Source organism: Mycobacterium sp. 5-140-3-2 (assembly GCF_035666375.1).
Classification (GTDB): Bacteria; Actinomycetota; Actinomycetes; order Mycobacteriales; family Mycobacteriaceae; genus Mycobacterium; species Mycobacterium intracellulare.
In genome coordinates this window covers 4,000,509-4,057,288 of sequence record NZ_CP142025.1, presented here as the reverse complement: position 1 = coordinate 4,057,288, position 56,780 = coordinate 4,000,509, and the positions used below count along the sequence as shown (strand labels likewise).

At 68.8% G+C, this 56,780-nt stretch carries 54 protein-coding genes and 2 tRNA genes (2 of these 56 cut by a window edge); 37 read left to right on the top strand and 19 right to left on the bottom strand.

The features are described from left to right. From P6281_RS18775 to P6281_RS18750, 6 genes are all read left to right on the top strand, one after another. Window positions 1-70: the 3' portion of a methionine synthase gene (locus P6281_RS18775; RefSeq protein ID WP_202376621.1), read on the top strand. The gene continues 947 nt to the left of window position 1, outside the view; the window shows 70 of its 1,017 coding nt (coding positions 948-1,017); its start codon lies beyond the left edge, outside the window; the stop codon is at window positions 68-70. A 64-nt stretch (window positions 71-134) separates the two neighbouring features. Next, on the top strand, window positions 135-617 hold the full coding sequence (locus tag P6281_RS18770) for an SRPBCC family protein (protein ID WP_008259062.1): 483 nt from the start codon (window positions 135-137) through the stop codon (window positions 615-617). Next, complete coding sequence (locus P6281_RS18765; protein WP_008259061.1) at window positions 614-949, top strand: ArsR/SmtB family transcription factor; 336 nt, start codon at window positions 614-616, stop codon at window positions 947-949. Before P6281_RS18770 ends, P6281_RS18765 begins: the two co-directional genes overlap by 4 nt. A 48-nt stretch (window positions 950-997) precedes the next feature. After that, window positions 998-3,079 (top strand): NAD-dependent DNA ligase LigA, encoded by a 2,082-nt coding sequence (gene ligA, locus P6281_RS18760; RefSeq protein WP_202378364.1) that lies wholly within the window; start codon window positions 998-1,000, stop codon window positions 3,077-3,079. 3 nt (window positions 3,080-3,082) lie between these two features. Next, complete coding sequence (locus tag P6281_RS18755) at window positions 3,083-4,189, top strand: cystathionine gamma-lyase (protein ID WP_324738477.1); 1,107 nt, start codon at window positions 3,083-3,085, stop codon at window positions 4,187-4,189. A 34-nt stretch (window positions 4,190-4,223) separates the two neighbouring features. After that, window positions 4,224-4,835 (top strand): TetR/AcrR family transcriptional regulator, encoded by a 612-nt coding sequence (locus P6281_RS18750; protein ID WP_029384610.1) that lies wholly within the window; start codon window positions 4,224-4,226, stop codon window positions 4,833-4,835. Here P6281_RS18750 and P6281_RS18745 read toward each other — a convergent pair. After that, window positions 4,832-5,350 (bottom strand): pyridoxamine 5'-phosphate oxidase family protein, encoded by a 519-nt coding sequence (locus P6281_RS18745; RefSeq protein WP_014385488.1) that lies wholly within the window; start codon window positions 5,348-5,350, stop codon window positions 4,832-4,834. The genes P6281_RS18750 and P6281_RS18745 overlap by 4 nt on opposite strands. A gap of 246 nt (window positions 5,351-5,596) precedes the next feature. On the opposite strand from P6281_RS18745, the gene P6281_RS18740 reads away from it, so the two are divergent. From P6281_RS18740 to P6281_RS18730, 3 genes are all read left to right on the top strand, one after another. Further along, window positions 5,597-6,001, top strand: coding sequence for an MmpS family transport accessory protein (locus P6281_RS18740; RefSeq protein ID WP_009954349.1), 405 nt, complete (start codon window positions 5,597-5,599; stop codon window positions 5,999-6,001). Beyond that, window positions 5,998-8,898, top strand: a complete 2,901-nt coding sequence (locus P6281_RS18735) for an MMPL/RND family transporter (RefSeq protein WP_324738476.1) — start codon at window positions 5,998-6,000, stop codon at window positions 8,896-8,898. Before P6281_RS18740 ends, P6281_RS18735 begins: the two co-directional genes overlap by 4 nt. Before the next feature lie 80 nt (window positions 8,899-8,978). Beyond that, entirely contained in the window at window positions 8,979-10,277 is a 1,299-nt protein-coding gene (locus tag P6281_RS18730; protein WP_324738475.1) for an HNH endonuclease signature motif containing protein, read from the top strand. A gap of 118 nt (window positions 10,278-10,395) precedes the next feature. Here the strand turns inward: P6281_RS18730 and P6281_RS18725 are convergent, their stop codons facing one another. Continuing rightward, the gene (locus P6281_RS18725) at window positions 10,396-11,052 is read right to left on the bottom strand and encodes an amino acid-binding protein (RefSeq protein WP_085978385.1); all 657 of its coding nucleotides are present in this window, start codon (window positions 11,050-11,052) and stop codon (window positions 10,396-10,398) included. Window positions 11,053-11,151: 99 nt separating this feature from the next. Between P6281_RS18725 and gatC the strand changes: the two genes are divergently transcribed. The 5 genes from gatC to gatB all read left to right on the top strand — a co-directional run bounded on the left by gatC (window position 11,152) and on the right by gatB (window position 16,811). Then, window positions 11,152-11,451: an Asp-tRNA(Asn)/Glu-tRNA(Gln) amidotransferase subunit GatC gene (gatC, locus tag P6281_RS18720; RefSeq protein WP_009952003.1), complete on the top strand. Its 300-nt coding sequence runs from the start codon at window positions 11,152-11,154 to the stop codon at window positions 11,449-11,451. Continuing rightward, window positions 11,448-12,929, top strand: a complete 1,482-nt coding sequence (gene gatA, locus P6281_RS18715; protein WP_201408141.1) for an Asp-tRNA(Asn)/Glu-tRNA(Gln) amidotransferase subunit GatA — start codon at window positions 11,448-11,450, stop codon at window positions 12,927-12,929. The genes gatC and gatA overlap by 4 nt, the downstream gene beginning before the upstream one ends. Before the next feature lie 43 nt (window positions 12,930-12,972). After that, a complete protein-coding gene (locus tag P6281_RS18710; protein ID WP_008259042.1) occupies window positions 12,973-14,004 on the top strand; it encodes an ATP-dependent 6-phosphofructokinase in 1,032 nt (343 codons plus the stop codon). Window positions 14,005-14,062: 58 nt separating this feature from the next. Further along, the gene (locus P6281_RS18705; RefSeq protein ID WP_442757109.1) at window positions 14,063-15,175 is read left to right on the top strand and encodes a MinD/ParA family ATP-binding protein; all 1,113 of its coding nucleotides are present in this window, start codon (window positions 14,063-14,065) and stop codon (window positions 15,173-15,175) included. A gap of 124 nt (window positions 15,176-15,299) precedes the next feature. After that, on the top strand, window positions 15,300-16,811 hold the full coding sequence (gene gatB, locus P6281_RS18700; RefSeq protein ID WP_014942669.1) for an Asp-tRNA(Asn)/Glu-tRNA(Gln) amidotransferase subunit GatB: 1,512 nt from the start codon (window positions 15,300-15,302) through the stop codon (window positions 16,809-16,811). A 91-nt stretch (window positions 16,812-16,902) separates the two neighbouring features. Here gatB and P6281_RS18695 read toward each other — a convergent pair whose 3' ends face one another. Further along, window positions 16,903-18,033 (bottom strand): PQQ-dependent sugar dehydrogenase, encoded by a 1,131-nt coding sequence (locus P6281_RS18695; RefSeq protein ID WP_080588115.1) that lies wholly within the window; start codon window positions 18,031-18,033, stop codon window positions 16,903-16,905. Between the two features lie 253 nt (window positions 18,034-18,286). Here P6281_RS18695 and P6281_RS18690 point away from each other — a divergent pair, with 253 nt between their 5' ends. Further along, complete coding sequence (locus tag P6281_RS18690; protein WP_202349293.1) at window positions 18,287-19,147, top strand: DoxX family protein; 861 nt, start codon at window positions 18,287-18,289, stop codon at window positions 19,145-19,147. 12 nt (window positions 19,148-19,159) lie between these two features. Here P6281_RS18690 and P6281_RS18685 read toward each other — a convergent pair whose 3' ends face one another. Then, window positions 19,160-19,516: a PH domain-containing protein gene (locus P6281_RS18685; protein WP_008259037.1), complete on the bottom strand. Its 357-nt coding sequence runs from the start codon at window positions 19,514-19,516 to the stop codon at window positions 19,160-19,162. Between the two features lie 405 nt (window positions 19,517-19,921). On the opposite strand from P6281_RS18685, the gene P6281_RS18680 reads away from it, so the two are divergent. Genes P6281_RS18680 through ilvC form a run of 3 tightly spaced genes read left to right on the top strand, consistent with a single transcriptional unit; the run spans window position 19,922 to window position 23,265 of the window. Continuing rightward, a complete protein-coding gene (locus P6281_RS18680; protein ID WP_225324875.1) occupies window positions 19,922-21,724 on the top strand; it encodes an acetolactate synthase large subunit in 1,803 nt (600 codons plus the stop codon). Continuing rightward, window positions 21,724-22,230 (top strand): acetolactate synthase small subunit, encoded by a 507-nt coding sequence (ilvN, locus tag P6281_RS18675; protein ID WP_008259035.1) that lies wholly within the window; start codon window positions 21,724-21,726, stop codon window positions 22,228-22,230. The genes P6281_RS18680 and ilvN overlap by 1 nt, the downstream gene beginning before the upstream one ends. A gap of 33 nt (window positions 22,231-22,263) precedes the next feature. After that, on the top strand, window positions 22,264-23,265 hold the full coding sequence (gene ilvC, locus P6281_RS18670; RefSeq protein ID WP_009952794.1) for a ketol-acid reductoisomerase: 1,002 nt from the start codon (window positions 22,264-22,266) through the stop codon (window positions 23,263-23,265). 89 nt (window positions 23,266-23,354) lie between these two features. Here ilvC and wrbA read toward each other — a convergent pair whose 3' ends face one another. Both wrbA and P6281_RS18660 read right to left on the bottom strand, forming a co-directional pair. Next, the gene (gene wrbA / locus P6281_RS18665; RefSeq protein WP_238963894.1) at window positions 23,355-23,957 is read right to left on the bottom strand and encodes an NAD(P)H:quinone oxidoreductase; all 603 of its coding nucleotides are present in this window, start codon (window positions 23,955-23,957) and stop codon (window positions 23,355-23,357) included. Further along, a complete protein-coding gene (locus P6281_RS18660) occupies window positions 23,954-25,381 on the bottom strand; it encodes a phytoene desaturase family protein (RefSeq protein ID WP_238963893.1) in 1,428 nt (475 codons plus the stop codon). Before P6281_RS18660 ends, wrbA begins: the two co-directional genes overlap by 4 nt. 29 nt (window positions 25,382-25,410) lie before the next feature. On the opposite strand from P6281_RS18660, the gene serA reads away from it, so the two are divergent. Both serA and P6281_RS18650 read left to right on the top strand, forming a co-directional pair. Further along, window positions 25,411-26,997 carry a phosphoglycerate dehydrogenase gene (gene serA / locus P6281_RS18655; RefSeq protein WP_324738474.1) on the top strand — a complete coding sequence of 529 codons (1,587 nt, stop codon included), beginning with the start codon at window positions 25,411-25,413 and terminating at the stop codon, window positions 26,995-26,997. Window positions 26,998-27,058: 61 nt separating this feature from the next. Continuing rightward, on the top strand, window positions 27,059-28,069 hold the full coding sequence (locus tag P6281_RS18650; protein ID WP_014942666.1) for a 3-isopropylmalate dehydrogenase: 1,011 nt from the start codon (window positions 27,059-27,061) through the stop codon (window positions 28,067-28,069). Here the strand turns inward: P6281_RS18650 and P6281_RS18645 are convergent. Next, window positions 28,066-29,256 carry an MFS transporter gene (locus P6281_RS18645; RefSeq protein WP_202377522.1) on the bottom strand — a complete coding sequence of 397 codons (1,191 nt, stop codon included), beginning with the start codon at window positions 29,254-29,256 and terminating at the stop codon, window positions 28,066-28,068. The two genes, P6281_RS18650 and P6281_RS18645, sit on opposite strands and share 4 nt — an antisense overlap. A gap of 3 nt (window positions 29,257-29,259) precedes the next feature. Then, window positions 29,260-30,576, bottom strand: coding sequence for an MFS transporter (locus tag P6281_RS18640; protein WP_324738473.1), 1,317 nt, complete (start codon window positions 30,574-30,576; stop codon window positions 29,260-29,262). Between the two features lie 286 nt (window positions 30,577-30,862). On the opposite strand from P6281_RS18640, the gene P6281_RS18635 reads away from it, so the two are divergent. From P6281_RS18635 to P6281_RS18620, 4 genes are all read left to right on the top strand, one after another. Then, window positions 30,863-31,669 carry a fumarylacetoacetate hydrolase family protein gene (locus tag P6281_RS18635; protein ID WP_009952784.1) on the top strand — a complete coding sequence of 269 codons (807 nt, stop codon included), beginning with the start codon at window positions 30,863-30,865 and terminating at the stop codon, window positions 31,667-31,669. Beyond that, a complete protein-coding gene (gene gltX / locus P6281_RS18630; RefSeq protein WP_080588037.1) occupies window positions 31,666-33,132 on the top strand; it encodes a glutamate--tRNA ligase in 1,467 nt (488 codons plus the stop codon). Before P6281_RS18635 ends, gltX begins: the two co-directional genes overlap by 4 nt. A gap of 151 nt (window positions 33,133-33,283) precedes the next feature. Next, window positions 33,284-33,355: transfer RNA gene (locus tag P6281_RS18625), tRNA-Gln, on the top strand. 73 nt (window positions 33,356-33,428) lie between these two features. Beyond that, window positions 33,429-33,501, top strand: a tRNA-Glu gene (locus P6281_RS18620). Between the two features lie 15 nt (window positions 33,502-33,516). On the opposite strand, the gene P6281_RS18615 is transcribed toward P6281_RS18620, so the two are convergent. Together P6281_RS18615 and P6281_RS18610 are read right to left on the bottom strand one after the other, a co-directional pair. Next, window positions 33,517-34,029 (bottom strand): pyridoxamine 5'-phosphate oxidase family protein, encoded by a 513-nt coding sequence (locus tag P6281_RS18615; protein WP_009952782.1) that lies wholly within the window; start codon window positions 34,027-34,029, stop codon window positions 33,517-33,519. Between the two features lie 50 nt (window positions 34,030-34,079). Continuing rightward, window positions 34,080-34,781 carry an IclR family transcriptional regulator gene (locus P6281_RS18610; RefSeq protein ID WP_014380734.1) on the bottom strand — a complete coding sequence of 234 codons (702 nt, stop codon included), beginning with the start codon at window positions 34,779-34,781 and terminating at the stop codon, window positions 34,080-34,082. 85 nt (window positions 34,782-34,866) lie between these two features. Here P6281_RS18610 and leuC point away from each other — a divergent pair, with 85 nt between their 5' ends. The 3 genes from leuC to P6281_RS18595 all read left to right on the top strand — a co-directional run bounded on the left by leuC (window position 34,867) and on the right by P6281_RS18595 (window position 37,788). Next, a complete protein-coding gene (leuC, locus tag P6281_RS18605) occupies window positions 34,867-36,306 on the top strand; it encodes a 3-isopropylmalate dehydratase large subunit (RefSeq protein ID WP_201408143.1) in 1,440 nt (479 codons plus the stop codon). Window positions 36,307-36,332: 26 nt separating this feature from the next. Beyond that, window positions 36,333-36,929 carry a 3-isopropylmalate dehydratase small subunit gene (gene leuD, locus P6281_RS18600; RefSeq protein ID WP_008259008.1) on the top strand — a complete coding sequence of 199 codons (597 nt, stop codon included), beginning with the start codon at window positions 36,333-36,335 and terminating at the stop codon, window positions 36,927-36,929. Between the two features lie 211 nt (window positions 36,930-37,140). Beyond that, on the top strand, window positions 37,141-37,788 hold the full coding sequence (locus tag P6281_RS18595; RefSeq protein WP_008259006.1) for an HU family DNA-binding protein: 648 nt from the start codon (window positions 37,141-37,143) through the stop codon (window positions 37,786-37,788). A gap of 113 nt (window positions 37,789-37,901) precedes the next feature. Here the strand turns inward: P6281_RS18595 and P6281_RS18590 are convergent, their stop codons facing one another. The 3 genes from P6281_RS18590 to cofC form a co-directional block, all read right to left on the bottom strand. After that, complete coding sequence (locus P6281_RS18590) at window positions 37,902-38,849, bottom strand: NUDIX hydrolase (RefSeq protein ID WP_202377521.1); 948 nt, start codon at window positions 38,847-38,849, stop codon at window positions 37,902-37,904. An 84-nt stretch (window positions 38,850-38,933) separates the two neighbouring features. Further along, window positions 38,934-41,135 carry an RNA degradosome polyphosphate kinase gene (locus tag P6281_RS18585; RefSeq protein ID WP_009952778.1) on the bottom strand — a complete coding sequence of 734 codons (2,202 nt, stop codon included), beginning with the start codon at window positions 41,133-41,135 and terminating at the stop codon, window positions 38,934-38,936. A gap of 142 nt (window positions 41,136-41,277) precedes the next feature. Continuing rightward, complete coding sequence (cofC, locus tag P6281_RS18580) at window positions 41,278-41,928, bottom strand: 2-phospho-L-lactate guanylyltransferase (protein WP_201407857.1); 651 nt, start codon at window positions 41,926-41,928, stop codon at window positions 41,278-41,280. A gap of 154 nt (window positions 41,929-42,082) precedes the next feature. Between cofC and P6281_RS18575 the strand changes: the two genes are divergently transcribed. Together P6281_RS18575 and P6281_RS18570 are read left to right on the top strand one after the other, a co-directional pair. After that, window positions 42,083-43,126, top strand: coding sequence for an NAD(P)H-dependent glycerol-3-phosphate dehydrogenase (locus P6281_RS18575; RefSeq protein WP_202376616.1), 1,044 nt, complete (start codon window positions 42,083-42,085; stop codon window positions 43,124-43,126). A gap of 31 nt (window positions 43,127-43,157) precedes the next feature. Beyond that, entirely contained in the window at window positions 43,158-44,303 is a 1,146-nt protein-coding gene (locus P6281_RS18570) for a D-alanine--D-alanine ligase family protein (protein ID WP_202376615.1), read from the top strand. Here the strand turns inward: P6281_RS18570 and P6281_RS18565 are convergent, their stop codons facing one another. After that, window positions 44,304-44,888: a DUF3515 domain-containing protein gene (locus P6281_RS18565; RefSeq protein WP_202376614.1), complete on the bottom strand. Its 585-nt coding sequence runs from the start codon at window positions 44,886-44,888 to the stop codon at window positions 44,304-44,306. It lies immediately after the preceding gene. Window positions 44,889-44,933: 45 nt separating this feature from the next. Between P6281_RS18565 and P6281_RS18560 the strand changes: the two genes are divergently transcribed. The 3 genes from P6281_RS18560 to P6281_RS18550 are packed head-to-tail and all read left to right on the top strand — an operon-like array spanning window position 44,934 to window position 47,541. Next, a complete protein-coding gene (locus tag P6281_RS18560; protein ID WP_324738472.1) occupies window positions 44,934-45,881 on the top strand; it encodes a thiamine-phosphate kinase in 948 nt (315 codons plus the stop codon). Window positions 45,882-45,922: 41 nt separating this feature from the next. Continuing rightward, window positions 45,923-46,606, top strand: a complete 684-nt coding sequence (locus tag P6281_RS18555; protein ID WP_324738471.1) for a uracil-DNA glycosylase — start codon at window positions 45,923-45,925, stop codon at window positions 46,604-46,606. Between the two features lie 5 nt (window positions 46,607-46,611). Then, a complete protein-coding gene (locus P6281_RS18550) occupies window positions 46,612-47,541 on the top strand; it encodes an NADP-dependent oxidoreductase (RefSeq protein ID WP_008258982.1) in 930 nt (309 codons plus the stop codon). Window positions 47,542-47,551: 10 nt separating this feature from the next. On the opposite strand, the gene P6281_RS18545 is transcribed toward P6281_RS18550, so the two are convergent. Genes P6281_RS18545 through P6281_RS18530 form a run of 4 tightly spaced genes read right to left on the bottom strand, consistent with a single transcriptional unit; the run spans window position 47,552 to window position 51,261 of the window. Beyond that, window positions 47,552-48,382 (bottom strand): oxidoreductase, encoded by an 831-nt coding sequence (locus tag P6281_RS18545; RefSeq protein ID WP_008258981.1) that lies wholly within the window; start codon window positions 48,380-48,382, stop codon window positions 47,552-47,554. A 2-nt stretch (window positions 48,383-48,384) separates the two neighbouring features. Next, complete coding sequence (locus P6281_RS18540; RefSeq protein WP_324738470.1) at window positions 48,385-49,629, bottom strand: hypothetical protein; 1,245 nt, start codon at window positions 49,627-49,629, stop codon at window positions 48,385-48,387. Continuing rightward, window positions 49,622-50,812, bottom strand: coding sequence for a sulfotransferase family protein (locus P6281_RS18535; RefSeq protein ID WP_324738469.1), 1,191 nt, complete (start codon window positions 50,810-50,812; stop codon window positions 49,622-49,624). The genes P6281_RS18540 and P6281_RS18535 overlap by 8 nt, the downstream gene beginning before the upstream one ends. Window positions 50,813-50,817: 5 nt before the next feature. Next, window positions 50,818-51,261: a nuclear transport factor 2 family protein gene (locus tag P6281_RS18530; RefSeq protein ID WP_008258978.1), complete on the bottom strand. Its 444-nt coding sequence runs from the start codon at window positions 51,259-51,261 to the stop codon at window positions 50,818-50,820. Window positions 51,262-51,328: 67 nt separating this feature from the next. On the opposite strand from P6281_RS18530, the gene P6281_RS18525 reads away from it, so the two are divergent. Together P6281_RS18525 and P6281_RS18520 are read left to right on the top strand one after the other, a co-directional pair. Further along, window positions 51,329-52,231 (top strand): SDR family NAD(P)-dependent oxidoreductase, encoded by a 903-nt coding sequence (locus P6281_RS18525; RefSeq protein WP_008258976.1) that lies wholly within the window; start codon window positions 51,329-51,331, stop codon window positions 52,229-52,231. A 2-nt stretch (window positions 52,232-52,233) separates the two neighbouring features. Beyond that, window positions 52,234-53,055, top strand: a complete 822-nt coding sequence (locus tag P6281_RS18520; RefSeq protein WP_008258974.1) for a mycofactocin-coupled SDR family oxidoreductase — start codon at window positions 52,234-52,236, stop codon at window positions 53,053-53,055. Between the two features lie 6 nt (window positions 53,056-53,061). Here P6281_RS18520 and rpmB read toward each other — a convergent pair whose 3' ends face one another. Then, window positions 53,062-53,253 carry a 50S ribosomal protein L28 gene (rpmB, locus tag P6281_RS18515; RefSeq protein ID WP_008258973.1) on the bottom strand — a complete coding sequence of 64 codons (192 nt, stop codon included), beginning with the start codon at window positions 53,251-53,253 and terminating at the stop codon, window positions 53,062-53,064. A 480-nt stretch (window positions 53,254-53,733) separates the two neighbouring features. Between rpmB and P6281_RS18510 the strand changes: the two genes are divergently transcribed. The 3 genes from P6281_RS18510 to recG form a co-directional block, all read left to right on the top strand. Next, on the top strand, window positions 53,734-54,396 hold the full coding sequence (locus P6281_RS18510) for a transglycosylase SLT domain-containing protein (RefSeq protein ID WP_324738468.1): 663 nt from the start codon (window positions 53,734-53,736) through the stop codon (window positions 54,394-54,396). A gap of 165 nt (window positions 54,397-54,561) precedes the next feature. Beyond that, complete coding sequence (locus P6281_RS18505; RefSeq protein ID WP_324738467.1) at window positions 54,562-56,211, top strand: DAK2 domain-containing protein; 1,650 nt, start codon at window positions 54,562-54,564, stop codon at window positions 56,209-56,211. Between the two features lie 2 nt (window positions 56,212-56,213). Next, window positions 56,214-56,780, top strand: the beginning of a protein-coding gene (gene recG, locus P6281_RS18500; RefSeq protein WP_324738466.1) for an ATP-dependent DNA helicase RecG. 1,653 nt of this gene lie beyond the right edge of the window; the window shows 567 of its 2,220 coding nt (coding positions 1-567); it begins with the start codon at window positions 56,214-56,216; its stop codon lies beyond the right edge, outside the window.

The window sequence follows — 56,780 nt, the reverse complement described above, 5'->3', positions numbered from 1 at the left end:
CCGCACCGCGATCGAGCTCGCCCGCAAGGCCGCCCAGATGTTCGCGGAGGATCCCGACGCCATCAAATAGGCAACCGAGGGGTTGCGTTTCATACCGCGCCGTGCTGAACTAATAGGCAACCAGGAGGTTGCATATGAAGATCGAGAAGCAGGTGGTGCTGCGCGCGCCGCTGGAGCGGGTGTGGCGGGCCATCAGCGACGCCGAGGAGTTCGGCCGCTGGTTCGGGGTGCGCTTCGACGGGCCGTTCGTCGCCGGGACATCGGTGACCGCGGCGATCAGCCCGACCACCGTCGACGGCGAGGTCGCCAAGCGCCAACAGTCGCACGCGGGCGTGACGAGCACCTGGCAGATCGTCGCCGTCGAGCCGCGGCGGCGGTTCGCCTACCGCTGGCATCCCTTTGCCATCGACCCGGAGGTCGACTATGAGGGCGAGCCGACCACGCTGGTCGAGTTCACCCTCGCCGAGCGGTCCGACGGGGTGCTGCTGACCATCACCGAATCCGGTTTCGAGGCCATTCCGGAGGCCCGCCGCGGCGCGTCGTTCGAGGCGAACGGCGAAGGCTGGGCGATCCAGACCACGCTGGTGCGCAAGTACATCGAGGGCGTCCGGGTATGAGCGGACGAGTCGCCGTCGGCGCCCCGATCTTCGGTGCGCTCGGTGACCCGAACCGGCTGCGCATCATCGTGCGGCTCTGCGATCAGGGCCCGAGCTCGACGTCGCAGGTCACCAGCGTCGTCCCGGTCACCCGGCAGGCGGCGAGCAAGCACCTGCAGCTGTTGGAGTCGGTCGGGCTGGTCACCAGCAGCCGGCGGGGGCGCGAGCGCGTGTGGACGGTGCAGACCGGGCCGCTGGCGTCGGCCAGCGACTACCTCGACCAGTTGTCCCGCCGGTGGGATGCGGCCCTGGACCGGTTGCGGTCCTTCGTGGAAGACGGAGTGGAGGATTGAGTCGAGCGCGCCGGGTTTTGCGTCGGTGTCCTCGGATAGCCTGCCAAGGTGAGCTCAGCAGAAGCTGATTCGGTAGCGCCCGAGGTCCGGCGGCAGTGGCAGGACCTGGCCGAAGCGGTCCGGGAACACCAGTTCCGCTACTACATCAAGGACGCGCCGATCATCTCGGACGCCGAATTCGACTCGATGTTCAACGAGCTCCTCGCGCTGGAGGAGCGCCACCCGGAGCTGCGGGTCGCCGATTCGCCGACTCAGCTGGTCGGCGGCGCGGGCTTCGCCACCGACTTCGCCGAGGCGCAGCACCTGGAACGCATGCTGAGCCTCGACGACGTCTTCGACCGCGACGAGCTGGTGGCCTGGAGCAATCGCGTCGAGAACGAGGTCGGCAAGGAACCGCATTACCTGTGCGAACTCAAGATCGACGGGGTCGCGCTCTCACTGGTGTACCGCGACGGCCGGCTGGAACGCGCCGCGACCCGCGGCGACGGCCGCGTCGGTGAGGACGTGACGCTCAACGCGCGCACCATCGACGACGTGCCCGAGCGGCTGTCCGCCGGCAAGGACTTTCCGACGCCGTCCCTGCTGGAGGTGCGCGGCGAGGTGTTCTTCCTGCTCGCCGATTTCGAGGCGCTCAACGCCAGCCTGGTCGAGGACGGCAAGGCCCCGTTCGCCAACCCGCGCAACAGCGCCGCCGGGTCGCTGCGCCAGAAGAACCCGGCCGTCACCGCCCGGCGCAAGCTGCGGATGATCTGCCACGGCATCGGCCGCACCGAAGGGTTCGCCCCGAAGACCCAGCACGAGGCCTACGCCGCGCTGAAGGCCTGGGGGCTGCCGGTGGCCGAACAGACGGCGCGCGTGCGCGGCCTCGCCGCGGTCGAGGAGCGCATCGGCTACTGGGGAGAGCACCGCTACGACCTCGAGCACGAGATCGACGGCGTGGTGGTCAAAGTCGACGACGTCGCGTTGCAGCGCCGGCTCGGCACCACGTCGCGCGCGCCGCGCTGGGCCGTCGCCTACAAGTACCCGCCCCAGGAGGCGCAGACCAAGCTGCTCGACATCCGCGTCAACGTCGGGCGCACCGGGCGCGTCACGCCCTTTGCCTTCATGACGCCGGTGAAGGTGGCCGGGTCCACCGTCGGGCTGGCCACCCTGCACAACGCCGCCGAGGTCAAGCGCAAGGGCGTGCTGATCGGCGACACCGTGATGATCCGCAAAGCCGGCGACGTCATCCCGGAGGTGCTGGGCCCCGTCGTCGACCTGCGCGACGGCTCCGAACGCGAATTCGTCATGCCCACAACGTGTCCCGAGTGCGACACCCCGCTGGCACCGGCCAAGGAGGGCGACGCCGACATCCGCTGCCCCAATGCCCGGTCCTGTCCGGCGCAACTGCGGGAGCGGGTGTTCCACGTCGCCGGTCGCGGGGCGTTCGACATCGAGGGGCTCGGCTACGAGGCCGCCATCGCGCTGCTCAAGGCCGAAGTGATCGCCGACGAGGGCGACCTGTTCACGCTGACCGAGGACGACCTGTTGCGCACCGAGCTCTTCCGGACCAAGGCGGGCACCTTGTCCGCCAACGGCAGACGGCTGCTCGACAACCTGGACAAGGCCAAAAAGGTTGCGCTGTGGCGGGTTTTGGTGGCGTTGTCCATCCGCCACGTCGGGCCGACGGCGGCGCGCGCCCTGGCGACCGAGTTCGGCGACCTGGACGCCATCATGGCGGCCTCGACCGAGCGGCTCGCGGCGGTCGAGGGCGTGGGCCCGACGATCGCCGCCGCGCTCACCGAATGGTTCACCGTCGACTGGCACCGCGCGATCGTCGACAAGTGGCGCGCCGCCGGCGTGCGGATGGCCGACGAGCGCGACACCAGCGTGCCGCGCACCCTCGAGGGCCTGACGGTAGTGGTCACCGGGTCCCTCGCCGGCTTTTCGCGCGACGACGCCAAGGAGGCGATCCTGGCGCGCGGGGGCAAGGCCGCCGGGTCGGTGTCGAAGAAGACCGACTACGTCGTGGCCGGGGATTCGCCGGGGTCGAAGTACGACAAGGCCGTCGAGCTGGGGGTGCCCGTCCTCGACGAGGACGGCTTCCGGCGGCTGCTGGCCGACGGTCCGCAAAAAACACCGGCGGAATAACCGATGAGCGGCCGGTACGGCGATTCCACCCGCAGCCTCAAAGCCGTGAATTCCCAAGCGGTTTCGGGCCAGCCCGTCGCGCCGCAGCCGGTGCTCGCCGCCACGTATCACCTTTCGGCCGACGAAACCCTGGACAGCTACGGCCGCGGCTCCAACCCGACGTGGCGGCAACTGGAATCGGCCCTCGCCGAGCTGGAGGGGGCGGCGGGTGCGGTGGTGTTCGGCTCGGGGATGGCGGCCGTCAGCGCGGTGTTGCGGGCCTGGGCGCCGCCCGGGGCGACGGTGGTGGTGCCGGCCGACGGCTACTACCAGGTGCGCCGTCACGCCGCCGAGGACCTGGCGCTTGCGGGGGTCACGGTCGTCGCGGCGTCGAGCTCGCAGATCTATGACGCCGCCGCGCAAGCCGACGTGGTGGTCGCCGAGACCCCCACCAATCCGGCGCTCGACGTGGTCGACCTGCACCGGCTGGCCACCATCTGCCACGGCCGCGGCGCACGCCTGGTCGTCGACAACACCGCCGCCACGCCGCTGGGTCAGCAGCCGCTGTCGCTGGGCGCCGACGCGGTGGTGGCCAGCGCCACCAAGGCCCTGTCCGGTCACAGCGACCTGCTGGCCGGCTATGTCGCAACCAGTCAGTCCGAGTTACTCGCCGCCGCCGAGCGCCAACGCCTGCTCGCCGGCGCGGTCCTGGGCGGGTTCGAGGCGTGGCTTCTGTTGCGCAGCCTGGAAACTGCCGGACTGCGATTCGAGCGCCAATGCCAGAACGCCCGGGCGGTGGCGACGATGTTGGCCGGCCACCCGGCGGTGCGGGCCGTGCGCTACCCGGGGTTGGCGCAGGATCCGGCGCATCCCGTCGCCATGGCGCAGATGCGCCGATTCGGCGGCCTGCTCTGGGTCGAACTGGCCGACGCCGCGGCGGTGCACGCCCTCGTCGACGCCAGCGAGCTGCTGATCGCCGCCACCAGCTTCGGGGGCCTGCACACGTCGGTGGATCGGCGGGCACGCTGGGGCGACCCGGTCGCCGACGGGTTCGCGCGCATCTCGCTGGGCATCGAGGACACCGACGACCTTGTCGCCGACATCGAACGCGCGCTCATGACCTCCCGATAACGACATATACATGCCGCACCGCCCGGGCGGCTCTATCGTGGGTTCTATGACCCAGACGGCCGAGGAGTGCGCGCAGGCATCGCCGTGGTCGCCGCGCGAGGCCGAGATCCTGGCGGTGACCCTGCGGCTGCTGCAGGAACACGGCTATGACCAGCTGGCGGTTGACGCGGTGGCCAATGCCGCCCGCGCCAGCAAGGCCACGGTGTACCGGCGCTGGCCGTCCAAGGCCGAACTGGTGTTGGCCGCCTTCATCGAAGGCGTCCGCCAGGTGGCCGTCCCGCCGAATACGGGCACGTTGCGCGGCGACCTGCTGAGCCTGGGGGAGACCATCGCCGTCGAGTGCGGGCAGCACGCCAGCACCATCCGCGCGGTGATGGTCGAGGTGTCGCGGCACCCCGCACTCAACGAAGCCCTGCAGCATCAATTCCTCGACCAGCGCAAGGCGATGATTCAGCACGTGCTGCACCAGGCCGTCGACCGCGGCGAGATCACCGAGGACGTCATCACCGACGAACTCTGGGACCTGTTGCCCGGCTACCTCATCTTCCGGTCGATCATCCCCGGGCGTCCGCCCACCCGTCGCACCGTGCAGGCGTTCGTCGACGGGTTCCTCATCCCGGGCCTGACCGCGGGGCCCGGCGCCTAGGGCGCGAACCGCCAACGCGTCGCCCCGTGGGGCTCGGCGGTTGCGACACCGACAGCGCCCCGGGCCACGAATCGGTACAAATACCACGGCGGCGGCCCCGCGCTCTGGGCGCTGTACGGGGCGGTGACGGCGTCGCCGTCGCGTTCGCAGGGCCAGCCGGAGTCGCGATAGCGCGCCGTGACCTCGTCGAGTTCGCGCACATCGGTGGTCCGGTGGGCTACGCCGTCGAGGACCAGGTCGACTCCGGGAAGGCGGAACGACAGGGTGCAGGCCGGATTGGCGGCCAGGTTGCGGGATTTCAGCGTCGCGGGGCCGCTGGTGAAATAGATGTGGCCGCCGTGTTCGATCGAGCCGATACCCGCCGAGTGTGGGCTGCCGTCCGCCCGGACCGTCCCCAGAAACTGTGGCGTCTCCTCGGACGGCAGGGCCTTCATCGCGTCAAGGGCCCTGGCCCACGGCAGCTCGGCGTCGCCGTAGATGTTCAGGTCGGTTGCCGAAATCGGGTCGGGCAGCATGGTTACTCCTCGCAGGATTGCTCGTACGGAGACTGACCGGTGACGGCGCCGGAATTCATCGCCCGACTTGACCAGGGGAAAAATTTCCCCTTGTAGAGTACGGTCCCGTACCGCACTGTCATAGCTGTCGATCACGCTGACGACGTTGGCAGCCGCGCTCGCATCGGGCGCGTCCCTGTCACCCGATTTTCGAAAGGCTAACGGGTGAAAGGCTTTTCGTTAGCACCCCTGGTGAGGCGGGGGTGGATGGTGATCGTCAGCGTGCTCGTCGTCGCGCTCGCGGGGTTCGGGATCTATCGGCTGCACGGCATCTTCGGCTCGCACGACAACACGACGGCCAACAGCGGCCTGGCGGCCGAGATCGTCCCGTTCAACCCCAAGCAGGTGGTCCTCGAGGTTTTCGGCGCCCCGGGCGCGGTGGCCACCATCAACTACCTGGACGTCAACGCCCAGCCGCAGCAAGTCAAGGACGCGCCCCTGCCATGGTCGTTCACCATCACCACCACGGAGCCCGCGGTCATCGGCAACGTCGTCGCGCAGGGCAACGGGGACACCCTCGGCTGCCGCATCACCGTCAACGGTGAAGTGAAAGACCAACGCACGGTTCACAAAGTCGACGCCTACACCTTCTGTCTGGACAAATCTGGATGAGCAACGAACAACAGCCGCGGTCCTTTGTGCCGCGCACCATTCGCCGGCTCGCGCTGCCGATCCTGCTGTTCTGGGTGGGGCTCGCCGCCCTCACCAACATCGCGGTGCCGCAACTGGAAGACGTTGGGAAAACCCATAATGTGGCGCTGAACTCGCCCGACGCCCCGTCGCTCAAGGCGATCAAGCGCATCGGTGAAAAATTCCACGAGTTCGACACCGACAGCTCGGCCATGATCGTGCTGGAAGGTGACAAGCCGCTCGGCGCGGACGCCCACCGCTTTTACGACGAGATGATCCGAAAGATCGAGCGGGACAAGAAACACGTCCAGCACGTCCAGGATTACTGGGGCGACACGCTCACCGCGGCGGGATCGCAGAGCAGCGACGGCAAGGCCGCCTACGTTCAGGTCAACCTCGCCGGCAATCAGGGCTCGGCGCTGGCCAACGAGGGCGTCGGCGCCATCCGCGACATCGTCGAACACATGAAGCCGCCCCCCGGCGTCAAGACCTATGTGACCGGCGCGGCGCCGCTGATCTCCGATCAGTTCGACGTCGGGAGCAAGGGGACCGCCAAGGTCACCGGGATCACGGTGGGGGTGATCGCGGTGATGTTGTTCTTCGTCTACCGCTCGGTGCTCACCACGTTGCTGGTGCTCGCCACGGTCCTGATCGAAATGTCAGCCGCCCGAGGCCTTGTCGCGTTCCTCGGCAACGCGGGAGTCATCGGGCTGTCGACCTATGCGACGAATCTGCTGACGCTTCTGGTGATCGCCGCGGGAACCGACTACGCGATATTTTTCGTCGGCCGCTATCAAGAAGCGCGCGGATCCGGTGAGGATCGCGAAACCGCGTTCTACACGATGTATCACGGCACCACGCACATCGTTCTGGGGTCGGGTCTCACCGTTGCGGGTGCGGTGGCCTGCCTGAGCTTCACCCGGCTGCCCTACTTCCAAAGTCTGGGTGTGCCGGCGGCATTGGGCATTCTCGTCGCGCTGTTCGCCGCGCTCACCCTGGGGCCGGCCATCCTCACTTTGGGCGCCAAGGTGGGGATCTTCGACCCCAAGCGGGCGATCCGGACGCGAGGTTGGCGGCGCATCGGCACCGCCATCGTCCGTTGGCCCGGCGCGGTTTTGGCGTCGGCGTGTGCGCTGGCGCTGGTCGGTCTGCTCGCCCTGCCCGGATACAAGACGAGTTACGACACCCGGCCATACATGCCCGCGAGCGCACCGGCCAACATCGGTTACACGGCCGCCGAGAAGCACTTCTCGCGGGCCCGGCTCGAGCCCGAATTGCTGATGGTCGAAACGGATCACGACATGCGTAATCCGGAGAGCATGCTCATCCTGGACAAGGTGGCCAAGGCGGTGTTCCACGTTCCCGGCATCGCCCAGGTGCAGTCCATCACCAGGCCGTTGGGAACCCCGCTGGTCCACAGCTCGCTTGCCTTCGTGGTCAGCAATCAAAGTGCGGCGCAACAGCAAAACCTGACCTACCAACGCGATCGGGCCGACGACGCCCTCAAGCAGGCCAATGAGCTGACCAAGACCATCAACATCTTGAAGCAGCAGTACGTATTGCAGCAGCAGCTCGCCGGCACCACCCACGAGGAAACCGAAAGTTTCCGCGACACGCTCGGCACGATCCGGGACCTGCGCGACAAGATCGCGAATTTCGACGATTTCTTCCGGCCGGTGCGCAGCTATTTCTATTGGGAAAAGCATTGTTACGACATTCCCGCCTGCTTCGCGTTCCGCTCTCTCTTCGATGCGATCGACGGCATCGACCAGCTCACCGAGAAGTTCGAAAACCTCACCGCTTCCCTCGACAAGCTTGACGCGTTGCAACCGAAACTGACGGCGCTGATCCCGCCGCAGATCGAGAGCCAGCAGACCAATCGCGATCTGACCTTGGCCAATTACGCGACGCTGTCGGGCATTTACGCGCAGACCGCCGCGGCGATCGACAACGCGACGGCACTGGGGCGAGCCTTCGACGCGGCCAAGAACGACGACACCTTCTACCTGCCGCCCGAGGTGTTCAACAATCCCGACTTCAAACGCGGGCTGAAGCTGTTCCTGTCACCGGACGGCAAGGCCGCCCGCATGATCGTCACCCATGAGGGCGATCCCGCTACGCCGGAGGGCATTTCGCACATCGATCCGATGGCCAAGGCCGCGCACGAGGCCCTGAAGGGCACGCCGATGGCCGGCGCGCAGATCTATCTCGGCGGCACCGCCGCGACGTACAAGGACATCCAGGACGGTGCCAAGTACGACCTGATGATCGTGGCCTTCGCGGCGCTGAGCCTCATCCTGCTGATCATGATGATCATCACGCGCAGCCTGATCGCCGCGCTCGTCATCGTGGGTACCGTGGCCCTGTCGCTGGGCGCCTCGTTCGGGCTATCGGTTCTGGTGTGGCAGTACATCTTCGGCATCCAGCTCTATTGGGTGGTGCTGGCGCTGGCCGTGATCCTGCTGCTCGCCGTCGGGTCCGACTACAACCTGCTATTGATCTCGCGATTCAAGGAAGAGATCCATGCGGGCATCAATACCGGCATCATCCGGGCGATGGCCGGCTCGGGCTCGGTGGTCACCTCGGCCGGCGTCGTGTTCGCCGTCACCATGTGTGCGTTCGTCTTCAGCGGTTTCCAGGTCCTCGGCCAGATCGGCACGACCATCGGACTCGGCCTGCTGTTCGACACGCTGATCGTGCGGTCGTTCATGACGCCTTCTGTCGCAAGGCTTCTCGGGCGCTGGTTCTGGTGGCCGCAGCGGGTGCGGCCACGACCCGCCAGCACCATGCTGCGGCCCTATGGCCCGCGCCCGGCAGTTCGTCAGCTGCTGCTGTGGGAGGACGACGACCCGGTGGCGATGTCGTCGGGTGCCCGCTGATCTGGTTGCGCCGGGTCGCGCCCTCCTAGCGCGACATGACTTGGCCCGAACTTGTCGGTGGTGGCTGTGATGATGACAGCATGTCGTCGATCGCATCCGCTGAGGCTGTGGTGGTCACTGCGAGTGACCGCCTTGAGGTGCTGTTCGGGGAGTTGGCGGAGTTGGCGGGTCAGCGCAATGCGATTGATGGGCGCATTGTGGAGATCGTGGCCGAGATTGATCGTGACCAATTGTGTGGTGTGACCGGGGCGCGCTCGGTGCCGGCGTTGGTGGCCTGGAAGCTGGGGTGTTCGTCGGCCAACGCGCACACGATCGCCGCGATCGCGGGCAGGCTCGAGGAGTTTCCGCGCTGCACCGCCGGCCTGCGGGAGGGTCGGCTGTCGGCCGATCAGGTCGGGGTGATCGCGGCGCGCGCGGGTGAGGGGTCTGATGAGCATTACGCGGAGCTGGCCGCGGTGGCGACGGTCAGTCAGTTGCGTACCGCGGTGAAGCTGGAACCGCGACCCGAGCCTGAACCTCGGTCCGAGTCAGAGTCCGAGTCCGAGTCCGAGTCCGAACCTGGGCCCGAGATCGAGCCTGAGCGTTCGATCACTACGACCGCCACTGAGTGGGGCGCCTGTTATCGGATCATGCTGGGCCACTTGGATGCGGCGAAGTTCGACGCCGCTTTGGCGTCTCATCGTGAGGCGCTGATCGCCGAGTGGAAACACGATCAGGCAAACGGCGCGGGCGTTTCCGATCAGCGGCCGCCGTTGCCGAGCACGGTCGATGCGTTGATGCGGCTGGTCGAGGCGGGTTGGGACGCCGAGGCCACCCGCCGCCCGCATGGGCAGCACACGACCGTGGTGGCCCACCTCGACGTCGGGCAGCGCGCGGCAACCCTGCATTTGGGTCCGCTGCTGTCCGATGCCGAACGTCGCTTGTTGACCTGTGATGCCACCTGTGAGGTCTGGTTCGAACGTGACGGGCAGGTTATTGGGGCCGGGCGGGTGACGCGGGTGATCAATCGGCGGCTGCGCCGCGCGCTGGAGTACCGCGACCGCTCGTGTGTGGTGCCCGGTTGTGGGGCCAGCCGTGGCCTGCACGCGCATCACCTGTGGCATTGGGAGGACGGTGGCCCCACGGAGTTGGCCAACCTGGTGCTGGTCTGCCCGTATCACCACCGGTTGCATCACCGGGGCGTTATCACCCTCACCGGACCCGCAGACGCCCTGACCGTGACCGACGAGGCCGGCCGGGTACTGAGCCCGGGATCGTTGGCGCGTCCACCCACTGGGCCCCCGCCCGCGGTGCCACCGTGTCCGGGACCTACCGGCGAGCGGGCCGACTGGTGGTGGTATGACCCCTTCCAACCCCAACCACCACCGACAAACAACTAGCCCGGTCAGTGCTGGCGATCAAACACGTTGGTGCATAATGGAATTCATTCCTTCAACACTCGCACCGCCGCCCGCCCGGAACGCCCCAAGGCCTAGGCTTCGACGGGGTTGCGGCCGATCAGCGCAGCATGGTGGCGACGATCCCGGCGAGGTAGCCCAACCGGGCGACCTCGGACGGCCGGAATTCGGGGCCCGGCCGGCCGAGCACCACGGCGGTGTGCGGGTCTCCCAGGGGGGCCGCGACCATCGTCATGTCCATGTCGCGCCATGCCTTGGGCACCCAGTCGGCGCTGCTGTCCAGCGGCTCGGCCCGCTCGAGGGGCAGCCACGGGGCCGTGTCCGCCTTGGTTTCGGGGGCGCCGCGACTGCCGGCGAGGCGCTGCAGCTCGCCGCCGGCACTGCGCAACACCGTGCACCAGCTGACGCGCAGCACCCTGGGCGCCTCGTTGGCCAGCACCTGCAGCCTGGACGCCGTGTCGCCGGCCGCGGCGATGTGGTCGAGCAGCTCGAGCTCGCGGTGCGCCTCCAGCAGACCGGTGTGCGGGCGCACACTGTCCACCCGGACCCCGGACAGTGATTCGGCGGCGGTGATCAGCGAGTCCGGCATCGCCCCCGGCGGCAGCTCGATGACCAGGTCGTCGATCGCGTACCCCGAGCTCCGCTCCACGACGTCGAGCGACAAGATGTCGGCGCCCACCGAACCGAGCGCGACCGCCAGCGACCCCAGGCTTCCCGGACGGTCGACGAGCTCGATGCGCAACAGATAGGAGGGCACGGCCAACACTGTTGCACAGCGATGTGTCGGCGGCATTTCGGCTCGAGCCGGCTCGGGCCCCCTCCGCCGGCAGCGGGCCCGCGGCTAGGCTTTCGGATCGTGTCCCAGATCTCCCGCGACGAGGTAGCGCACCTGGCCCGGCTGTCCCGGCTGGCGTTGACCGACAGCGAGCTCGACAGCTTCGCCGGCCAACTCGACGCCATCCTGACGCACGTCAGCCAGGTACAGGCGGTCGACGTCACCGGTGTCGAAGCGACGGACAACCCGCTCAAGGACGTCAACGTCACCCGCCCGGACGAGCCGGCGCCCTGCCTGACCCAGGCCGAAGCGCTGGCCGAGGCGCCGTCGGCCGTCGACGGCCGCTTCGCGGTCCCGCAGATCCTGGGAGACAGCGAGTGAACGAGATCATCCGGTCCGACGCCGCCACGCTGGCAGCCCGGATCGCCGCCAAGGAGCTGTCGTCGGTCGAGGTCACCCAGGCGTGTCTGGACCAGATCGAAGCCACCGACGATCGCTACCATGCCTTCCTGCACGTGGCGGCCGACGAGGCGCTCGGTGCGGCCGCCGTCGTCGACGAGGCGGTGGCCGCTGGGGAGCGGCTGCCGTCGCCGCTGGCCGGGGTGCCGCTGGCGCTCAAGGACGTCTTCACCACGGTCGACATGCCCACCACCTGCGGATCCAAGATCCTCCAGGGCTGGCGTGCCCCCTACGACGCCACCGTCACCTCGCGGCTGCGCGCCGCCGGCATCCCGATCCTCGGCAAGACCAACATGGACGAGTTCGCGATGGGCAGCTCGACCGAGAACTCCGCGTACGGGCCCACCCGCAACCCCTGGAACGTCGACCGGGTGCCCGGCGGCTCCGGTGGCGGCAGCGCGGCGGCGCTGGCCGCGTTCCAGGCGCCGCTGGCCATCGGGACCGACACCGGCGGCTCCATCCGGCAGCCCGCCGCGCTGACCGCGACCGTCGGCGTCAAGCCGACCTACGGCACGGTGTCGCGCTACGGCCTGGTGGCCTGCGCGTCGTCGCTGGACCAGGGCGGCCCGTGCGCGCGCACCGTGCTGGACACGGCGCTGCTGCATCAGGTGATCGCCGGGCACGACACCCGCGACTCGACGTCCGTCGACGCGGCGGTGCCCGACGTCGTCGGCGCGGCGAGGGCCGGGGCGGCCGGTGACCTCAAGGGCGTGCGCGTCGGCGTGGTCAAGCAGCTGCGCGGCGAGGGGTATCAGCCCGGGGTGCTGACCTCCTTCGGGGCCGCCGTCGAGCAGCTGACCGCGCTGGGCGCCGAGGTGAGCGAGGTCGACTGCCCCCACTTCGAGTACGCGCTGTCCGCCTACTACCTGATCCTGCCGTCGGAGGTGTCGAGCAACCTGGCGCGCTTCGACGCGATGCGCTACGGGCTGCGGATCGGCGACGACGGCAGCCACAGCGCCGAGGAGGTGATGGCGCTGACCCGCGCCGCGGGCTTCGGCCCGGAGGTCAAGCGGCGCATCATGATCGGCACCTACGCGCTCTCGGCCGGCTACTACGACGCCTACTACAACCAGGCTCAGAAGGTGCGCACCCTGATCGCCCGCGATCTGGACGAGGCCTACCGGTCGGTCGATGTCGTGGTGTCACCGGCGACCCCGACCACCGCGTTCGGGCTCGGTGAGAAGGTCGACGATCCGTTGGCGATGTACCTGTTCGACCTGTGCACGCTGCCACTGAACCTGGCCGGACACTGCGGCATGTCGGTGCCGTCGGGCCTGTCGCCGGACGACGACCTGCCCGTCGGATTGCAGATCATGGCGCCCGCGCTGGCCGACGACCGCCTGTACCGCGTCGGGGCCGCCTACGAAGCGGCGCGCGGGCCGCTGCCGACCGCGATCTGACGTCTGCTCGCGCCGGTAGCCCGCCGCCCGGCAAGATAGGGCTATGCGGATCGGAGTGCTCACCGGAGGCGGCGACTGCCCCGGGCTCAACGCCGTCATCCGGGCGGTGGTGCGTACGTGCGACTCCCGGTACGGCTCGTCGGTGGTCGGATTTCAGGACGGATGGCGCGGGTTGCTGGAGAACCGGCGCGTCCAGCTGCACAACGACGACCGCAACGACCGCCTGCTGGCCAAGGGCGGAACGATGCTGGGGACCGCGCGCGTGAATCCCGACAAACTGCGGGCCGGGCTGAACCAGGTCAAGCAGACCCTCGACGACAACGGGATCGACGTCCTCATCCCGATCGGGGGGGAAGGCACGCTGACGGCCGCGCACTGGCTCTCCGAGGAAAACGTTCCCGTGGTCGGCGTGCCGAAGACCATCGACAACGACATCGATTGCACGGACGTGACTTTCGGCCACGACACCGCGTTGACCGTCGCCACCGAGGCGATCGACCGGTTGCACAGCACCGCCGAGTCCCACCAGCGCGTGATGCTGGTCGAGGTGATGGGCCGGCACGCGGGCTGGATTGCGCTGAACGCGGGCCTGGCTTCCGGCGCGCACATGACGCTGATCCCCGAGCAGCCCTTCGACGTCGAAGAGGTCTGCCGGCTCGTCAAACGTCGCTTCCAGCGCGGAGATTCGCACTTCATCTGCGTGGTCGCCGAGGGCGCCAAACCCATACCCGGCTCGATTGCGTTGCGGGAAGGCGGGATTGACGAGTTCGGCCACGAGAAATTCACCGGTGTGGCCGCGCAGCTGGGCGCCGAGGTGGAAAAGCGCATCAACAAGGACGTCCGGGTGACCGTCTTGGGTCACGTCCAGCGCGGCGGCACCCCGACGGCATATGACCGGGTGCTGGCCACCCGGTTCGGCGTGAATGCGGCCGACGCGGCGCATGCCGGCGAATACGGCCAGATGGTGTCGCTGCGCGGCCAGGACATCGGCCGGGTGCCGCTGGCCGATGCCGTCCGCCAGCTCAAGCTGGTGCCCGACAGCCGCTACGACGACGCCGCGGCCTTCTTCGGCTAGGCCCGCCGGGCAGATAACCGGTGGTTTCCGGACCCGTGCATAACGGCTATACCGGGGTATGAGCAACCCTGGTGAGAGTCGCGGAGTCGTTCAGCATTCCGTCGGATCGGCGGGCCCACCGGGCCCGGCACCCCACCACCTGCGCCCGCCCAGCTGGCGCGCCGACGCCCGCCCGTCGGCGACCACGGTGCCCCAGCCTCGCGGGCCCGGCCGCCGTCCGCCGGTCCCGCCGCGCCCCGGGCCGGTGCTGGGCGAGACGGCGCTGGATCGCTTCGACCACCCCGAGACCGACGCCAGGCTCAACTGGCGAGGGTTGATCCACCGCGTCACCGGGATCGATCTCGGCCCGGGCAAAAACGCCGCCTACGAGACGGAGTTGCGGGAGCGCATCCGCGCGACTGTGGGTAGTGCTTTTCCGATCGCCGTCCTCAACCTCAAAGGCGGGGTGGGCAAGACCGCGGTGGTCGAGGCCCTCGGGTCGACTTTCGCCGCGGTGCGCAACGACCGGGTGCTCGCACTCGACATCGACGCGGGGGACCTGGCCGAGCGCCACGGCCGTCACAACCCGCACAGCATGGCCGACCTGCTCCGCGGCGGCCCGGCAACGAGCTACGAGGACATCCGGGCGCTGACCTATATGAACGGCTTCGGGCTGGAGGTGCTCGGGCTGCCGGACTACGCAAGCACCGACTGGCGCCTGGAGCGCCGTGACGTTCTGCGGGCGTTCTCGATGCTGAGAAACCAGTATTCGGTGGTGCTGGTCGATTGCGTCAAAGCGCTCAATTCCAGTGTGATGGAGGCTGTTCTGCCGGAGTCGCGGGCCCTCGTGGTGGTCACGAGCACCTCGATCGACGCGATACGCAAGACCCACACCACCCTGGAGTGGCTGTGCCACAACGGGTATCAACGATTGATGGCGTCGACCGTGCTCGCGGTCAATCACGTCGAGCCGGCCAAGGTGGAGGGTGTGGCCGTGACGGAACTTGACCGGCTGTCCGCACGCGTCGCCGCCACCGTGGTGCTGCCGTTCGACCGGCACGTGCACGAGGGCAGGAAGATCGCGCTGGACCGAATGAGCAAGGAGAGCCGGCGCAGCTACCTCGAGATGGCCGCCGTGCTGGCCGGGATGTTCCCGGGCAGGGGAGGAGAGCGCGCTCGCGATCACCACTAGTCTTGATCGGTGGTGACCCGCTTCGCCCGGCTCCGCCGCGCTCGCGATCACCACTAGTCTTGATCGGTGGTGACCCGCTTCGCCCGGCTCCGCCGCGCTCGCGATCACCACTAGGATCGAGCGCATGAGTGTTGCCGCCAGCGCCGACCTGATGGAGTACGACGACGTCATCGCGCGTTTCGATCCGGTGCTCGGCCTCGAGGTGCACGTCGAGCTGTCCACCGTCACCAAGATGTTCTGCGGCTGCACGACCGCATTCGGCGCCGAGCCCAACACCCAGGTGTGCCCGGTGTGCCTCGGGCTGCCCGGCTCGCTGCCGGTGCTCAACCAGACCGCGGTGGAGTCGGCCATCCGAATCGGGCTGGCGCTCAACTGCGAGATCGTGCCCTGGTGCCGCTTCGCCAGGAAGAACTACTTCTACCCGGACATGCCGAAGAACTACCAGATTTCGCAGTACGACGAGCCCATCGCCATCAACGGCTACCTCGAGGCCCCGCTGGAAGACGGCAGCACCTGGCGGGTGGAGATCGAGCGCGCGCACATGGAGGAAGACACCGGCAAGCTCACCCACATCGGCAGCGAGACCGGCCGCATTCACGGCGCGACGACGTCGCTGATCGACTACAACCGCGCCGGGGTACCACTGATCGAGATCGTCACCAAGCCCATCGTCGGGGCCGGGGACCGGGCCCCGCAGATCGCCCGGGCCTACGTGACCGCGCTGCGGGACCTGTTGCGCGCCTTGGACGTATCCGACGTCCGGATGGATCAGGGCTCCATGCGCTGCGACGCCAACGTGTCGCTGAAGCCGACCGGCCAGGCCGAATTCGGCACCCGCACCGAAACCAAGAACGTCAACTCGCTGAAAAGCGTCGAGGTGGCCGTGCGTTACGAAATGCAGCGCCAGGCCGCCGTCCTGGCCTCCGGCGGCCAGATCACCCAGGAAACCCGGCACTTTCACGAGGCGGGCTACACCAGCCCGGGCCGCGTCAAGGAGACCGCCGAGGACTACCGCTACTTCCCCGAGCCCGACCTGGAGCCCGTGGCGCCCAGCCGCGAGCTCGTCGAGCGGCTGCGCCAGACCATCCCCGAGCTACCGTGGTTGAGCCGCAAGCGAATTCAGGAAGAGTGGGGGATCTCCGACGAGGTGATGCGCGACCTGGTCAACGCCGGCGCCATCGAACTGGTCACCGCCACCATCCAACACGGCGCGTCCAGCGAACAGGCGCGGGCCTGGTGGGGGAACTTCTTGATGCAGAAGGCCAACGAGGCCAACGTCGCGCTCGACGAGCTGGCCATCACGCCCGCCCAGGTCGCCGCGGTGGTGGCGCTGGTCGACGAGGGCAAGCTGTCCACCAAACTGGCGCGCCAGGTCGTCGAGGGCGTGCTGGCCGGGGAGGGCGAACCCGAAGAGGTCATGTCCGCGCGCGGCCTGGCGCTGGTGCGCGACGACTCGGTCACCCAGGCGGCCGTCGACGAGGCGCTGGCCGCCAATCCCGATGTGGCGGAAAAGATCCGGGGCGGCAAGGTGGCCGCGGCGGGCGCGATCGTCGGAGCGGTGATGAAGGCCACCCGCGGGCAGGCCGACGCCGCCCGGGTGCGCGAACTGGTCCTGGCGGCCTGCGGCCAGGGCTAGCCCCACCCCAAAGTCGCGAGAGTGCAGTTGTCGACGGCGCGTCTCGGCAGATGCGTCGCCAGTTGCACTTTCGCGCAAAACCCGGCGCGCCCTACGTCTTGTCGTCGTTGTTGCGCGGGAAGCCGCCGCCCTGCGGGAAGAGCGGGAACACCACGTCGTCCAGCTTCTCGGCGTCGCCCGCCGTCTTGTTTACGGTTGCGCCCCAGACGTTTCCATCCGGTGACATGCGCAGCGCCCACGCGTGCGCGTGGGTGTCCTTGCGCACGACGTCGGGTTCACCGGTGACCGCGCCCGTGGTCGGAGCCAGCCGGACCGCCACCGTCAGCTTGGTGTTGATCAGGTTCACCAGCACGGTGCCGTCCATCGCCGCGCATCCGGCCACGCCGGGTTTGTCCGGCCAGGTCCACACCGTGGAGACGTCCGACGTTTTGGTGATGCGCTGCAACCGATCCGCGGTCGGGGTGCGGTCGGCGACATACAGCGAGCCGTCGACCGGGTCGGTGCACAAGCCGCCGCCCGAACCCACGCCGGACAGCGCCGTGGTGGGCGGGGCCTGACCGACGGTGGTCGGCTGCTCGATGCGCAGCACCTTGCCGGCCAGCGAATTGGGGTCCGCGGCCATCGCCGGGTTACCGGCGTCGCCGGTCAGCACGACCAGCGTGGTGGGGCTGGTGAAGATCAACGCCCCGGTGTTGCCGGTGGCGCCCTTGGGGATCCCGGTCAGGATGTCCTTGGGGATGTCGCCGTCGGCGATGCGGATGACCCGGTTGTCGGTCGGGGTGCTGACGTAGGCGTACATCAGGCGGTCTTGGGTGTAGGTGGGCGACAACACGATGTCCATCAACCCGCCATCCCCGGACGGGTCGACCGGGATGACCATCTTCACCTTCGGCTCGGCGCTGACCGAGATCTCCTTGACCGCTCCGGTGGTGCGCTCGGCGACCAGCGCGGTTTTGCTGTCGGGCCCCATGATCAGCCCGCTGGTGCTCTCCAGGCAGCCCTGCATGACCCCCGGCGCGGGGCAGGCCTTCGGGAACGGGGTGGGCGGCAGCGGCGGCGGCGGGGGCGGCGTCGAGCTCGGCTGCGGCTTCAATTCCGGGGCGGTCGTGAACGGTTGTGATTGCGCGTCGTTGAAGCGCGCGCACCCGCTCGTCACCAGCACGAGGGCACACAGCGCGGCGAGCCCGCGCCGCACCGACCGCCCCGATCGCCCTAGTCGCATGACCGTCAGGCTACGGACACCGCCGCCGCCGCCGCCACACGCGTCCCGCTCGCCCGCCGCCGAACCCGCGATCGGATCCCGCTTTCCGCCGGGTGCCGACGGGCCCCGGATCGTGCCTTCCGGCCCCTCCAGACGGGCTCGCAGGCCGATTTCGGACCGATCCGGGCGTTTTTGGCGGGCAAACCGTCGATTGCCTGGCGAAAGCGCCGCTCAAATCCCCAATTCGGGGCCAACTGCCCTTACCCTGACACCCGTGACCAGTCAACCGAATGACGCAGATTGGCAGCGGCCCGGCGAATCCCCGGAGTCGACCCCGGGACGCCCCGCCTCGGCGCGCCTGGTCGACCCCGAAGACGATCTGACCCCAGTCGGCTACCCCGGTGACTTCAACCCGTCCACGGGAACCACCACCGTCATCCCCTACGGCGCCGCCGCGGCGATGGCCGGCTCCGGGGCCTCGGGTTACAACCTGCTCGAACACCAGGAGCCGCTGCCGTACGTCCAGCCGCATTCGGCGGCCCGGCACGCGGCGCCGGAGTCCACGGACATCGACGACGACGAGCACGACGACCGGTTGCACGACGTCGGGCGGCGCGGAACCCAGCATCTGGGTTTGCTGGTGTTGCGGGTCGGGCTGGGCGTGGTGCTCGGCGCCCACGGGCTGCAGAAGTTGTTCGGCTGGTGGGGCGGTTCGGGAGTGACCGGGTTCAGGAACTCGCTGTCCGACGTCGGCTACCAGCACGCCGACATCCTCGCCTACGTGAGCGCCGGCGGCGAGCTCGTGGCCGGTGTGCTGCTGGTGCTGGGCCTGTTCACGCCGCTGGCCGCGGCCGGCGCTCTTGCGTTTTTGATCAATGGCCTGCTGGCCACCGTCTCGGCGCGGCCGCACACGCACACCTTCTCGTACTTCCTGCCCGAGGGGTACGAATACCAGATCACCCTCATCGCCGTGGCCGCCGCGGTCATCCTGTGCGGACCCGGCCGCTACGGTCTCGACGCGCGCCGCGGCTGGGCCCACCGGCCGTTCATCGGGTCGTTCGTCGCCCTGCTGGCCGGCATCGCCGCCGGCATCGGCGTGTGGGTGGCGCTCAACGGCGTGAACCCGATCGGCTGAGCTGGGCCGCCGTCACTGATAGGGGTTGGGAACCCGCCCCGCGCTGGCCGCGGTGAGCTCCGGCAGCGTCGAGAAGCTGACCGCCGGCAATCGCAGCTCGGCGCCGCTCTTGAGGCGCGCCCGTGCCCAGGAACCGCGATGGAAACGCAGCCCGTCGATGTCGTCCCAGCGCACCGTCTGGCTGCCCAGCAGCGTGCGGACGGTGACACCGCGGTCGTCGGCGACGGTGCGTAACCGGACGATCATCGCCGACAGCACCACCGGAATGATCAGCAGCGGCGCGGACGGCGGCCACAGCATCACCGGGATCAGCAAGCCCAGGGCCAGGAATCCGACCGCGAGGTGCGCGATGGGGGACAGCTTGATCACGAGAGGTGTTCGGGAAGACGAACCGGTAGCCACCCGACCATCATTTCACCCGGGGCGCCCGGCGGATCCCGCGAGCGGCCAGGCGGCGGCGCGCGCCCAACCCGGCTGGTGACGGTGACGGATTTGACTGCTGAGCTGTGCGAAGACTACCGTCGAGCGCTATGGATACCGCCGGAAAGCCCGGGATGCTCGTAGTAATTAGGCGCGTTGGTGCCTGACTTGCGTTTGAGCATTTGAAGCAATCCAGCACCAACGCGCAACCCTCGTGCAGCAGATGAGCTGTCGGGGGTTTTTTGTTGCCCCCGCGAGACTCCCAGAGTGAATAAGGACTGAACGACAGTGAGCGCTCCCACCAGGCGGCCCGCCCCCGACACACCGGGCGCCGCCGACATCGCCACCGACGCGGTGAAGCCGGCCGCGAAGTCTGCCAACGGCAAGCCGAAACGCATTGGGCCCGAGCAACTTACCGGCGCGCAGTCGGTGATCCGGTCGCTGGAGGAACTCGACGTCGACGTCATCTTCGGCATCCCCGGCGGCGCGGTGCTGCCGGTCTACGACCCGCTGTTCGACTCGAAGAAGCTGCGCCACGTGCTGGTCCGCCACGAACAGGGCGCGGGTCACGCCGCCAGCGGCTACGCGCACGCCACCGGCAAGGTCGGTGTCTGCATGGCGACTTCCGGCCCCGGGGCCACCAACCTGGTCACCGCGCTGGCCGACGCCCAGATGGACTCGATCCCCGTCGTCGCGGTCACCGGCCAGGTGGGGCGCACGCTGATCGGCACCGACGCCTTCCAGGAAGCCGACATCTCGGGCATCACGATGCCGATCACCAAGCACAACTTCCTGGTCCGCTCCGGTAACGAGATCCCGCAGGTGCTCGCCGAGGCCTTCCACATCGCCTCCTCGGGCCGCCCCGGCGCAGTGCTGGTCGACATCCCCAAGGACGTGCTGCAGGGCCAGTGCACGTTCAGCTGGCCGCCGCGCATCGATCTGCCCGGATACAAGCCGACCGTCAAGCCGCACAACCGGCAGATCCGGGAGGCCGCCAAGCTGATCGCTGCGGCCCGCAAACCGGTGCTGTACGTGGGCGGGGGTGTCATCCGCGGGGACGCGACCGAGCAGCTGGCCGAGCTGGCCGAGCTGACCGGCATCCCGGTGGTGACCACGCTGATGGCGCGCGGCGCGTTCCCGGACAGCCATCGTCAGCACATGGGCATGCCCGGCATGCACGGCACCGTCGCCGCGGTGGCGGCCCTGCAGCGCAGCGACCTCCTGATCGCGCTGGGCACCCGCTTCGACGACCGGGTGACCGGGAAGCTGGACACCTTCGCGCCCGAAGCCAAGGTCATCCACGCCGACATCGACCCGGCCGAGATCGGCAAGAACCGCCACGCCGACGTGCCGATCGTCGGTGACGTCAAGGCCGTCATCGCCGAGCTGGTCGAGCAGCTCCGCCACGACGGGGTGCCCGGCAAGATCGACATGACCGAGTGGTGGGCCTACCTCGACGGGGTTCGGTCCACGTATCCGCTGAGTTACGGACCGCAGAGCGACGGCAGCCTGGGCCCGGAATACGTCATCGAGAAGCTCGGCCAGATCGCCGGCCCGGACGCCATTTACGTCGCCGGCGTCGGCCAGCACCAGATGTGGGCGGCCCAATTCATCTCCTATGAGAAGCCGCGCACCTGGCTCAACTCCGGCGGCCTGGGCACCATGGGGTTCGCCATTCCGGCCGCCATGGGCGCCAAGATGGCCCGCCCGGACGCCGAGGTCTGGGCGATCGACGGCGACGGCTGTTTCCAGATGACCAACCAGGAGCTGGCCACCTGCGCGATCGAAGGCGTGCCGATCAAGGTGGCGCTGATCAACAACGGCAACCTGGGCATGGTCCGCCAGTGGCAGACGCTGTTCTACGAAGAGCGTTACTCGCAAACGGATCTGGCCACGCATTCGCACCGCATCCCGGACTTCGTGAAGCTGGCGGAGGCGCTGGGCTGCGTCGGGTTGCGTTGCGAGCGTGAGGAAGACGTCGCCGACGTGATCGAGCAGGCGCGGGCGATCAACGACCGACCGGTCGTGATCGACTTCATCGTCGGCGCGGACGCGCAGGTGTGGCCGATGGTCGCCGCCGGCACCAGCAATGACGAGATCCAGGCGGCCCGCGGGATCCGCCCGCTGTTCGACGACGAGAGTGAAGGGCACGCCTGATGAGTCCGCAAACCCACACTCTGTCGGTGCTGGTCGAAGACAAACCCGGTGTCCTCGCCCGCGTGGCCGCGCTGTTCTCGCGGCGCGGCTTCAACATCGAGTCCCTGGCGGTCGGCGCGACCGAGCAGAAGGACATGTCCCGGATGACGATCGTGGTCTCCGCCGAGGAGACCCCGCTCGAACAGATCACCAAGCAGCTCAACAAGCTGATCAACGTCATCAAGATTGTCGAGCTCGACGACGACAACTCGGTGTCGCGGGAATTGGCGATGATCAAGGTGCGCGCCGACGCCGGCACCCGCAGTCAGGTGATCGAAGCGGTGAACCTGTTCCGCGCCAAGGTGATTGACGTTTCCACGGAGGCGCTGACGATCGAGGCGACGGGCGACCGCGGCAAGATCGAGGCGCTGCTGCGGATCCTGGAACCGTTCGGCATCCGTGAAATCGTGCAATCGGGAGTGGTGTCGTTGTCTCGCGGTCCACGCGGAATCGGCACGGCCAAGTAACACACAAGGAGATATTCAACAGTGGCACTAGAAATGTTCTATGACGACGATGCGGACCTGACCATCATTCAGGGTCGCAAGGTCGGGGTCATCGGATACGGCAGCCAAGGGCACGCGCACTCGCTGAGCCTGCGCGACTCCGGCGTGCAGGTGAAGGTGGGCCTGAAGGAGGGTTCGAAGTCGCGGCCCAAGGTTTCCGAGCAGGGCCTGGACGTCGACACCCCCGCCGAGGTCGCCAAGTGGGCCGACGTGATCATGCTGCTGGCGCCCGACACCGCGCAGGCCGACATCTTCAAAAATGACATCGAGCCGAACCTGAAGCCCGGTGACGCGTTGTTTTTCGGTCACGGCCTCAACATCCACTTCGACCTGATCAAGCCGCCCGCCGACGTCACCATCGCCATGGTCGCGCCCAAGGGGCCCGGTCATTTGGTGCGCCGGCAGTTCGTCGACGGCAAGGGTGTGCCCTGCCTGATCGCGGTCGACCAGGACCCGTCCGGCAAGGGTGAGGCGCTCGCCTTGTCCTACGCCAAGGCCATCGGCGGTACCCGCGCCGGCGTCATCAAGACCACCTTCAAGGACGAGACAGAGACCGACCTCTTCGGTGAGCAGGCCGTCTTGTGCGGTGGCACAGAGGAATTGGTGAAGACCGGTTTCGACGTGATGGTCGAGGCGGGCTACCCGCCGGAGATGGCGTACTTCGAGGTGCTGCACGAGCTCAAGCTGATCGTCGACCTGATGTATGAGGGCGGCATCGCCCGGATGAACTACTCGGTGTCCGACACCGCGGAATTCGGCGGGTATCTGTCGGGGCCCCGCGTCATCGACGCCGGCACCAAGGACCGGATGCGGGAGATCCTGCGCGACATCCAGAACGGCGACTTCGTCAAGAAGCTGGTCGCCAACGTCGAGGGCGGCAACAAGCAGCTCGAGCAGCTGCGCAAGGAGAACGCCGAGCACCCCATCGAGGTCACCGGCAAGAAGCTGCGCGACCTGATGAGCTGGGTCGACCGGCCGATCACCGAGACGGCTTAGCTTTTCGGCGCCGAGCGTGCACTCAGGGCGAGTTTTCGTCGATTTTTTCGCCGTGAGTGCACGTTCGGCGGGCTAAGAGGCGAGGCGGCTCAGGACGAGGCGAGGCGATCCGCCGTCTCGACCACCCGGCGGGCCAGGTGCTCGAGGGCCTTGTCGGTGGGCTCGTCGAATTCGTTGATGTTGTCGTGGGTGGTGACCAGGCTGACCCCGTACGGGTTGCCGTCGACGAACTTGCACGCATCCGTGTAGCCCGGCGGCACGATGATGCCGCCGAAATGCATCAGCGTGATGTACAGGGAGAGCAGGGTGGTTTCCTGACCGCCGTGCACGGTGTTGGACGACGTGAAGCCCGCATACACCTTGTCGGCGAGCTTGCCCTGGGCCCACAGCCCCCCCAGCGAGTCGAGGAACGCGCGCAATTGCGCTGCGGGAGAGCCGAACCGCGTCGGTGAACCGAAGATCACCGCGTCGGCCCAGACGATGTCGTCGCCGGTTGCCACCGGAAGGTCCTTGGTGGCCTCGTAATTCGCCGTCCAGGCCGGGTTGTGGGCGAACGAGGCGGGATCCTGGGTTTCGGCGACGTGGCGCAGGCGGACTTCGGCCCCCGCCGACTCGGCCGCCGCGGCGACGCGCTGCGCCATCGTGGTGCCGTGCCCGGTGGCCGAGTAATAGATGATCGCGAGTTTGGTCACGGGGCCAGCTTAGGCATGCCGATACCGAATTCCCGGCGCAACAGCGTGCGCGCGGCGTAGTAGCCGGCCATGCCGTGGACGCCGCCGCCCGGTGGCGTGGCCGCCGAACACAGGTACACCTTGGGAATGGGTGTGCGCCAAGGGTTTAGCCGCGGAGTCGGTCCCGCGATCGCTCGCCAGGCCGAATTGCCGCCCATCCCGATGTCGCCGCCCACATAGTTAGCGTTGTGGTCGCACAGCCGCGCGGCGGGCACCGCGCGTGCGGCCACCACGACGTCGCGGAAGCCGGGCGCGAAGCGCTCGACCACCGCGGTCACGGCCTCCGTCGGATCGACGGTGGACCCCGACGGCACGTGGGCATAGCTCCAGAACGGGCGGCGTCCGTTCGAGTCGATGCGGCCCGGGTCGGCGACGTGCGGGGAGGCGGCCAGCACCATCGGCCATTGCGCGTGCCGGCCGGCGGCGATCTCGGCCTCGGCGCGGGCCATCTGCGCCCGGGTGCCGCCGAGATGCAGGGTGGGGGCCTTTCGTAGCCGCGGGTCCGCCCAGGGGATCTCGTCGGCCAGGACGAAGTCGACCTTGGCCACCCCCGGACCAAACGTGTAGCGCCGCAATGCTTTGGCGTAGCGCCTCGGGAGGGAGTCGCCGTAGATCCGCAGCAGCGCGGTCGGCGCCGTGTCGAAGGCGACGACCCCGCGAGGCGGCGAAGTGACCTCCGTGCCCGCCGTCAGTTCGCCGCCGTGGGCGCGCAGGTCGGCGATCAGCGCGTCGGTGATCGCCTGGCTGCCGCCCACCGGAATCGGCCAGCCCACCGAATGCGCGAGGGTGGCCAGCATCATCCCGGCACCGGCCGCCGTCAACGACGGCATCCGCGAAATGATATGGGCGGCAACACCGGTGAACAGGGCGCGGGCGTCCTCGCCGGTCAGCGAACCCCACGCGGGGGTGCCCTGGGCCAGCATCCGCACCCCGAGCCGCCACGCCGACGGCACGGAGTTCGGCACCGACCGCTTGTCGCCCAGCAGCAGGGCCACCACGTCGTCGGAGCGCTCGACCAGCGGGCCGAGCAGGCGCCGGAAGGAGGCGCCGCCCTCCAATTCGGCGCAGGTGCGGTCCAGGTCGCGGTACGCGATGGCCGCCGGGCGGCCCGGCAACGGGTTGGCGTAGGAAATCTCGGGGACCGCCAATTGCACGCCGCGCGCGGGCAGGTCGAACTCTCTGAAGAACGGCGATGCCAGCGCCAACGGGTGCACCGCCGAGCAGATGTCGTGCAAGACGCCCGCGGAATCGGGGTCGGCCGCGGTGCGCGCACCCCCGCCAAACGTCGGTTGAGCTTCGACGACCTGCACTTTCAGGCCGGCCCGGGCGCAGATTACGGCGGCGGTCAACCCGTTGGGTCCGCTGCCGACGATGGTGACGTCCACCCGTCAATTACAGCCGATAGGCTGGCCGGGTGAATTTGCCTGTTGTACTCATTGCCGACAAGCTCGCTGAATCAACCGTCGCGGCCCTGGGCGACCAGGTCGAGGTGCGCTGGGTAGACGGGCCCGATCGCGAGAAGCTGCTGGCGGCCATGCCTGAGGCCGACGCGCTGCTGGTCCGCTCGGCCACCACCGTCGACGCCGAGGTGCTCGCGGCGGCCCCCAAGCTGAAGATCGTCGCCCGCGCCGGGGTCGGCCTGGACAACGTCGACGTGGACGCGGCCACCGAGCGCGGTGTCCTGGTGGTCAACGCGCCGACGTCGAACATTCACAGCGCCGCCGAGCACGCGCTGGCGCTGCTGCTCTCCGCGGCCCGCCAGATCCCGGCGGCCGACGCCTCGCTGCGCGAGCACACCTGGAAGCGGTCGTCGTTCTCGGGCACCGAGATTTTCGGCAAGACGGTGGGCGTCGTCGGGTTGGGTCGCATCGGGCAGCTGGTCGCCCAGCGGCTCAGCGCCTTCGGCACCCACCTGATCGCGTATGACCCCTACGTGTCGCCGGCCCGCGCCGCGCAGCTGGGCATCGAGTTGTTGACGCTCGACGAACTGCTGGCCCGCGCCGACTTCATCTCGGTGCACCTACCCAAGACGCCCGAAACGGCCGGACTGATCGGCAAGGACGCGTTGGCGAAAACCAAGCCGGGCGTCGTCATCGTCAACGCCGCCCGCGGCGGCCTGGTCGACGAGGCGGCGCTGGCCGACGCGGTCCGCAGTGGCCACGTGCGCGCGGCCGGCCTCGACGTGTTCTCCAAGGAGCCGTGCACCGACAGCCCGCTGTTCGAGCTGCCGCAGGTGGTGGTCACACCCCATCTGGGGGCCTCGACCGAGGAGGCCCAGGATCGGGCCGGCACCGACGTCGCGGCGAGCGTGAAACTCGCGCTGGCCGGGGAATTCGTTCCCGACGCCGTCAACGTCGGCGGCGGGGTGGTCAACGAAGAGGTGGCGCCGTGGCTGGACCTGGTGCGCAAGCTCGGCGTGCTGGCGGCCACCCTTTCCGACGGCCCGCCGGTGTCGTTGTCGGTGCAGGTGCGCGGCGAGCTCGCATCCGAAGACGTTGAGGTGCTGAAACTTTCGGCTCTGCGGGGGTTGTTCTCGGCCGTCGTCGAGGGTCCGGTGACGTTCGTCAACGCTCCGGCGCTGGCCGAGGAACGCGGCATCACCGCCGAAATCGGCACGGCGTCGGAGAGCCCGAACCACCGCAGCGTGGTCGACGTGCGCGCGGTCGCGCACGACGGCAGCGCGGTCAACGTCGCCGGCACCCTGTCCGGGCCGCAGCTGGTGGAAAAGATCGTGCAAATCAACGGCCGCAACTTCGACCTGCGCGCCCGCGGCATCAACCTGGTGATCAACTACGTCGACCAGCCCGGTGCGCTGGGCAAGATCGGTACCCTGCTGGGCTCGGCCGGGGTGAACATCCAGGCCGCGCAACTGTCCGAGGACGCCGAAGGTCCGGGAGCGACGATCCTGTTGCGCCTGGATCGGGACGTGCCGGGCGACGTGCGGTCGGAGATCGGTGCGGCCGTCGGCGCGAACAAGCTTGAGGTGGTTGATCTTTCATGAAGCGCGCCGGCGACCCGACCACGCGCCGCATGAGCGGCGCCAATGAGGAGGAGCGGCGCCCATGAAGCTGGCGGTGATCGAGGGCGACGGTATCGGGCCCGAAGTTGTGGCCGAGGCCGTCAACGTTCTGGACGCGGTGCTGCCCGGAGTGGAGAAGACCAGCTACGACTTGGGGGCGCGGCGTTACCACGCCACGGGTGAGCTCCTGCCGGACTCGGCGGTCGACGAGCTGCGCGCGCATGACGCCATCCTGCTCGGCGCCATCGGTGACCCGTCGGTGCCCAGCGGCGTGCTGGAGCGAGGTTTGTTGCTGCGCTTGCGTTTCGAGCTGGATCATCACATCAACTTGCGGCCCGGGCGGCTGTATCCGGGTGTGAACAGCCCGCTGGCCGGCAATCCCGACATCGACTTCGTGGTGGTGCGCGAGGGGACGGAAGGTCCCTACACCGGCACCGGCGGCGCCATCCGCGTCGGAACGCCCAACGAGGTCGCCACCGAGGTCAGCCAGAACACGGCTTTCGGCGTGCGACGCGTGGTGGCCGACGCGTTCGAGCGGGCTCAGCGACGCCGAAAGCACTTGACCCTGGTGCACAAAACCAACGTGCTGACCTTCGCCGGGAGGTTGTGGTCGCGCATCGTGGCCGAGGTCGGCCGGGACTATCCCGACGTCGAGGTGGCGTATCAGCACATCGACGCGGCCACCATCTTCATGGTGACCGATCCCGGTCGGTTCGACGTGATCGTCACCGACAACCTGTTCGGCGACATCATCACCGACCTGTCGGCGGCAGTGTGTGGCGGAATTGGCTTGGCCGCCAGCGGAAACATCGACGCCACGCGGACCAACCCCTCGATGTTCGAGCCCGTTCACGGCAGCGCACCGGATATCGCCGGGCAGGGCATCGCCGATCCGACGGCGGCGATCATGTCGGTGGCGTTGCTGCTCGCCCATCTCGGCGAGGACGACGCCGCCGCCCGGGTGGACCGGGCCGTCGAGCGCCACCTGGCAACGCGCGGGAGCGAACGGCTCGCCACCCGCGAAGTCGGCGAACGGATCGCCGCCGGGCTCTAGTCGCGGGCGGCCGCGCGCGAGCGCGCCTCCGACGGCACCACCGGCAGGGCCAGCAACGGAAACAGCGCGCACACCGCGAAGGCCAGCGGGTATCCGGTCGCGTCGATCATCTCGCCGAAGACCGGCGGCCCGACCGCCGCGGTGAGTCGCTGGCTGGTGTTCTGCGCGCCCATGGCGCGCCCGCTCCAAAATCGGCCGGCCACTTCCGGAATGGCGGTGAACGCCAAACCGTTGTCGAGCACGGTGATCACCGACGCGGCGACCATCAGCGTCACCGCCATCGCCGAGTGCGCATGATCCGCGATCGCCAGCAAGACCATCACCACGGCGGCGGCCATCGCGATGATGCGGATCGGGCGCATTCGCGATCCCAGGCGGTCGGACCACCTGCCGACGGCGATGCGACCCAGCGCGCTCAACAGCTGCGAGAAGCTCACCAAGACGCCGGCCGTTGCGATCGACCAATGCTGGTTTTTCATCAACCAGACGAGCATGAACGTCAAGACCACGGTTTGGGGCACCATGAGCAGCGCCGACGCGAAGTGAATGCGCCACAGCACCGTCGTGCCGCGGTACGGGCTGGCCAATTCGGCCTTGTCGGCCGCCGACCGTTCGGGGCGTGCGGGATCGCGCACCCACACGGCGCACAGCACCGCGGACACCGCGCACACCGCCGCGGGGAACAACAGCGCGACCGAGATGTTGCGTTCGCCGAGCTCGGGAAGTACCAAGGCGGCCAACGCGATTCCCAACGGTTGCGCGGTCTGTCGAATCCCCATCGCCAGGCCGCGCTGCTGCGGCGGGAACCACCCCGTCACCAGGCGGCCACTGGCGGTGTTGGCGCTCGCCGCGGCCATGCCGCCACCGAACAGGGCGATCCCTTCCGTCAGCATGGATTCCGGCACCGCCGCAGCGATGAGCGCCGCCGCCGCGGTGAGGGCCAAGCCCGCCGTGAGCACGATCCGCTCGCCGACGATGTCGAGTATGTAGCCCCAGGCGATCAGCGTGACCACCATGCCGAAGCTGGGCATCGCCGAGAGCAGCGCCGCCTCGGCCAGATTGATGCCGCGTACGTCGTTGAGGGCGGGGATCAGAAAGGCGATGCCGTTGATGAAGACCGTCGCGCTCAACGTCGCGATCAGTCCCGTCCCCAGCATCACCCATCGACGCGTCGATGTCGTCTGCACCTATTAATAGTTCTCACCGGATCGTTGCGGCAAACGTCGCTCCGGCCTATTCGGCATTGCGTGGGAACGGATGGCACGCCACCAACGAACGCGACGGACGGTTTGCCGCCGGGCCCTGGTCTCCAAACCGGGCGGCAGCAACCGCGTCGGCACCAGCGGCACCGCCGCCAACGGGAACAAGGCGCACAAGAGCCACGCCGGTGGATATTTCGCGGCCGCGATCAAGGCGCCGAACAGCGGGGGTCCGGCCGCCGCCATCATGCGCTGGGTGGTGTTCTGAATGCCCAGGGCGCGGCCGCTCCAATACGGGCCGGCGAATTCGGTGATGGCAGTGGCCTCCAGCCCGTTGTCGAGCACGGAGATCACCGCGATGACCACCATGAGCCCCGCCTGCCACCGCGAATTCATGTAGTCGGCCCACGCCAGCAAGAGGAGCGCCAACACCGCGACCGCCGCGATGTAGCGCACGGGACGCATCCGCGACCCGACGCGATCGGACAGGCGGCCCACGGCAACCCGGCCGAGCGCGCCCAACAGCTGCGAGAGGGTGACCAACCCGCCCGCGGCCGTAACCGACCAGTGCAGGTTCCTGATCAGCCACACCAGCATGAACGTCACCGTCACCGTTTGCGGCATCATCATCAGGCCCGCCACAGCGTGAATCCGCCACAGCGTCAAGGACTTTCGATAGGGACTGGCGAGTTCCTGATGACTCGCGCTCGCGCGCGGTTTCCGGGGCGGGTCGACGATTCCGATCACGCTCGCTATCGCCCCGACCGCGCATGCCAGGGCGGCGAACCTGAGGCCGTGCTGCGGTCCGTGTTCGGCGAGCTCGGGAATTACCATCGCGCCCAAGGCGATTCCCAGGGGTTGCGCGGTCTGGCGGATGCCCATGGCCAGGCCGCGTTGCTGCGGCGGGAACCAGGCGGACACCAGCCGCCCGCCCGCCGTGTTGCAACTGGCGGCGGCCATGCCGCCGAGAAACAGATACACCGACATCAGCACCAACGAATGCGCGGACGCCGCGGCGTAGGCCGCCGCCGCGGTCAGCGCCGAGCCCGTGGCCATCACCACCCGTTCGCCCACCCGGTCGAGCACATAGCCCCACAACACCAGCGTCACCACCATGCCCCAGCTCGGCATCGAGGCAAGCAGGGCGGCTTCGTCCAGCCGGACTCCGCGCACTCGCAGCGACGGGATCAAAAATGCGACGCCGTTGATGAAGAGGAACGAACTCGCCGTCGCCAGCAGCGAAACGACCATGATCGAGCAGCGCACGCCCGCGCCGATTTCGGGCGTATCGGTCGAGTCGGTCTGCATTCCCCATGCTTGCATACCACCGGGAAATTTGGCCGCAGGACGTGTGCCGTTGCTGGTCATCGCCTGGCCCGCCACGCCCGGCTTCGCCGCGCTCGCGACCCTGGCTAGGCGGGATCGTCCGGCTCCTCCTCGGGCCGTCCCGGCCCGAATCGTCGCCAGACTAGGTCGGATGGTGACGGCCCGCCACGCCCGGCTACGCCGCGCTCGCGACCCTCACTGGGTCGGATGGTGAGGGCCCGCCACGCCCGGCTTCGCCGCGCTCGCGACCCTCACTAGGCTCAACCGAATGCGCCTTGGTCGAATCGCCAGCCCCGACGGTGTCGCCTTCGTCAGCATCGAAGGCGAACTCGACGACCCCGCCGAGATGATCGCCCGCGAGATCGCCGAGCATCCATTCGGCACGCCGAACTTCACCGGCCGGTCATGGCCGCTCGCCGACGTCCGGCTGCTCGCCCCGATACTCGCCAGCAAGGTGGTCTGTGTCGGCAAGAACTACACCGATCACATCGCCGAGATGAAGGACATGACCGGCCCCGCGCCGGCCGAGCCGGTGATATTCCTCAAGCCGAACACCGCCATCATCGGGCCCAACGTACCGATTCGCCTGCCGGCCAACGCATCACCGGTTCACTTCGAGGGCGAGCTGGCCGTGGTCATCGGCCGGCCCTGCAAGGACGTCTCGGCCGCCCAGGCCGCGGACAACATCCTCGGCTACACCATCGGCAACGACGTGTCGGCGCGCGATCAACAAAAAGCCGACGGCCAGTGGACGAGGGCCAAAGGCCACGACACCTTCTGCCCGGTCGGGCCGTGGATCGTGACCGACCTCAAGCCGCTGGACCCGGGCGATCTCGAATTGCGCACCGAGGTCAACGGCGAGGTCAAGCAACACAGCCGCACGTCGCTGCTGATCCACGACATCGGCTCCATCGTCGAGTGGATCTCGGCGGTGATGACCTTGCTGCCCGGCGACATCATCCTCACCGGAACCCCGGCGGGCGTCGGCCCCATCGAGGACGGCGACACCGTCTCCATCACCATCGAGGGCATCGGCACCCTGACCAATCCCGTGCTCCGCAAAGGAAAATCGTGACTGCACCCGCGAACGTACGCGTCCGATTCTGCCCGTCGCCCACCGGCACCCCGCACGTCGGCATGGTCCGCACGGCGCTGTTCAACTGGGCCTACGCCCGGCACACCGGGGGCACCTTCGTCTTCCGCATCGAGGACACCGACGCCCAACGCGACAGTGAGGAAAGCTATCTGGCGCTGCTGGACGCGCTGCGCTGGCTCGGCCTGGACTGGGACGAGGGGCCCGAAGTGGGCGGCCCCTACGGCCCGTACCGCCAATCTTTGCGCGGCGAGATCTACCGCGACGTGGTGGCCAAGCTGGTCGAGGCGGGAGAGGCCTACTACGCCTTTTCGACGCCGGAGGAGGTCGAGGCGCGGCACCTCGCCGCGGGCCGTAATCCCAAGCTGGGCTACGACAATTTTGACCGGCAGCTGACCGACTCGCAGCGCGCGGCATTCCTCGCCGAGGGCCGCCAGCCGGTGGTGCGGCTGCGGATGCCCGACGGCGACCTCAGCTGGGACGACCTGGTGCGGGGAACCACCACCTTCGCGGCCGGGTCGGTGCCCGACTTCGCGCTGACCCGCGCCAACGGAGATCCGTTGTACACCTTGGTCAATCCGTGTGACGACGCGCTGATGAAGATCACCCACGTGCTGCGCGGCGAGGACCTGCTGCCGTCGACATCGCGCCAGCTCGCGCTGTATCAGGCGCTGATCCGCATCGGCGTCGCCGAGCGCACCCCGCAGTTCGCGCATCTGCCAACGGTATTGGGGGAGGGCACCAAAAAGCTGTCCAAGCGCGACCCGCAGTCGAACCTGTTCGCGCACCGCGACCGCGGCTTCATCCCCGAAGGGCTGCTCAATTACCTGGCGTTGCTGGGCTGGGCCATCGCCGACGACCACGACGTGTTCAGTCTCGATGAGATGGTGGCCGCGTTCGACGTCGTCGACGTCAACTCCAACCCGGCCCGCTTCGACCAGAAAAAGGCCGACGCGCTCAACGCCGAGCACATCCGGATGCTCACCGTCGAGGACTTCACCGCCAGGCTGCGCGATTACTTCGGCGTGCACGGTCATCGCCTCGAGCTCGACGACGCCGGCTTCGCCACGGCCGCCGACCTGGTGCAGACCCGGATCGTGGTGCTCGGTGACGCCTGGGACCTGTTGAAGTTCCTCAACGACGACGAGTACGCGATCGACCCCAAGGCCGCGGCCAAGGAGCTGGGGCCGGACTCGGCCACCGTGCTCGATGCGGCGCTGGGCGCGCTGGACGGCGTCGCGGACTGGACGACGCCACAGATCGAAGCCGCCCTCAAGGCGGCGCTCATCGACGAGCTGGGCCTCAAACCGCGCAAGGCGTTTGGCCCGATCCGGGTGGGCGCCACCGGCACGACGGTCAGCCCGCCGCTGTTCGAGTCGCTCGAGCTGCTGGGCCGCGACCGCAGCGTGCGGCGGCTGCGCGCGGCGCGCGCGACGATCGGTTAGGGGAGACCCAGACCACGCATGCGGACTGCCCCGCGAGACTTTGGTAGTCTGCACTGCGGTTTACCAAAGCCGACAACGACTGGCAGTGGCGGTCCCCAAAGAGCTTGCAAAGGCCCGCAATCGGCGCTGACCAGCAGTTTTAGGCGGCCAATGGGGTATGGTGTAATTGGCAACACAGCTGATTCTGGTTCAGCCATTCTAGGTTCGAGTCCTGGTACCCCAGCAAAATCCGCACCGTTTCAAGCGATTAGGTGGGCTTAGCGCGGTGAGCTATGCTGACTGCTCGGATCGTTTCTGGCCCCGTCGTCTAGCGGCCTAGGACGCCGCCCTCTCACGGCGGTAGCGTGGGTTCGAATCCCATCGGGGCTACAAACTAAACCGCAGTTACTGGTCGTTCCCCAGGACGGCCGGAGCGGTCGATCCACCCACCGGCATCGGCGCCAGGCCCAGTTTGCGGTGATCCCACGAACGAGCGCGGCGGGCCACGATGCGAACACAGACCCGCTTGTTCATCATCTGCTCGACGAACGGCTTCATGTCCTCGGTGTAAGGGCCGGTGTAGCGCTCCCAGACGCTGACCCCTACCCGGTGTGAGACGTCGGGGTCGTCCACGATCTCCGCGACGCCCTCGAAGGACACCCCGCGAAGCGTGTCGTAGGTGTGGCCGTCCTCGATCAAAAAGCTCACCCGCGGGTCCCGCTTGAGGTTGACGGCCTTCTGCGACTTCGCCTTGGTCTCCAGCCAGATCTCGCCGTCGACCACGGCGTACCACATGGCGGTCAGGTGAGGCTGGCCGTCGGGGCCGACGGTGGCCAGCGTTCCGGTGCGGCTCTTGACGACGAAATCGGCGATCTCGTCTTCCGACATGACGATGCTCGCGCGCTGATTGGTTCCCATGCCGGTCAGTCTGTCAGGCCCGCCGCGGCGCTCGCGGAAGGACCTGGGAACTAGAGCCGGCGGGCCATCGCATCGGCGGCGGACAGCAGATCGGCGGCCCAACGCGCGCCCGGACGCCGGCCGATCCGATCGATGGGGCCCGACACCGAGATGGCGGCGACGACGGTGCCGCGGCCGTCGCGCACCGGGGCGGACACGCTCGCCACACCGGGCTCGCGCTCGGCCACGCTCTGTGCCCAGCCACGGCGGCGCACCTCGGCCAGCGTTCGTTCGGTGAATTTGGCCGTCGCCAGCACCGCCTTCTGGGTGGCCGCGTCGCTATGTGCCAGCAGCACTTTGGCGCCCGACCCCGCCGTCATGGGCAGTCGCGCCCCGACCGGAACCGTATCGCGAAGGCCCGCAGCGGGTTCCAGGGCGGCCACACAGACCCGGTCGGTGCCCTCACGCCGGTACAGCTGCACGCTTTCGCCGGTGGTCTCGCGCAACAGGGGCAGCACCGCGCTGCTGGCGGCCAGCAGCGGATCGTTGACGTGCGCCGCGAGTTCGGTGACGGCCGGGCCCAGCCGCCAACGCCCTTCGTCGTCGCGCGCCAACAGGCGATGGACTTCCAGGGCCGCCGCCAACCGATAGGCCGTGGCCCGGGGCAGCCCGGTCCGCTCACACAGTTCGGCCAATCCGCAGGGGGATTGGGCGACGCTGTGCAGGACACCCACGGCTTTGTCCAGGACGCCGATACCGCTATGCTGTCTCACAGGAAGATACTAGCGTCTCGCATTCTGAGATCACAGCCCGACTGATCGGCGAGCCGCGGATGACGCGAATCGAGGCGAGTTCGATATGGGGAGCGACGCAGGGGCGGCCGCCAAGCCGCGCACGCTGGCCGAAAAGGTCTGGGACGACCATGTTGTGGTCTCCGGGGGCGCGTCGGGGCAGGCGGCCCCCGACCTGATCTACATCGATCTGCACCTGGTGCACGAGGTCACCAGCCCGCAGGCTTTCGACGGCCTGCGCCTGGCCGGGCGGCCGGTGCGGCGCCCCGATTTGACGCTGGCCACCGAGGATCACAACGTTCCGACCATCGACATCGACAAGCCGATCGCCGACCCGGTGTCCCGCACGCAGGTCGAGACATTACGGCGAAATTGTGCCGAATTCGGTGTGCGGCTATATCCAATGGGCAACCTCGAGCAGGGCATCGTGCATGTCGTCGGGCCACAACTGGGCCTCACCCAGCCGGGCATGACGATCGTCTGTGGGGACAGTCACACCTCGACCCACGGCGCATTCGGCGCGCTGGCCATGGGAATTGGCACCTCGGAGGTCGAGCACGTGCTCGCGACTCAGACGTTGCCGCTGCGGCCGTTCAAGACGATGGCGGTCAATGTCGACGGGAAATTGCCCCCCGGCGTGACGGCCAAGGACATCATCCTCGCGCTGATCGCCAAGATCGGCACCGGCGGCGGGCAGGGGCATGTCATCGAATACCGCGGCAGCGCCATCGAATCCCTGTCGATGGAAGGCCGGATGACCGTCTGCAACATGAGCATCGAAGCCGGCGCCCGGGCGGGAATGGTGGCTCCCGATGCCACCACCTACGAATTCCTGCGTGACCGCCCGCACGCCCCGAAAGGCGCGCAATGGGATGCGGCAATGCGTTATTGGCAGCAGCTGCACACCGACCCGGGCGCCGAATTCGACACCGAGGTCTACCTCGATGCGGAGTCGCTGAGCCCGTTCGTGACGTGGGGCACAAACCCCGGCCAGGGCGTGCCGCTGGCCGCCGCCGTGCCCGACCCCGAACTGATGGCCGACGACGGCGAGCGCCAGGCCGCTGAGAAAGCGTTGGCATACATGGACCTTCGACCGGGTACCCCGATGCGTGACATCGCCGTCGACGCGGTGTTCGTGGGCTCTTGTACCAACGGTCGTATCGAAGATCTCCGCGCCGTGGCCGACATTTTGCGCGGACGCAAAATCGCCCCGGGGGTGCGGATGCTCGTCGTGCCGGGGTCGATGCGGGTGCGCGCGCAGGCCGAAGACGAAGGGCTGGGCGAGGTTTTCACCGCCGCTGGTGCCGAATGGCGGCAGGCGGGCTGCTCGATGTGCCTGGGGATGAATCCGGACCAGTTGGCGCCGGGCGAGCGGTGCGCGGCGACGTCCAACCGCAACTTCGAAGGGCGCCAGGGTAAAGGCGGCCGCACGCATTTGGTGTCTCCGGCCGTTGCCGCGGCGACAGCAGTTCGGGGCACATTGTCCGCTCCGGCCGATTTGAGCTGACGTATCCGACGTCTGAAGGGATGACCATGGAAGCTTTTCACACCCACACCGGTATCGGTGTGCCGCTGCGGCGCTCCAACGTCGACACCGATCAGATCATTCCGGCGGTGTATTTGAAGCGTGTAACCAGAACCGGTTTCGAGGACGGCTTGTTCGCGAGCTGGAGGTCGGATCCGTCATTCGTGCTCAACCTCAGCCCGTTTGATCGGGGGTCGGTCCTGGTCGCAGGACCCGATTTCGGGACGGGCTCGTCGCGCGAGCACGCGGTGTGGGCGCTGATGGACTACGGGTTCCGAGTGGTCATCTCGTCTCGATTCGGTGACATTTTCCGGGGCAACGCCGGCAAGGCGGGGCTGCTGGCGGCCGAAGTTTCTCAGGACGGGGTGGAGCTGCTCTGGAAGCTGATCGAGCAGAGCCCCGGCTTGGAAATCACTGCCAATCTTCAAGATCGAAATATCACCGCGGGAACGACGGTGCTGCCGTTCAAGATTGACGACCACACCGCGTGGCGGCTACTCGAAGGTCTTGACGATATAGCCCTTACGCTGCGGAAACTCGATGAAATCGAGTCTTTCGAGGCGGCCTATCCGGACTGGAAACCTCGCACTCTGTCCACCTCCTGAACGGTCGGACGGAGCCGAATTTCTGCTCGATCGGCTAACTAAACCGGGCCGATTTTACGATCCCCCACCGGTCAAGGGCGGCAACCGGATTGCGAAAACGCCGTACGCCTTGCCGTGAAATTGCGCGTGGCTCTTGGAAATTTGCTGGGTGAGGGTTTACCGTGTCCACTAGTCGGTTCAAAATCGAGGACCACTAGTGTCGGAGGGATTGATGAATAAGGCAGAGCTCATTGATGTGCTCACACAGAAATTGAACACGGACCGTCGGCAGGCGACCGCAGCGGTCGAGAACGTTGTCGACACCATTGTGCGTGCGGTACACAAGGGCGACAGCGTCACCATTACCGGGTTCGGTGTGTTCGAACAGCGGCGCCGCGCAGCGCGCGTGGCTCGCAACCCGCGTACCGGTGAGACGGTGAAGGTGAAGCCGACTTCCGTCCCCGCGTTCCGTCCCGGTGCCCAATTCAAAGCGGTTGTGTCTGGCGCACAGCGTCTCCCGTCGGACGGCCCGGCCGTCAAGCGCGGTGTGGTAGGTGGCACGGGCGCGGCCAAGAAGACCGCGGCCAAGAAGGCTCCCGCCAAGAAGGCTGCGGCCAAGAAGGCTCCCGCCAAGAAGGCCGCGGCCAAGAAGGCTCCCGCCAAGAAGGCCGCAGTGAAGAAGGCTCCGGCCAAAAAGGCCGCAGTGAAGAAGGCTCCGGCCCGCAAGGCCGCGACCAAGGCTCCGGCCAAGAAGACTGCGGCAAAGAAGGCTCCGGCCCGCAAGGCCGCGACCAAGGCCCCGGCCAAGAAGGCCGCGAGCAAGTCGACGGCCCGCAAGGCTCCCGCCAAGAAGACGACCGCGCGTCGCGGCCGCCGCTAGGCAGAGCACGTTCTAGACACGAATACCCTTCGGCGGCAGCGGTGCCCCGGAGGGTATTCGTGTGCTAGCGGCGGGCCGCCGCCATCGAGCTGCGGTCGGCCGTCGCTCTGTCGCTAGGCGCGCACGTTGGCGGCCAGCGCACCGCCGAGGTGATCGGCGGCGACCAGCCGGCCGCCCGACAACGACAGCACCCAGGTGCTGCCCTTGTGATTGCGCGATTTGTCCGGCCGCACCCCATCGCGGGCACACCACCACGCGATCAGGTCCGGAATCACCTTGCCCTGCGTGCAGACAACCGGTGTGCCGTGCTCGCCGGCGATGTCCAGCATCCGGTGGCGGCCGCGTTTGGCGTTCTTGGCGTAGGCCTCTTCGGTGAGGGTGGGCTCGTTGTGCACGGTCGAGCCGAGCTCCTCGGCGAGTGGTTCCACGGTCTGATGACAGCGGACCCGGTCGGCCGCGTACACCCGCGAAGCACCGAAGGCGAGCAGCTGGGGAACCAGCGCCTTGGCCTGCGCGCGCCCCCGTTTGTCCAGCGGCCGCTTGGTGTCATCGCCGGAGAAGCGCGACTTGCGTCCCGCGGTCGCGTGCCGGACCACCAGCACGGTGTGGGTGTCGGCCGGTTTTTTGTTGAAGTGGCGCAACACTTTTCGGTCCTGGGCGTAATCGAGTTTCCGCATGGCTTCGGCCGCCGGCAACCAGAGCAACCGGTCGACCTCGTCGCCGGGAACGAACTCGCCGCCCACGGCGCGCGCCGACCAGTAGGAGACTTTTTTGACGCCCGCGTCGATCGGATAGCTCACCGCGTTGAGCCGCCTGCCCAGGACGGCGTGTTGGCCGGTCTCCTCGTACACCTCCCGCACCGCCGCCGCGGGCGCGGTCTCGCCGGGGTCCACTTTGCCTTTGGGCAGTGACCAATCGTCATAGCGGGGGCGGTGGATGACGGCGATCTCGACATCGTGGCCGGCGGTGTCGGCGTCGCCCGGCCGCCACAGGACCGCGCCGGCGGCATGGACGACTCGGCTTCCAGAGCGCCGGGCGCTAGACGAGCTCGAAGGCGGCACCTCAACTCCTGCAGGTCAATTCGGTCAGAGTCGCACGTTCAATCACGCTGCGGCCCGGGAACAACCGGAAATCACCGCACAGGTCTAGGGACTGCGATGCCGCTCCATCAACGATACTTGGTGGTCGCGCACCGTATGGCCCTCTTGCGGCGACGCGGTCCACTGCCCGTCGGACCCGAGTTCCCAGCAGCGCGTGGACGGATCCAGTGCGGACTCGAACAATTCATCTAGCTGCGCGGTGAGCTTGGGGTCCTTGACTTGAGCCAGCACCTCCACCCGGCGATCGAGGTTGCGGTGCATCATATCGGCGCTGCCGATCCAGAATTCGTTGATGTTGCGGAAATGGATGATCCGCGAGTGCTCGAGGAAGCGCCCGAGAATGGAGCGCACAACGATGTTTTCGGAGTAGCCCTGTGCACCCGGGCGCAGCGCGCAGATGCCACGCACCACCACCTCGACCCGCACGCCGGCCTGCGACGCCCGGTACAGCGCATCGATGACCTGCTCGTCCACCAGCGCATTCATCTTGAGACGAATTCGCCCGTCCCCGCGTTCGCGGTGCGCCGCGATCTCACGTTCGACGCGTTCGATGATCCCGGTGCGAATTCCGTGCGGCGCCACCAGCAGATTGCGGTAGGAGACCTTACGCGAATAGCCGGTAAGCGAATTGAACAAGTCGGTGAGGTCGGCGCCGATGTCGGGGGCCGCGGTCAGCAGGCCGACATCCTCATAGAGACGGGCGGTCTTACTGTTGTAGTTGCCCGTTCCGATGTGGCAGTAGCGCCGGATCGCCGAGCCTTCGCGACGCACCACCAAGCAGGTCTTGCAGTGCGTCTTGAGCCCGACGAGTCCGTAAACCACGTGCACGCCCGCCTGTTCGAGTGCGCGCGCCCAGCGGATGTTGGCCTGTTCGTCGAAGCGCGCCTTGATCTCCACCAGTGCCACGGCCTGCTTTCCGGCCTCGGCCGCTTCGATCAGCGCGCGAACGATCGGCGAATCACCGGAGGTGCGGTACAGCGTCTGTTTGATCGCCAGCACGTTGGGGTCGGCGGCGGCCTGCTGGATGAATCGCTGCACGCTGGTGGAGAACGAGTCATACGGGTGGTGCACCAGCACGTCGCCCTCGCGCAGCGTCGCGAAGATGCTCTTGGGGGATTCGCGGTCGGCGAAGGCCGGATGCGTGTCGGGGACGAACGCGGGGTCCTTGAGCGCCGGGCGGTCCAGGTCGTAGATCTGCCACAGCGACGAAAGATCCAAAAGGCCGGGGACTTCGATGACGTCACCGGGATGCACATCGAGTTCGCGCAGCAGCAATTCCAGCATGCCCTCGGTCATGTCGTCGGCGATCTCGAGCCGCACCGGCGGGCCGAACCGCCGGCGCGCCAGTTCGCGTTCGAGGGCCTGCAGCAGGTCTTCGTCGCGGTCTTCTTCGACCTCCATGTCGGCGTTGCGGGTGATGCGGAAGGCGTGGTGCTCCACGATTTCCATGCCGGGGAAGAGAAGAGGAAGGAAGGCCGCGATCAGTTCTTCCAGCGGCAGATAGCGCACGATGGACCGGGCTTCGCCCGCGGCGCTGTCCCGGCCCGACCTGGGGGCGGCGAGTTCGACGAAGCGATCGACGTTGTTGGGCACCTTGACTCGCGCGAAGTGCTGGCCACCATCCTCGGGCTGGCGGACCATGACCGCCAGATTCAGGCTCAGCCCGCTGACGAATGGGAACGGGTGCGCTGGGTCGACGGCCAGCGGCGTCAGGACGGGAAAGACTTGTTCGGTGAAATAGGCCGAGAGTTCGTCGCGTTCGGCCTGATCGAGGTCCGCCCACGTGACGATGTGGATGCCTTCCTCGGCCAGCGCGGGCCGCACCGAATCGAGGAACACCCGCGCGTGCCGGGTGGCGATCCGCTGGGTTTGCTCTCCGATGAGGGCCAGCTGCTTGCGCGGCGTCAGACCGTCGGCGGAGCGCACCGACAGGCCCATCTCGTCGCGGCGCTTGAGGCCGGCGACCCGCACCATGTAGAACTCGTCGAGGTTGGAGGCGAAGATCGCCAGGAATTTCGCCCGTTCCAGCAGCGGCAACGAATTGTCGTCGGCCAGCGCCAGTACGCGGGCGTTGAAGTCCAGCCAGCTCAGTTCCCTGTTGAGGTAACGCTCGTCGGGCAGATCGGTCATCGCGGTAGGCGTCGCAGCTGGGGGCGCCGCCACGGCCGAGTCGCCGGAATGCCACAAATTCTCGTCGGGTCGCGCCTCAGCTTCGATTTCAGTCACCCTGCGATCATCGCTCATCACGCGCGGGTGCTGCCAGTGGTGATCGCGAGCGCGGCCGTGGCGGGTCGCCACTACAGGCCGTCACCGGGCGCAGCGCGCACGGGAATCCATTCGCCGTTGGGCCGACGTTCGCTTTCCGGACATCGACCGCTCGTGAGGCAAATCAGTGCGCGGCGATGGCGCGGGCGGTCGCGGCGCCCACCCCCAGGCGGCGGGCGGCAGCGAGGTCGGTCGGAGTGTCGACGTCACAGCGCAGGCCGGGCCACGCGCCGGTCAGCTCGATCGCACCCGAACTGCGGTGCCGCGCCGAGGAATCGGTACCGAACCGGGGATCGAGCGGACCCCCGAACGCGAAGAGCGCCGCGGTTCCGGTCGCCAGCCGGTCGGCGACGAAGCTGCGCCGGTGCTGGCGCGCGGCGGCGACGGCCTCGGCCAGCTCCTGGGTCTGCAGCGCCGGCAAATCGCCTTGCAGCGCAACGACATTGGAGAACGAAGTTGCCACCGCGCGCGCCGCGGTGGCGATCGCGTTGTTCAGGGGATCGGGGTGGCCCTCGGGCGTCGGGTCGACCAGCACGTCGGCACCCAGCTCGGCGGCCGCCGCGGCCGCCGCGTCGTCGGGCGTGATGACGGTGATCGAGCCCAGCGATTCCACGCGCCCCGCGGCGGTCAGGGTGTCCATCAACATCGCCAGCACCACGCTCTCGCGGGTGCGCGCCGAGAAAACCGGCGCCAGTCTGGTCTTGGCCGCGGCCAACCTCTTGACGGCGATGATCAACGCGACATCGCCCGCGCCGTCGGCTCGTATGCCGCTCATGAGATGTCATCCTGCCAGCGCGGCCCCGCGCGCCGGCGTCATGGCCCCGGCGCGCGGGACACGCTGGCCGCGTGACGCCCGGTCCGTCGCTGATCTAGGGTGTAGCGGCTGCACGTGCCGCATGAGCAACGCCGACCACGACAGGGGGTGACACATGACCAGCACGCATGCCAGTTCGACCGGCGCCGTCACGGTCATGGGCGCCGGGGCGTGGGGCACGGCGCTGGCGAAGGTGCTCGTCGAGGCGGGCGGGCCGGAAACACAGGTCACGTTGTGGGCCCGCAGGCCCGAGCTCGCCGAGCGGATCAACGCCACCCGATCGAACCCGGACTATCTGCCCGGCACGTCGCTGCCGCCGGGCATCCGCGCCACCGCCGACGCCGCCGAGGCGCTCCAGAACGCGTCCACGGTGCTGCTCGGCGTGCCGGCGCAGACGATGCGGAGCAACCTCGAGCGCTGGCGGCCGCTGCTGCGCGAGGGCGCGACCCTGGTCAGCCTGGCCAAGGGCATCGAGCTGGGCACCCTGATGCGGATGAGCCAGGTGATCGTCGCGGTGACCGGCGTCGACCCCGCTCACGTCGCGGTGATCTCGGGGCCGAACCTGGCCAGCGAGATCGCCGGATGCCAGCCGGCCGCGACCGTGGTCGCCTGCGGCGACTCGGGCCGGGCCGTCGCCCTGCAGCGCATGCTGAACAGCGGATACTTTCGCCCCTACACCAACAGTGATGTGGTGGGCACCGAGATCGGCGGGGCGTGCAAGAACGTGATCGCGCTCGCCTGCGGGATGGCCGCCGGCGTGGGGCTCGGCGAAAACACCGCGGCGGCGATCATCACCCGGGGCCTGGCCGAGATCATGCGGCTGGGGATCGCGCTGGGCGCCAAGGGTGCGACGCTGGCCGGGCTCGCCGGCGTGGGCGACCTGGTGGCCACGTGCAGCTCCCCGCATTCGCGCAACCGGTCGTTCGGTGAACGGCTCGGCCGCGGAGCAACCGTCGAGTCGATTCTTTCCGGCACGCCCGACGGCGGCGACGGGCACGTCGTCGAGGGTGTGACGTCCTGCGAGTCGGTGCTGGCGCTGGCGGCCAGTTACGACGTCGAAATGCCGCTCACCGACGCCGTGCACCGGGTCTGCCACAAGGGGCTGTCGGTCGACGAGGCGATGGCGCTGCTGTTGGGCCGCCGCACCAAGCCCGAGTGAGACCCCACCTACCCGGTAGCCTCTTGAGATTGTGAATGCCAGCGATCGGTCGACGCCGCGCCCCGGCTCGGGGGGCGGCGAGCGGGCGCGCGTGGCCGTCGTCTTCGGGGGGCGCAGCAACGAGCACGCCATCTCGTGCGTCTCGGCGGGCAGCATTCTGCGCAACCTCGACCCCGAGCGTTTCGAGGTGGTCGCGATCGGCATCACCCCGGAAGGTTCCTGGGTGCTCACCGACGGCGACCCGGCCGCGCTGGCGATCACCGACCGGCGGCTGCCCGAAGTCACCGCCGAGTCGGGAACCGAACTGGCGCTGCCGGCCGATCCGCGGCGCGGCGGCCAATTGGTCGCCCTGCCGCCCGGCGCCGGTGAGGTGTTGGCGTCCGTCGACGTGGTGTTCCCCGTGCTGCACGGCCCCTACGGCGAGGACGGCACCATCCAGGGTCTGCTCGAACTCGCCGGCGTGCCGTATGTGGGGGCCGGTGTGCTGGCCAGCGCCGCCGGCATGGACAAGGAGTTCACCAAGAAGCTGTTCGCCGCCGAGGGATTGCCGGTCGGCGACTACGCGGTGCTGCGCCCCTCGCGCGCGCGGCTGCGGCCCGAGGAGTGCCAGCGGCTGGGGCTGCCGGTGTTCGTCAAACCCGCCCGGGGAGGTTCCTCGATCGGTGTGAGCCGGGTAGCGAGCTGGGACCAGCTGGACGCCGCCGTCGCCGCGGCGCGCCGCCACGATCCCAAAGTCATCGTCGAGGCCGCGATCATCGGCCGCGAGCTGGAGTGCGGTGTGCTCGAAATGCCCGACGGCACAGTCGAAGCCAGCGCGCTCGGCGAGATCCGGGTGGCAGGCGTGCGGGGCCGCGAGGATTCGTTCTACGACTTCGCCACCAAATACCTTGACGACGCCGCCGAATTGGACGTGCCCGCAAAGGTCGACGACGAAATCGCCTACACAGTGCGCCAATTGGCGGTCCGCGCCTTCAGGGCCATCGACTGCCAGGGTCTGGCGCGGGTGGATTTCTTCCTCACCGAGGACGGGCCGGTGCTCAACGAGATCAACACGATGCCGGGGTTCACCACGATCTCGATGTACCCGCGGATGTGGGCGGCCAGCGGCGTGGACTACCCGACCCTGCTGGCGACGATGGTCGAGACGGCGCTGGCCCGCGGTGTGGGCCTGCGCTAGCTAGCGCGCCGGCCCGGGGCTGATGGGCCCGGCCGGGATGCGCTGCGCGATCACCTCCGACAGGCGCTGGATCGGCGCCGGGCCCGACCCGGTGGGCAGCGTGAGCGCCACATAGACACCGCGATCCACCGCGTACCAGGTGGATCTGCCGGCGTCACCGGCGGATTGCTGGTCGGAGCGCACCTGGAACCACTGCACCCGGTCGACCACCTGGATCGGGGAGCCGACGACGAACTCGCCCGGGCGGTCCAGGCCGCAGCGCAGCACGACGGGGTCGGCGCCCCGCCCGGAGCGCCATGCCGCCGCGCCCGCCGGTTCCGGCTGCTCGAGCGCCGCCCGCTGATAGTCACCCAGGCGCTGCGGCAGCGCGTCCATCAGCGCCCGGCACGCGGGGCTGTCGGCCTGCGGCGCCGGGACGCCCGCGACGGCGACCGGCTGCGGGGGCGCCTCACGGGTGGCCGCGATCGCCAGGATCACCCCGATGGTCGTGACGGCCAGCGCCACCGCGACGATGATCACCGCGCGCGGCGGCCCGCCGTCGGCGTCCGATTCGGTTGCCACCGCCCGCACCTCCTGTCCCCACATCACTATCGCCTCAGCCCACCCCGATGGCCAATTATCGTGGGTGGCGTGCGGGACGAATCGACGCTGCGGCAACTCGGCGAATTCGCCGTGATCGACCGCCTGGTGGCCGGTCGCCGCCAGCCCGCCGCTGTGGTGCTCGGGCCGGGTGACGACGCGGCGCTGGTGGCGGCCGGCGATGGCCGCACCGTGGTGTCGACCGACATGCTGGTGCAGGACCGCCACTTCCGGCTGGACTGGTCGACGCCGCACGACATCGGCCGCAAGGCGATCGCCCAGAACGCCGCGGACATCGAGGCGATGGGCGCGCGGCCCACGGCGTTCGTCGTCGCCTTCGGCGCGCCCGGTGAGACGCCGGCGGCCGCGGTGGACGCGCTCGTCGACGGGATGTGGGACGAGGCGCAACGGGTCGGGGCCGGCATCGCCGGCGGCGACCTGGTCAGCTGCCCGCAGTGGGTGATCGCGGTGACGGTGCTCGGCGATCTCGGCGGCCGCGAGCCGGTGCGGCGATCGGGCGCAACGCCGGGTTCGCTGGTCGCCGTCGCCGGCGACCTGGGCCGTTCGGCCGCGGGATTCGCCCTGTGGCACACCGGTATCGGCGGCTTCGAGGAGCTGCGGCGCCGGCATGTGGTGCCCGAGCCGCCGTACGGTCAGGGTGCGGTCGCCGCCGCCGGAGGGGCGCAGGCGATGATCGACGTCTCCGACGGCCTGATCGCCGACCTGCGGCATGTGGCCGACGCGTCGGGGGTGGGCATCGACCTGTCCACGGCGGCGCTGGCCGCCGACCGCGACGCGCTCGCCGCGGCGGCCGACGCCGCAGGCGCCGATCCGTGGCCGTGGGTGCTGGGGGGCGGCGAAGACCACGCCCTGGTGGCATGTTTCGCCGGACCCGCGCCGGCCGGATGGCGCATCATCGGGCGGGTGCTCGACGGGCCCGCCCGGGTGCTCGTCGACGATCAGGAGTGGAGCGGCCACGCCGGCTGGCAGTCGTACTAGGGTGACGCGGTGACCGTTTACCCGATCGCGAAGGGCCGACGATGACGGCGCGCCCGCTGAGCGAATTGGTCGAGCCGGGCTGGGCGAACGCGCTGCAACCCGTGGCCGGGCAGGTCGCCCAGATGGGGCAGTTCCTGCGGGACGAGATCGCCGCCGGGCGCAGGTATCTGCCCGCCGGCCCGAATGTGTTGCGCGCCTTCAGCTATCCGTTCGACCAGGTCCGGGTGCTGATCGTCGGACAGGATCCCTACCCGACGCCCGGACACGCTGTGGGGCTGAGCTTTTCGGTGGCCCCCGAGGTGCGGCCGCTGCCGCGCAGCCTGGCCAACATCTTTCAGGAGTACACGACCGACCTGGGCCACCCCCCGCCCTCGTGCGGTGACCTGACGCCCTGGGCGCAGCGCGGTGTGCTGCTGTTGAACAGGGTGCTCACCGTGCGACCCAGCAATCCGGCGTCGCACCGGGGCAAGGGCTGGGAAACGGTGACCGAATGCGCCATCCGGGCGCTGACCGCGCGCTCGCTGCCGCTGGTGGCGATCCTGTGGGGCCGCGACGCCTCGACACTCAAACCAATTCTCGCCCAAGGCAATTGCGTGGCCATCGAGTCACCGCACCCCTCGCCGCTGTCGGCGTCGCGGGGGTTCTTCGGCTCCCGCCCGTTCAGCCGTGCCAACGAACTGCTGGCCGGAATGGGCGCGGACGCGATCGATTGGCGGCTGCCCTGAACGAGATGACCGCGCTACGGGCGAACCGGCGCGGCGGACCGGAGCAGCTGGTGATCGAGCGGGCGCCCGTGCCGGTCGCGGCGGCCGGGGAAGCCTTGGTGGCCGTGCACGCGGCCGCCATCACCTTCGACGAGCTGACATGGGAGGAGACGTGGACCCGCGACGGCGTCAGCCGAACCCCCGTCATCCCGTCCCACGAGGTCTCCGGTGTGGTGTCCGCGGTGGCCGACGACGTCACGGATTTCGTGCCCGGCGACGAGGTCTACGGACTGATCGCGTTCGACCGCGACGGCGCGGCCGCCGATTTCGTCGCCGTGCCCGCGGCCGATCTGGCCGCCAAACCGTCGACGGTCTCCCACGTCGTCGCCGCCGCGCTCCCGCTGGCCGGCCTGACCGCGCTGCAGGCACTGGTCGATCACGCCGCGGTGCAGCCAAAGGAGAGCGTGCTGGTGCACGGAGGCGCCGGCGGGGTGGGCCTGTTGACCGTTCAGTTGGCCGCCCTGCTGGGTGCGCGGGTGACCGCGACCGTGCGCAGCGACACCGCGAATCTTCTTCGCGGCTGCGGCGCGCAGCGGGTGATCGACACGCGCACCGAGGCATTCGACGAGGCCGGCGCCGCCTACGACGTCGTCGTCGACACCGTCGGCGGGCAGACGCTGGAAAGGTCCTACGGCGTGCTGCGCCGCGGCGGCCGGCTGGTGACGTTGTCGGCACCGCCGCCGGACGGCCGGGCCGACGAATTCGGCGTCAGCGCAACCTTCTTCATCGTCACACCGAATCGGGATCAGCTCGCCGAGCTCGCCGCGCTCGTCGACAGCGACCGGTTGCACGTCGCGATCGCCCAGACGTTCCCGCTCGACGAGGGCCGGGAGGCGTTCGAAAGCCGGGAGCGGGGCGGCCGCGCCGGCAAGACGGTCCTGGTCGTGCGGGATTGACGGCTCGGCGTCACGACGCCGGGAAGTTGACGTCCTTGGTGACGGCTTCCCATTCGTCGATCGACGCCGACAACGCGGCGATCTTGTCCCGCATGGCCTTGAGCACGTCGCGGCCCAGCAGCAACCGCAGCGGCGGGTCGTCGAGCTTGGCGAGCATCAGCACCGCCTCGGCCACCTTGCGCGGGTCGCCGGGCAGGTGATCGGCGAACTGCTTGATCAGGTCCTTGCGCGCCGCCACGTCGGCGTAATCGGTGATCGGCGCCCCGGATTCCTTCATCGACCTTGTCGCCCAATCGGTGCGGAACGCGCCGGGTTCGACGGCGGTTACCTTGATGCCCAGGGGGCGGACCTCGGTGGCGAGCGCCTCGGTGACCGCCTCCAGCGCGAACTTGGTCGACGAATAGTAGGCGTTGGGCGGGTTGGCCACCAGGCCGGTCATCGAGGAGATGTTGATGATGTGGCCCGATCCGCGGGCGCGCATGGCCGGCAGCACCGCCTTGATCATGTCGACGGCGCCGAAGTAGTTCACGTCGAACAGCTTTCGAACCTCGGCGTCCTCACCCTCTTCCACCGCGGACAGGTAGCCGTGTCCGGCGTTGTTGACCAGCACATCGATTCCGCCGAAGGCCTCGTCGGCCGCCGCCACCGCGGCCGCGACCTGGCCGGTGTCGGTCACGTCGAGCGCGACGGCCAGCGCCCGGTCGCCGAACTCGTCGGCGAGGTCCTGCACCGCCTCGGCGCGCCGCGCCGTCACCACCACGCTGTGGCCGGCTTCCAGTGCGGCGCGGGCGATTTCGCGTCCGAAGCCGGTGGAGCATCCCGTGATCAGCCAGCGAGCCATCGCTAAATCGTCCCTTCCGGTAGGCGGCGCAGATATCCCTTGCGGCGCTCGGCGAGCTGGGCGGTCCGCTGCTGCGGGCTCACCCGCTCCAGGTATGGCACCTCCGCGTCGAGCCGGTCCAGCTTGACGACGCGGCCCCGCGCACCGAGGTCTTCCCGCGGACCGGCCTCGCCGAACTCCGCCATGCGCAGGGTCAGGATGGCCTCGCGCAGGCCGTCGGAGTCGATCCAGTTGGCCACGCCGGGGTCGACGGGGGAGATCACGTAGGTGTAGGTGCCGTCCTGGTTGGGGACCGACTGCGCCTTGTTGAGGCTGCCGGTACGGTCGACGAGCTCGAGGGTGGTGCCCCAAACGTTGCTGAGCGGGACGGTGAAGTATTCGGCGCCACCGTCATTCAGGTCGACGACGAACGCCTCGTCGGGGGCGAGATCGAAGCGGCCCATCACGTAGACCTGGTTGCGCATGGCGCCGATCCTGTCGGCCGACCAGGCCAGGTTGAAATGGTTGGCCGGCATCTTGTACACGCCGTGGCTGAGCTTGCCGGTGAAGTTCGCGAAGTAATCCATCATCGCGGCGGTGGCCTCGGCCTGCTCGTCAAGGGTGCGTGCCGGTGTTGACGCCGGGCCGCTAAGCCGTTGCACCTCAAGGTGATTGGGGTCGTCGCGGCCCCAGTCCAGCAGCACGTCGCGAATGTAGAACTCGTGTGCCGCCGGGGTGCTCCGCACGTGATTGGGCCGGCCGTTGGCGGGTTCGGAGTCGACGGTGATGGTGAAGCTGCCGTCTGAGTCGACCCGCATCGTGCGGCCGTTGAGCACGTCGACGGTGCCCATGTTCGCGTCCCAGAGCGTGAAGTAGTTCTCGGTCATCCGGTGTTCGCCGACCCGGCCGTGGATCTCGTAGCGCTCGTCCCCGGAGATGGGGATCACCCGGTACACGCTGTCGGGATTGTCGATGCCCCACCGCGATCCGGGGATCCGGCGGCCGTTTACGGGGTGGGCCAGCCGGGTGATGCAGCTGACCTTGGGTCGCAGCTTGTCCTGGTTGGACGACCACATCGCCGCCGAGAACATCACCTCGGCGAACGCGTCGTCGAACCGTTCGCGCATCGCGTCGGACGCCTTGGCGCGGCCCAGCCAGGTTTCGGCGACGGTCCGGTACGCGGCCTTGACGGTGGGATGCTCGATCAGCTCGAGCGCCGCCAGTTCCTGTTCGTGCTGGGATGCCGTCGCGACCGGGTCTTCAGGCATGCGCTGTTCCTCCGATATATTGTGCAAATCGCTTGTTGTACAACGTGAATCGCTCGTCGACATGCTCGGGAAGCAGGCCGTAGTTCTCCAGGCCGTAGGGCGGGCGCGCCGCCTCGCGCGGACGCTCACGCAGCCAGCGCCGCATCGCGTCCTCGGCCTCGGCCGTCAGCGGCAGCCCGATCGCGTCGTAGACGCGGGCCACCTGCCCGATTGGGTCGGCCACCGCATCGTCGAACCCGATGTCGGTGACGCGCTCACCGTCGTCGGACCAGCCGTCGCGGGTCGTCATCGCACGGTCGTTGGTCCAGCCCATCCGTGCCAGCCATTGCGCGCCGACCCGGTGGGCGTCGACGACGTCGGCGTGCATCGCGTGCAGCGTGGCGTTCAGACTGGCCCCCGACGCGATCGTGGTGCGGGGATCGCGGTGCATGTGCACGACGTGCAGGTCGGGAAAGTGCGCGCGCAGCGGGCCCAAATACCCCAGGTGCGCCGGCGATTTGAGCACCCACCGCTGACCGGCCAGCCCGCGTTGGCGTTTTTGCCATTGCAGGAACTGCAGCATGCGGTGCAGGAAGGCATAGGCGGGGGTGAAGTCCTGGTCGTCGAGCCAGGTTCGGTAGTGGGGCAGGTGGGCGCCCGACTCGGGGACGTGTGACAAGAAGGCGTCCGCCAAAAAGACGATCTCCTCCTCGGCTTCGGTGGCGTACATCGGGTGGATGGAGAACAACTCGGGCACCAGTTCGCGCGATTTCGCTTCGCGCGCTTGGCTGATGGCGATGCGCGGATCCACCCCGGTGAACGGATGGTTCAACCGCGGCGCAACCTCGACGACCTCCCACCCGTACGCGCAGACGAAGCGCGGATCGGCCGCCAGCAGGCGCTGCAACAGCGTGGTCCCGCTGCGCATCATCCCGACGACGACGATCGGCGCGGCCACCCGCTCGTCGAGAATCTCCGGATGGCGGCGGATCCACTCCTGGGTGCGCAGCCGCATCCGCAGGCTGTGCACGATGCCCGAGCGCAGGATGTGGGCGCCGATCGCGTTGAGGTCAGCCCGCGCATAGTCGCGCAGCAGGACGGTCAGCGGCTCTTCGAATTCGCCCGGGCCCCAGTCGGTGAGCCCTTCCTTGCGTTGCGCGTCGGCCAGGACGGCGGCCGGCTCGAAGACGCTGGGGGACGGCACGAGGCTCAGAACTTCAGGTGGTGGCTGACGTCGCCGACCTGGTCGACGAACATGGTGCGGCTGTCGAAACACCAGGCGCCGTCCACCCGGTGAAAGGTGTCCTTGTAGTGCCCGGTCACGATGACCTGCAGCGGCAGGTCGGGGGTGGCCTGGGTGACGCAGTAGTAGGACGTGCTCGTCGCGGTGCCCTGGGCCTCGTCGATGTACAGCTGGACGTTGGTGGTGTTGTGTTTGGTCTTCGGGGTGCCGTCTTCGTAGATGCGCGTGGCCATTTCGTACATCTCGCGGACCCGCGCCGAGCCGGCGAACACCGTTTCCGGCGGGCCGTCCTCGACGCCGCAGATGCGGCCGTGCTCGAAGAGGCGGGCCACCCCGTCCAGGTCGCCGCCGTCGAGCAGCTGCGCATAGGTGTAGATGAGATTCGTGATCTCGGTGGCGCTGTCACTCATGTCGAACCGCCTCGGGAAAGTCCGTCCGGTCCAACTTACATAGAACCGACGATTACTCTTAGTCGCCGTGACCTTACCGTGGACGCCGAGCAGGCTCGGCAACCTGACCGGCAAGCGCGTGATCGTGACCGGAGCGACCAACGGGGTGGGGCTGGGCACCTCGCGCGCGCTCGCCCACGCCGGCGCGCACGTGATCCTGGCCGTGCGCAACACCGAACTCGGCGAGCAACGCGCTGCCGAAATCTCCGCGAACGGCGGCGGTGCGACGTCGGTGCTCAAGCTCGACCTCGCCGACCTGTCGTCGGTGCGGGCCTTCGCCGGCCTGATCGACGAGCCGGTGGACATCCTGATCAACAACGCCGGCGCCCTCACCGACCGCCGCACCGAGACGGTCGACGGATTCGAGATGACACTGGGCACCAACCTGCTCGGGCCGTTCGCGCTGACCAACTTGCTGCTGCCCAAGGTGCGTTCGCAGATCATCAACGTCGGCTCCGACGCCCACCGGTCGGCGACGCTGCACCTCGACGACCTGCACCTGCGCCGCCACAAGTGGACGAGGTTGGGCGCCTACGCGCAGTCCAAGCTCGCGGTCATGCTGTGGGGGCTCGAGCTGGACCGCAGGCTGCGCGCGGCCGCATCGCCGCTCGTCACGCAGCTCACCCACCCCGGTTGGGTGGCCTCGAACCTGTCCAACCTGGGCGACTCGCCGCTGATGTCGCTGGCCCACAAGGGGGTCAAGGCGGTGGCCGACCGGTTGGCCAACGACATCGACGAGGGCGCGGCGCCGACGCTGTACTGCATCAGCGAGCCGATTCCGCCCGGCAGCTACGTCGGGGTCAGCGGCAGGTTCGGGCTGCGCGGTGGGCCGGTGCTCATCGGCCGCACGCAACTGGCGTGCGACTACGACACGGCCGCGCGGCTGGTGGCCTTCGCCGAGCGCGAGACCGGCACGAAACTGGAGATCTGAGCATGGGTGAATTCGACAACGTCGTCGCCGTCGTGACCGGCGCCGCGCGCGGCCAGGGCCGCAGCCACGCCGTCGCGCTGGCTGAGCAGGGCGCCGACATCATCGCCGTCGACATCTGCGCCGACCTCGAGGCCATTCCCTACGCGTTGGGCACCGAGGCAGAGCTGGCCGAAACGGTCCAGCTGGTCGGGTCGGCGGGCCGCAAAGCGGTTCCGGTGATCGCGGACGTGCGCGACCTTGCGGGTCTGCGGGCCGGCGTGCAGGCGGGCATCGACGAGCTCGGCGAGGTCGACGTCGTCATCGCCAACGCCGGGGTGGTGGCGATCGGCGTCACCGAGCCCGACGCCGAACCGGTGTTCAACACGATCGTCGACACCAACCTCAAGGGTGTGTGGCACACCATGCTGGCGACGGTCCCGTCGATCGTGCGCAAGGGCGTCGGCGGCTCGGTCGTGCTGGTCAGTTCGTCGCAGGGCCTGACCGGACGTGGCGGTGACGGCAGCGCCGCGATGTTCGCCTACGCGGCGTCCAAGCACGGTGTCGTGGGTCTGATGCGCTCGGCGGCCAATGCGTATGCGCCGCACAAGATTCGGGTCAACTCGGTGCACCCCAGCGGTGTCGCGACGCCGATGATTCTCAACGACTTCGTGGTGAACCGGATGACGGAGAACCCGAACCCGGCCGTCTCGCAGATGCTGCTGCCCGGCGTGCCGTTGGTCGAGGCGCGGGACGTCACCGAGGCGGTGCTGTGGCTGGCCGGGCCGCGGTCGCGCTACGTGACCGGGGTGTCGATCCCGGTCGACGCCGGCCACGTCGTCATGTAGGGGGAACTAGCCCCTGACGACCTTGCCGGCCTTGATGCAGGACGTGCAGACATTGAGGCGCTGCTTGTTGCCGCCCGGACGGGCGACGTGCACGGTCTGGACGTTGGGGTCCCACCGGCGGCTGGTGCGGCGGTGGGAGTGCGACACCGACTTGCCGAAGCCGGGGCCTTTCCCGCAGATGTCGCACACAGCGGCCATTGTTCAAGCTCCTCAAAATCTCGGGGGTCCGGCAATCCGGCCGGGACAGCCCGGCCTCACCGGGCCCAATCAGAATACCGATTGTCGTGGTAACCACCAAAACGTCGACTGGCGGCCCGGGCCATGCCGGGGCCAGGTGTGCGCCGCGACCCCTTGGGCGGTAAACACCGAGTCGATCACAGTACCGGCGCGAATCCGGGCTGCTCGGACGCGGCGCCGCTAGGATGGCGTCGCCGCCGATGGTCGGCGCGGTCGCTGCCTGTATCAGGTGCGGACGGCGCGCTGATTGGCTGAAGTCTTCTTCCCGGTGGTGCCGGCCCGCGCGGAGCTGCGGATGAGGCTGGGAAGCGAATATCGGCAGGCTTGAGGGGAGTGCGCGGGGTGGTTGCGCGCGCCGAAAACGCCGCCGGTCCAGCCGACGTCGAGAGCGGGCGGGGCTCACCGGCGGGCGTACGACGGTTTGTGTTGAGGTTGCGCCGGGTGGCGGCGGCCTATCTGGTGGTGGCGGCGCTGGGCAGCGTCGCCATAGGGAGTACGTCGGTCAACTGCCCGACCGCTGTGGGCGGGCAGGACGGCATCGGGCAGGGCGGACCGGGCCCGAGAGCATCGGGCCCCGCTCCAGCCGATGCGACGTGGTTGTGGCAGCCCCGTCCGCCTCGTCCCGCGGTGCAAGAGGCGGCCGCGGTGCGCGGCGGAATCCAGCTGCGGCAGGTCGCTTTCGACGGTCGGGGAGTGTGGCCGGACGGACCCGACGCGATCCGCGGCTATCTCGAGGAGGCACTGACCCGGATCGGCGTCACCGAGGCGTCGGCCCGTGGTCACTGGATCGAGGGCATGATGACCATCGCCGACCACGAATCGCAATTTCATTCGGGTGCGATCAACCTGTCAGACAGCAACGCCTACGGGCCTTCTCAGCTCGACGGTGGCCCGCTGCACGCCACGCGCGGCCCGTGGCAGGTAATGCCGGATACCTTCGCGGCCTTCCACCAGCCCGGGACGTCGAACTCGGCGTGGGATCCGGTGGCGGCCGCATGCGCGTCGATGAACTATCAGATGAGCCGCTACGGCGTCAGCCGCGACGGCAGCAATCAGCGCGCGCTGGTGGGGCAGGCCAATCCCGGTATCCGGCAGGGCTATTAAGCTCTGCCGCTGCCGGCGGGCCGCTCGATCTTCCTCACCGGCGCGGAGCAACTGAGCGCAGCGGCTGCGTCGCCGGGCTACGCTGGCGCCCACCGGGAGACAGGTGCGGAGGAGGTGGGTCAACTGGGCACTGCTGATACGTCGCAGCTACGTCTCCTGGACGCGATGACCCTGCGAGACTGGGCGCACACCGCCGTCAGCGACCTGATCACCCACATCGACGAGATCAATCGACTCAACGTCTTTCCCGTCGCCGACTCCGACACCGGCGCGAACATGCTGTTCACCATGCGTTCGGCCCTGGCGGAACTGAACGCGCAGGGCGGCTCGGGGTGCGCCGCCCGGGCCGCGGCCGCGCTGTCGGCCGGCGCGCTGAACGGCGCCCGTGGCAACTCCGGGGTGATCCTGTCGCAGATCCTGCGTGGCCTCGCCGACGTCACCGCCACCGCCGCGAGCGACGCCGGCGGCGACCTGCCCCACATCGACGCCGTCGTGCTGGGCGATGCGCTGCAGCGCGGCGTGGAGCTGGTCATCACCTCGATGGGCGGCGAGGAAGTCCCGGGGACCATCGTCTCGGTGTTACGGGCCGCCGCGACCGCCGTGCAGCAGTGCGCGCGCGCCGGGGACGGGCTCGCGCCGGCGGTCATCGCCGCCGGGGACGCGGCGGTGGTCGCCCTGGAAAAGACCCCCGAGCAGCTCGACGTGCTCGCCGACGCCGGAGCCGTGGACGCCGGCGGGCGGGGCCTGCTGGTCCTGCTGGACGCGTTGCGGACCACCATCACGGGGCAGGCGCCGGCCCGGGCGGTCTACGAGCTCGCGCCGCGGGCGCAGCGCACCGAAGCCCCCGCGCCGCGCCCGGCGCCCCAATTCGAGGTGATGTACCGGCTGGACGGCTGCGAGCCCGCGGCGGCGGACGCGCTGCGGGACCGGCTGGAGGACCTGGGCGATTCGGTGGGCATCGCGTCGGCGCCGTCGTCCGCGCAACGCACCTATTCCGTGCACGTGCACACCGACGACGCCGGCGCCGCCGTCGAGGCGGGACTGACGGCCGGACGACTCAGCCGCATCGTCATCTCGGCCCTGAGCTCCGGGGCCCCCGGGTTGCCCGCGGGCGGCTGGACGCGGGAACGGGCGGTGCTGGCCGTCGTCGACGGCGACGGCGCCGCCGAGCTGTTCGCCGGGGAAGGCGCCTCCGTGCTGCAACGCGACCCCGCGGCGCACGATCCCACGACCAACATCAGCGCGCACCAGCTGATGCGCGCCGTCGTCGACACCGGCGCCGCGCAGGTGATGGTGCTGCCCAACGGCTATGTGGCCGCCGAGGAGCTGGTCGCGGGGTGCACGGCGGCCATCGGCTGGGGGATCGACGTGGTGCCGATCCCGACCGGGTCGATGGTGCAGGGCCTGGCCGCGCTGGCCGTGCACGAGACCGGCAGGCAGGCCGTCGACGACGGCTACACCATGGCCCGGGCGGCCGGCGCCGCGCGGCACGGATCGGTGCGCATCGCCACCGAGAGCGCGTTGACCTGGGCGGGCCGCTGCCATCCCGGCGACGGCCTGGGCATCGCGGGCGACGAGGTGCTGATCGTGGCCGCCGACGCCGTCGAGGCGGCGATCGGCCTGCTCGACCTCCTGCTGGCCTCCGGCGGCGACCTGGTAACCGTGCTGCTGGGCGCCGGCATCGAGACCGATGGGGACGTCGGCGCCGTCGGCGACATCCTGGAAGAGCACATGCACGACCACCACCCGGGGACCGAACTGGTCACCTACCGCACCGGCCACCACGGTGACGCGCTGCTGATCGGGGTCGAGTAGCGATGGTGTCGCTGTCCGACCGGCTGGACTACGCCGTCGGCGGGAAGGTCGTGGAGCTCTTCGACGAGGTGTTCGGCATCCGGACCGTCAACGACCTGCTGCGCCACTACCCCCGCAGCTACACCGAGGGCGCCAGCCGCTGGGACGCCGACGACGAACGGCCGCCCGCCGGTGAACACATCACCATCGTCGACACGATCACCGACACCGAGACGTTCCCGATGAAGAAGACGCCGAAGAAGGTCTGCCACCGCATCACGCTCGGCTCCGGGCGCAACAAGGTGACCGCCACGTTCTTCAACGCGAACTACATCAAAAAGGACCTCACCACCGGCACCAAGGTGATGCTCTCCGGCGAGGTCGGGTTCTTCAGGAACGTCATGCAGCTCACCCATCCCGCGTTTCTCCTCCTCGACACGCCGGACGGGAAGAACCGCGGCACCGTGTCCCTCAAGAGCATCGCCAACGCCTCGCACGCCACCACCGGCGAAGACATCGCGGACGCGTATCAGCGCCACTTCTTCCCAATCTATGCGGCCAGCGCCAAGCTGCAGAGCTGGACCATCTTC

Coding starts and splice junctions, on each gene's coding strand:
- P6281_RS18770 (WP_008259062.1), top strand. CDS start 135: ATGAAGATCGAGAAGCAGGTGGTGCTGCGCGCGCCGCTGGAGCGGGTG.
- P6281_RS18765 (WP_008259061.1), top strand. CDS start 614: ATGAGCGGACGAGTCGCCGTCGGCGCCCCGATCTTCGGTGCGCTCGGT.
- P6281_RS18755 (WP_324738477.1), top strand. CDS start 3,083: ATGAGCGGCCGGTACGGCGATTCCACCCGCAGCCTCAAAGCCGTGAAT.
- P6281_RS18745 (WP_014385488.1), bottom strand. CDS start 5,350: ATGCTGCCCGACCCGATTTCGGCAACCGACCTGAACATCTACGGCGAC.
- P6281_RS18740 (WP_009954349.1), top strand. CDS start 5,597: ATGGTGATCGTCAGCGTGCTCGTCGTCGCGCTCGCGGGGTTCGGGATC.
- P6281_RS18735 (WP_324738476.1), top strand. CDS start 5,998: ATGAGCAACGAACAACAGCCGCGGTCCTTTGTGCCGCGCACCATTCGC.
- P6281_RS18730 (WP_324738475.1), top strand. CDS start 8,979: ATGTCGTCGATCGCATCCGCTGAGGCTGTGGTGGTCACTGCGAGTGAC.
- P6281_RS18710 (WP_008259042.1), top strand. CDS start 12,973: ATGCGGATCGGAGTGCTCACCGGAGGCGGCGACTGCCCCGGGCTCAAC.
- P6281_RS18705 (WP_442757109.1), top strand. CDS start 14,063: ATGAGCAACCCTGGTGAGAGTCGCGGAGTCGTTCAGCATTCCGTCGGA.
- gatB (WP_014942669.1), top strand. CDS start 15,300: ATGAGTGTTGCCGCCAGCGCCGACCTGATGGAGTACGACGACGTCATC.
- P6281_RS18695 (WP_080588115.1), bottom strand. CDS start 18,033: ATGCGACTAGGGCGATCGGGGCGGTCGGTGCGGCGCGGGCTCGCCGCG.
- ilvN (WP_008259035.1), top strand. CDS start 21,724: ATGAGTCCGCAAACCCACACTCTGTCGGTGCTGGTCGAAGACAAACCC.
- ilvC (WP_009952794.1), top strand. CDS start 22,264: ATGTTCTATGACGACGATGCGGACCTGACCATCATTCAGGGTCGCAAG.
- P6281_RS18650 (WP_014942666.1), top strand. CDS start 27,059: ATGAAGCTGGCGGTGATCGAGGGCGACGGTATCGGGCCCGAAGTTGTG.
- P6281_RS18640 (WP_324738473.1), bottom strand. CDS start 30,576: ATGCAGACCGACTCGACCGATACGCCCGAAATCGGCGCGGGCGTGCGC.
- P6281_RS18635 (WP_009952784.1), top strand. CDS start 30,863: ATGCGCCTTGGTCGAATCGCCAGCCCCGACGGTGTCGCCTTCGTCAGC.
- P6281_RS18615 (WP_009952782.1), bottom strand. CDS start 34,029: ATGGGAACCAATCAGCGCGCGAGCATCGTCATGTCGGAAGACGAGATC.
- leuC (WP_201408143.1), top strand. CDS start 34,867: ATGGGGAGCGACGCAGGGGCGGCCGCCAAGCCGCGCACGCTGGCCGAA.
- leuD (WP_008259008.1), top strand. CDS start 36,333: ATGGAAGCTTTTCACACCCACACCGGTATCGGTGTGCCGCTGCGGCGC.
- P6281_RS18595 (WP_008259006.1), top strand. CDS start 37,141: ATGAATAAGGCAGAGCTCATTGATGTGCTCACACAGAAATTGAACACG.
- cofC (WP_201407857.1), bottom strand. CDS start 41,928: ATGAGCGGCATACGAGCCGACGGCGCGGGCGATGTCGCGTTGATCATC.
- P6281_RS18575 (WP_202376616.1), top strand. CDS start 42,083: ATGACCAGCACGCATGCCAGTTCGACCGGCGCCGTCACGGTCATGGGC.
- P6281_RS18565 (WP_202376614.1), bottom strand. CDS start 44,888: ATGTGGGGACAGGAGGTGCGGGCGGTGGCAACCGAATCGGACGCCGAC.
- P6281_RS18555 (WP_324738471.1), top strand. CDS start 45,923: ATGACGGCGCGCCCGCTGAGCGAATTGGTCGAGCCGGGCTGGGCGAAC.
- P6281_RS18550 (WP_008258982.1), top strand. CDS start 46,612: ATGACCGCGCTACGGGCGAACCGGCGCGGCGGACCGGAGCAGCTGGTG.
- P6281_RS18545 (WP_008258981.1), bottom strand. CDS start 48,382: ATGGCTCGCTGGCTGATCACGGGATGCTCCACCGGCTTCGGACGCGAA.
- P6281_RS18540 (WP_324738470.1), bottom strand. CDS start 49,629: ATGCCTGAAGACCCGGTCGCGACGGCATCCCAGCACGAACAGGAACTG.
- P6281_RS18530 (WP_008258978.1), bottom strand. CDS start 51,261: ATGAGTGACAGCGCCACCGAGATCACGAATCTCATCTACACCTATGCG.
- P6281_RS18520 (WP_008258974.1), top strand. CDS start 52,234: ATGGGTGAATTCGACAACGTCGTCGCCGTCGTGACCGGCGCCGCGCGC.
- rpmB (WP_008258973.1), bottom strand. CDS start 53,253: ATGGCCGCTGTGTGCGACATCTGCGGGAAAGGCCCCGGCTTCGGCAAG.
- P6281_RS18505 (WP_324738467.1), top strand. CDS start 54,562: ATGACCCTGCGAGACTGGGCGCACACCGCCGTCAGCGACCTGATCACC.